At 43.9% G+C, this 54,086-nt stretch carries 54 protein-coding genes, 1 tRNA gene and 1 pseudogene; 47 read left to right on the top strand and 9 right to left on the bottom strand.

Annotation, left to right across the window (positions count from 1 at the left end; translation table 11 throughout):
• Nucleotides 1-213 precede the first annotated feature (213 nt).
• From AALA56_RS04060 to AALA56_RS04030, 7 genes are all read left to right on the top strand, one after another.
• Nucleotides 214-534: a DMT family transporter gene (locus AALA56_RS04060; RefSeq protein WP_164683986.1), complete on the top strand. Its 321-nt coding sequence runs from the start codon at nucleotides 214-216 to the stop codon at nucleotides 532-534.
• A 136-nt stretch (nucleotides 535-670) separates the two neighbouring features.
• A complete protein-coding gene (hisS, locus tag AALA56_RS04055) occupies nucleotides 671-1,951 on the top strand; it encodes a histidine--tRNA ligase (protein WP_369908863.1) in 1,281 nt (426 codons plus the stop codon).
• A 121-nt stretch (nucleotides 1,952-2,072) separates the two neighbouring features.
• Nucleotides 2,073-2,504: a LytTR family DNA-binding domain-containing protein gene (locus tag AALA56_RS04050; RefSeq protein WP_369908862.1), complete on the top strand. Its 432-nt coding sequence runs from the start codon at nucleotides 2,073-2,075 to the stop codon at nucleotides 2,502-2,504.
• A 1-nt stretch (nucleotide 2,505) separates the two neighbouring features.
• Nucleotides 2,506-2,967 carry a DUF3021 domain-containing protein gene (locus AALA56_RS04045; RefSeq protein ID WP_369908861.1) on the top strand — a complete coding sequence of 154 codons (462 nt, stop codon included), beginning with the start codon at nucleotides 2,506-2,508 and terminating at the stop codon, nucleotides 2,965-2,967.
• Between the two features lie 113 nt (nucleotides 2,968-3,080).
• A complete protein-coding gene (gene aspS / locus AALA56_RS04040) occupies nucleotides 3,081-4,832 on the top strand; it encodes an aspartate--tRNA ligase (protein WP_369908860.1) in 1,752 nt (583 codons plus the stop codon).
• Between the two features lie 16 nt (nucleotides 4,833-4,848).
• Nucleotides 4,849-5,793 (top strand): YitT family protein, encoded by a 945-nt coding sequence (locus AALA56_RS04035; RefSeq protein ID WP_369908859.1) that lies wholly within the window; start codon nucleotides 4,849-4,851, stop codon nucleotides 5,791-5,793.
• Between the two features lie 28 nt (nucleotides 5,794-5,821).
• Entirely contained in the window at nucleotides 5,822-6,691 is an 870-nt protein-coding gene (locus AALA56_RS04030) for a YitT family protein (RefSeq protein ID WP_369908866.1), read from the top strand.
• A 31-nt stretch (nucleotides 6,692-6,722) separates the two neighbouring features.
• Here the strand turns inward: AALA56_RS04030 and argS are convergent, their stop codons facing one another.
• On the bottom strand, nucleotides 6,723-8,414 hold the full coding sequence (gene argS / locus AALA56_RS04025) for an arginine--tRNA ligase (protein WP_369908858.1): 1,692 nt from the start codon (nucleotides 8,412-8,414) through the stop codon (nucleotides 6,723-6,725).
• A gap of 173 nt (nucleotides 8,415-8,587) precedes the next feature.
• Between argS and argR the strand changes: the two genes are divergently transcribed.
• From argR to nrdG, 17 genes are all read left to right on the top strand, one after another.
• Complete coding sequence (gene argR, locus AALA56_RS04020; RefSeq protein ID WP_369908857.1) at nucleotides 8,588-9,025, top strand: arginine repressor; 438 nt, start codon at nucleotides 8,588-8,590, stop codon at nucleotides 9,023-9,025.
• Nucleotides 9,022-9,372: a YlbF family regulator gene (locus AALA56_RS04015; RefSeq protein WP_369908856.1), complete on the top strand. Its 351-nt coding sequence runs from the start codon at nucleotides 9,022-9,024 to the stop codon at nucleotides 9,370-9,372. Before argR ends, AALA56_RS04015 begins: the two co-directional genes overlap by 4 nt.
• On the top strand, nucleotides 9,362-11,923 hold the full coding sequence (gene mutS / locus AALA56_RS04010; protein ID WP_369908855.1) for a DNA mismatch repair protein MutS: 2,562 nt from the start codon (nucleotides 9,362-9,364) through the stop codon (nucleotides 11,921-11,923). Before AALA56_RS04015 ends, mutS begins: the two co-directional genes overlap by 11 nt.
• Before the next feature lie 40 nt (nucleotides 11,924-11,963).
• On the top strand, nucleotides 11,964-13,916 hold the full coding sequence (mutL, locus tag AALA56_RS04005) for a DNA mismatch repair endonuclease MutL (protein ID WP_369908854.1): 1,953 nt from the start codon (nucleotides 11,964-11,966) through the stop codon (nucleotides 13,914-13,916).
• A gap of 11 nt (nucleotides 13,917-13,927) precedes the next feature.
• Nucleotides 13,928-14,515: a Holliday junction branch migration protein RuvA gene (gene ruvA, locus AALA56_RS04000; protein WP_369908853.1), complete on the top strand. Its 588-nt coding sequence runs from the start codon at nucleotides 13,928-13,930 to the stop codon at nucleotides 14,513-14,515.
• A 33-nt stretch (nucleotides 14,516-14,548) separates the two neighbouring features.
• Nucleotides 14,549-15,097 (top strand): DNA-3-methyladenine glycosylase I, encoded by a 549-nt coding sequence (locus AALA56_RS03995; RefSeq protein ID WP_369908852.1) that lies wholly within the window; start codon nucleotides 14,549-14,551, stop codon nucleotides 15,095-15,097.
• Nucleotides 15,098-15,174: 77 nt separating this feature from the next.
• The gene (locus tag AALA56_RS03990; RefSeq protein WP_369908851.1) at nucleotides 15,175-16,434 is read left to right on the top strand and encodes a competence/damage-inducible protein A; all 1,260 of its coding nucleotides are present in this window, start codon (nucleotides 15,175-15,177) and stop codon (nucleotides 16,432-16,434) included.
• A gap of 93 nt (nucleotides 16,435-16,527) precedes the next feature.
• Nucleotides 16,528-17,715 carry a recombinase RecA gene (recA, locus tag AALA56_RS03985; RefSeq protein ID WP_369908850.1) on the top strand — a complete coding sequence of 396 codons (1,188 nt, stop codon included), beginning with the start codon at nucleotides 16,528-16,530 and terminating at the stop codon, nucleotides 17,713-17,715.
• Nucleotides 17,716-17,838: 123 nt separating this feature from the next.
• The gene (spx, locus tag AALA56_RS03980) at nucleotides 17,839-18,237 is read left to right on the top strand and encodes a transcriptional regulator Spx (RefSeq protein ID WP_115271433.1); all 399 of its coding nucleotides are present in this window, start codon (nucleotides 17,839-17,841) and stop codon (nucleotides 18,235-18,237) included.
• A 118-nt stretch (nucleotides 18,238-18,355) separates the two neighbouring features.
• Nucleotides 18,356-18,622 (top strand): IreB family regulatory phosphoprotein, encoded by a 267-nt coding sequence (locus AALA56_RS03975; RefSeq protein WP_115271431.1) that lies wholly within the window; start codon nucleotides 18,356-18,358, stop codon nucleotides 18,620-18,622.
• Entirely contained in the window at nucleotides 18,619-19,038 is a 420-nt protein-coding gene (ruvX, locus tag AALA56_RS03970; protein WP_277294671.1) for a Holliday junction resolvase RuvX, read from the top strand. Before AALA56_RS03975 ends, ruvX begins: the two co-directional genes overlap by 4 nt.
• Before the next feature lie 34 nt (nucleotides 19,039-19,072).
• A complete protein-coding gene (locus tag AALA56_RS03965; RefSeq protein ID WP_115271427.1) occupies nucleotides 19,073-19,375 on the top strand; it encodes a DUF1292 domain-containing protein in 303 nt (100 codons plus the stop codon).
• A 257-nt stretch (nucleotides 19,376-19,632) separates the two neighbouring features.
• Complete coding sequence (locus AALA56_RS03960; RefSeq protein WP_369908849.1) at nucleotides 19,633-21,171, top strand: DUF2079 domain-containing protein; 1,539 nt, start codon at nucleotides 19,633-19,635, stop codon at nucleotides 21,169-21,171.
• A gap of 99 nt (nucleotides 21,172-21,270) precedes the next feature.
• Entirely contained in the window at nucleotides 21,271-23,478 is a 2,208-nt protein-coding gene (gene nrdD, locus AALA56_RS03955) for an anaerobic ribonucleoside-triphosphate reductase (protein ID WP_369908848.1), read from the top strand.
• Nucleotides 23,479-23,486: 8 nt separating this feature from the next.
• Nucleotides 23,487-23,621, top strand: coding sequence for a hypothetical protein (locus AALA56_RS03950; protein WP_369908847.1), 135 nt, complete (start codon nucleotides 23,487-23,489; stop codon nucleotides 23,619-23,621).
• Nucleotides 23,622-23,831: 210 nt separating this feature from the next.
• Nucleotides 23,832-24,329 carry a GNAT family N-acetyltransferase gene (locus AALA56_RS03945; RefSeq protein WP_369908846.1) on the top strand — a complete coding sequence of 166 codons (498 nt, stop codon included), beginning with the start codon at nucleotides 23,832-23,834 and terminating at the stop codon, nucleotides 24,327-24,329.
• A 12-nt stretch (nucleotides 24,330-24,341) separates the two neighbouring features.
• Nucleotides 24,342-24,959, top strand: a complete 618-nt coding sequence (gene nrdG / locus AALA56_RS03940; protein ID WP_369908845.1) for an anaerobic ribonucleoside-triphosphate reductase activating protein — start codon at nucleotides 24,342-24,344, stop codon at nucleotides 24,957-24,959.
• 329 nt (nucleotides 24,960-25,288) lie between these two features.
• Here nrdG and yaaA read toward each other — a convergent pair whose 3' ends face one another.
• Nucleotides 25,289-26,014: a peroxide stress protein YaaA gene (gene yaaA, locus AALA56_RS03935; protein ID WP_369908844.1), complete on the bottom strand. Its 726-nt coding sequence runs from the start codon at nucleotides 26,012-26,014 to the stop codon at nucleotides 25,289-25,291.
• A 35-nt stretch (nucleotides 26,015-26,049) separates the two neighbouring features.
• On the bottom strand, nucleotides 26,050-26,769 hold the full coding sequence (gene treR, locus AALA56_RS03930) for a trehalose operon repressor (RefSeq protein WP_369908843.1): 720 nt from the start codon (nucleotides 26,767-26,769) through the stop codon (nucleotides 26,050-26,052).
• 169 nt (nucleotides 26,770-26,938) lie between these two features.
• On the opposite strand from treR, the gene treP reads away from it, so the two are divergent.
• The 10 genes and pseudogenes from treP to AALA56_RS03880 all read left to right on the top strand — a co-directional run bounded on the left by treP (nucleotide 26,939) and on the right by AALA56_RS03880 (nucleotide 36,478).
• Nucleotides 26,939-28,954: a PTS system trehalose-specific EIIBC component gene (treP, locus tag AALA56_RS03925; protein WP_369908842.1), complete on the top strand. Its 2,016-nt coding sequence runs from the start codon at nucleotides 26,939-26,941 to the stop codon at nucleotides 28,952-28,954.
• A gap of 21 nt (nucleotides 28,955-28,975) precedes the next feature.
• A complete protein-coding gene (gene treC, locus AALA56_RS03920; RefSeq protein WP_369908841.1) occupies nucleotides 28,976-30,607 on the top strand; it encodes an alpha,alpha-phosphotrehalase in 1,632 nt (543 codons plus the stop codon).
• A gap of 216 nt (nucleotides 30,608-30,823) precedes the next feature.
• Entirely contained in the window at nucleotides 30,824-31,888 is a 1,065-nt protein-coding gene (locus AALA56_RS03915; RefSeq protein WP_369908840.1) for an ABC transporter ATP-binding protein, read from the top strand.
• Nucleotides 31,889-31,898: 10 nt separating this feature from the next.
• Entirely contained in the window at nucleotides 31,899-32,117 is a 219-nt protein-coding gene (locus tag AALA56_RS03910) for a hypothetical protein (protein ID WP_369908839.1), read from the top strand.
• 38 nt (nucleotides 32,118-32,155) lie between these two features.
• Nucleotides 32,156-32,764: a carbohydrate ABC transporter permease gene (locus AALA56_RS03905; RefSeq protein ID WP_369908837.1), complete on the top strand. Its 609-nt coding sequence runs from the start codon at nucleotides 32,156-32,158 to the stop codon at nucleotides 32,762-32,764.
• Nucleotides 32,764-33,579, top strand: a pseudogene (locus AALA56_RS03900) (carbohydrate ABC transporter permease). The gene AALA56_RS03905 and the pseudogene AALA56_RS03900 overlap by 1 nt, the downstream one beginning before the upstream one ends.
• The gene (locus tag AALA56_RS03895; protein ID WP_369908836.1) at nucleotides 33,576-34,628 is read left to right on the top strand and encodes an extracellular solute-binding protein; all 1,053 of its coding nucleotides are present in this window, start codon (nucleotides 33,576-33,578) and stop codon (nucleotides 34,626-34,628) included. The pseudogene AALA56_RS03900 and the gene AALA56_RS03895 overlap by 4 nt, the downstream one beginning before the upstream one ends.
• A gap of 60 nt (nucleotides 34,629-34,688) precedes the next feature.
• Nucleotides 34,689-34,928, top strand: coding sequence for a hypothetical protein (locus AALA56_RS03890; protein ID WP_369908835.1), 240 nt, complete (start codon nucleotides 34,689-34,691; stop codon nucleotides 34,926-34,928).
• A 6-nt stretch (nucleotides 34,929-34,934) separates the two neighbouring features.
• Entirely contained in the window at nucleotides 34,935-35,663 is a 729-nt protein-coding gene (locus AALA56_RS03885; protein ID WP_369908834.1) for a glycerophosphodiester phosphodiesterase family protein, read from the top strand.
• Nucleotides 35,663-36,478, top strand: coding sequence for a Cof-type HAD-IIB family hydrolase (locus AALA56_RS03880; protein ID WP_369908833.1), 816 nt, complete (start codon nucleotides 35,663-35,665; stop codon nucleotides 36,476-36,478). Before AALA56_RS03885 ends, AALA56_RS03880 begins: the two co-directional genes overlap by 1 nt.
• 44 nt (nucleotides 36,479-36,522) lie before the next feature.
• Here AALA56_RS03880 and AALA56_RS03875 read toward each other — a convergent pair whose 3' ends face one another.
• Nucleotides 36,523-37,164 carry a metal-dependent transcriptional regulator gene (locus AALA56_RS03875; RefSeq protein WP_369908832.1) on the bottom strand — a complete coding sequence of 214 codons (642 nt, stop codon included), beginning with the start codon at nucleotides 37,162-37,164 and terminating at the stop codon, nucleotides 36,523-36,525.
• A 133-nt stretch (nucleotides 37,165-37,297) separates the two neighbouring features.
• Here AALA56_RS03875 and AALA56_RS03870 point away from each other — a divergent pair, with 133 nt between their 5' ends.
• From AALA56_RS03870 to AALA56_RS03855, 4 genes are all read left to right on the top strand, one after another.
• The gene (locus tag AALA56_RS03870; RefSeq protein ID WP_369908831.1) at nucleotides 37,298-38,023 is read left to right on the top strand and encodes a metal ABC transporter ATP-binding protein; all 726 of its coding nucleotides are present in this window, start codon (nucleotides 37,298-37,300) and stop codon (nucleotides 38,021-38,023) included.
• Nucleotides 38,020-38,862 carry a metal ABC transporter permease subunit gene (locus tag AALA56_RS03865; RefSeq protein ID WP_369908830.1) on the top strand — a complete coding sequence of 281 codons (843 nt, stop codon included), beginning with the start codon at nucleotides 38,020-38,022 and terminating at the stop codon, nucleotides 38,860-38,862. The genes AALA56_RS03870 and AALA56_RS03865 overlap by 4 nt, the downstream gene beginning before the upstream one ends.
• A gap of 5 nt (nucleotides 38,863-38,867) precedes the next feature.
• Nucleotides 38,868-39,791, top strand: coding sequence for a metal ABC transporter substrate-binding lipoprotein (locus tag AALA56_RS03860; protein WP_369908865.1), 924 nt, complete (start codon nucleotides 38,868-38,870; stop codon nucleotides 39,789-39,791).
• Between the two features lie 81 nt (nucleotides 39,792-39,872).
• Nucleotides 39,873-41,771 carry a M13 family metallopeptidase gene (locus AALA56_RS03855; RefSeq protein WP_369908829.1) on the top strand — a complete coding sequence of 633 codons (1,899 nt, stop codon included), beginning with the start codon at nucleotides 39,873-39,875 and terminating at the stop codon, nucleotides 41,769-41,771.
• A 36-nt stretch (nucleotides 41,772-41,807) separates the two neighbouring features.
• Here the strand turns inward: AALA56_RS03855 and AALA56_RS03850 are convergent, their stop codons facing one another.
• Together AALA56_RS03850 and AALA56_RS03845 are read right to left on the bottom strand one after the other, a co-directional pair.
• Complete coding sequence (locus AALA56_RS03850) at nucleotides 41,808-42,764, bottom strand: S66 family peptidase (RefSeq protein ID WP_369908828.1); 957 nt, start codon at nucleotides 42,762-42,764, stop codon at nucleotides 41,808-41,810.
• Between the two features lie 107 nt (nucleotides 42,765-42,871).
• Nucleotides 42,872-42,942, bottom strand: a tRNA-Cys gene (locus AALA56_RS03845).
• A 318-nt stretch (nucleotides 42,943-43,260) separates the two neighbouring features.
• On the opposite strand from AALA56_RS03845, the gene rpsB reads away from it, so the two are divergent.
• Both rpsB and tsf read left to right on the top strand, forming a co-directional pair.
• A complete protein-coding gene (gene rpsB / locus AALA56_RS03840) occupies nucleotides 43,261-44,028 on the top strand; it encodes a 30S ribosomal protein S2 (RefSeq protein WP_115271390.1) in 768 nt (255 codons plus the stop codon).
• A gap of 145 nt (nucleotides 44,029-44,173) precedes the next feature.
• On the top strand, nucleotides 44,174-45,214 hold the full coding sequence (tsf, locus tag AALA56_RS03835) for a translation elongation factor Ts (RefSeq protein ID WP_369908827.1): 1,041 nt from the start codon (nucleotides 44,174-44,176) through the stop codon (nucleotides 45,212-45,214).
• Nucleotides 45,215-45,256: 42 nt separating this feature from the next.
• On the opposite strand, the gene AALA56_RS03830 is transcribed toward tsf, so the two are convergent.
• On the bottom strand, nucleotides 45,257-45,724 hold the full coding sequence (locus AALA56_RS03830; RefSeq protein WP_369908826.1) for a COG2426 family protein: 468 nt from the start codon (nucleotides 45,722-45,724) through the stop codon (nucleotides 45,257-45,259).
• A 189-nt stretch (nucleotides 45,725-45,913) separates the two neighbouring features.
• Between AALA56_RS03830 and AALA56_RS03825 the strand changes: the two genes are divergently transcribed.
• Together AALA56_RS03825 and AALA56_RS03820 are read left to right on the top strand one after the other, a co-directional pair.
• Nucleotides 45,914-46,378 (top strand): CtsR family transcriptional regulator, encoded by a 465-nt coding sequence (locus AALA56_RS03825; RefSeq protein ID WP_369908825.1) that lies wholly within the window; start codon nucleotides 45,914-45,916, stop codon nucleotides 46,376-46,378.
• Nucleotides 46,375-48,813 carry an ATP-dependent Clp protease ATP-binding subunit gene (locus tag AALA56_RS03820; RefSeq protein ID WP_369908824.1) on the top strand — a complete coding sequence of 813 codons (2,439 nt, stop codon included), beginning with the start codon at nucleotides 46,375-46,377 and terminating at the stop codon, nucleotides 48,811-48,813. The genes AALA56_RS03825 and AALA56_RS03820 overlap by 4 nt, the downstream gene beginning before the upstream one ends.
• Nucleotides 48,814-48,848: 35 nt before the next feature.
• On the opposite strand, the gene AALA56_RS03815 is transcribed toward AALA56_RS03820, so the two are convergent.
• On the bottom strand, nucleotides 48,849-49,538 hold the full coding sequence (locus AALA56_RS03815; protein ID WP_369908823.1) for a hypothetical protein: 690 nt from the start codon (nucleotides 49,536-49,538) through the stop codon (nucleotides 48,849-48,851).
• A gap of 32 nt (nucleotides 49,539-49,570) precedes the next feature.
• Nucleotides 49,571-50,047 carry a LytTR family DNA-binding domain-containing protein gene (locus AALA56_RS03810; protein WP_369908822.1) on the bottom strand — a complete coding sequence of 159 codons (477 nt, stop codon included), beginning with the start codon at nucleotides 50,045-50,047 and terminating at the stop codon, nucleotides 49,571-49,573.
• Between the two features lie 247 nt (nucleotides 50,048-50,294).
• Here AALA56_RS03810 and groES point away from each other — a divergent pair, with 247 nt between their 5' ends.
• The 5 genes from groES to AALA56_RS03785 all read left to right on the top strand — a co-directional run bounded on the left by groES (nucleotide 50,295) and on the right by AALA56_RS03785 (nucleotide 53,981).
• Nucleotides 50,295-50,579 (top strand): co-chaperone GroES, encoded by a 285-nt coding sequence (gene groES, locus AALA56_RS03805; protein WP_369908821.1) that lies wholly within the window; start codon nucleotides 50,295-50,297, stop codon nucleotides 50,577-50,579.
• A gap of 30 nt (nucleotides 50,580-50,609) precedes the next feature.
• Complete coding sequence (groL, locus tag AALA56_RS03800) at nucleotides 50,610-52,235, top strand: chaperonin GroEL (protein ID WP_369908820.1); 1,626 nt, start codon at nucleotides 50,610-50,612, stop codon at nucleotides 52,233-52,235.
• Nucleotides 52,236-52,569: 334 nt separating this feature from the next.
• Complete coding sequence (locus tag AALA56_RS03795) at nucleotides 52,570-53,271, top strand: hypothetical protein (RefSeq protein ID WP_369908819.1); 702 nt, start codon at nucleotides 52,570-52,572, stop codon at nucleotides 53,269-53,271.
• A complete protein-coding gene (locus AALA56_RS03790) occupies nucleotides 53,258-53,638 on the top strand; it encodes a sensor histidine kinase (RefSeq protein ID WP_369908818.1) in 381 nt (126 codons plus the stop codon). The genes AALA56_RS03795 and AALA56_RS03790 overlap by 14 nt, the downstream gene beginning before the upstream one ends.
• 7 nt (nucleotides 53,639-53,645) lie before the next feature.
• The gene (locus tag AALA56_RS03785; protein WP_369908864.1) at nucleotides 53,646-53,981 is read left to right on the top strand and encodes a hypothetical protein; all 336 of its coding nucleotides are present in this window, start codon (nucleotides 53,646-53,648) and stop codon (nucleotides 53,979-53,981) included.
• Nucleotides 53,982-54,086 lie beyond the last annotated feature (105 nt).

Here is a 54,086-nt window from a genome sequence, read left to right as displayed (position 1 = left end):
CTATCCTAAGAAAGTATTAGATTACAAAACTCCCAGAGAGGTGTTATACGCTGGCTAACTTGGACTTGAATTTTGCCACTTCCTTAGCACTCTTTGCTAGAATGGACTTAATTTGGTAGCTGCCGGGTTACCAAAGCGCTTAGACAAAACGTCCGTAGGCTTTTAGAGATGTTTTGTGTGGGCGCCTTTTTTATTATTTTGGAGGTAGATTTTATGGTATGGTTTTATTTGATCTTAGCAGGCATAGCAGAGGTTTTCTGGTCAACCTGCATGAAGTTGTCGGAAGGTTTTTCCGTTTTAAAATTCACGATTTTGACCATTGTCGGTATGCTTGTGAGTTTTTACTTTCTATCCTTGGCGACAAAGGAGCTGCCGCTAGGAACGGCTTATGCTATCTGGACAGGCATTGGCGCTCTTGGAGCTGTGATTGTAGGTATCGTGATGTTTAAAGAACCTGCAAATGCAGCCCGTCTCTTCTTTGCTCTCTTGCTTTTGATTGGTATCATTGGGCTGAAAGTCACTTCAGGACACTGATTGTTTCATGTGAAACTTAGTTTTCCATCCTTTTATAAACGCCTAAAATATGGTAAAATAAAGTACGTTTATCAGTTAGAGAAAGGATGAGAGTGTCTGGGCTGGCTGCTTGCTTTAAGGACACTCTAGAGTGATTATGAAGTTACAAAAACCTAAAGGAACACAGGATTTATTGCCACAAGATACGCTCAAATGGCAATACGTAGAAGACGTAGCACGCAAGACCTTTGCCAACTACCGCTACGCTGAGATTAGAACGCCGATGTTTGAGCACTACGAGGTTATCAGCCGCTCTGTTGGTGATACGACAGATATCGTTACCAAGGAGATGTATGATTTTTACGATAAGGGCGATCGTCACATCACCCTGCGCCCAGAAGGGACAGCGCCTGTGGTGCGTTCTTATGTCGAAAATAAACTCTTTGCGCCAGAGGTGCAAAAGCCTGTCAAGTTGTATTATATGGGCTCAATGTTTCGCTATGAGCGTCCTCAAGCGGGGCGTTTGCGTGAGTTTCACCAGATTGGGGTGGAGTGCTTTGGCTCTTCCAACCCAGCTACAGATGTTGAGACTATCGCTATGGCTTACCAGCTCTTTGACAATCTCGGTATCAAAGATGTGACCTTGCACCTCAACAGCCTCGGGAATACAGAGAGTCGTCTTGCCTATAGACAAGCTTTGATTGACTATTTGACACCGCTTCGTGACAGTCTGTCTAAGGATAGCCAGCGTCGCTTGGAGGAAAATCCACTACGTGTGCTAGATTCTAAAGAAAAAGAGGATAAGGCAGCCGTTGAGCATGCGCCGTCTATTCTTGATTACTTGGATGAGGAGAGTCAAGCGCACTTTGATGCGGTGCGTGGCATGTTAGAGGCGCTAGACATTCCTTATGTCATTGATACCAACATGGTGCGTGGTTTGGATTATTATAACCACACGATTTTTGAGTTCATGGCGACTGTTGCTGGCTCTGAGTTGACTATTTGTGCTGGTGGGCGCTATGATGGTTTGGTTGAGTATTTTGATGGACCAGCGACTCCTGGTTTTGGCTTTGGACTTGGTATTGAGCGCTTGCTTCTAGTTCTTGAAAAGCAGGGTGCTACTTTACCTTCTTGTGAGCCGCTAGATGCTTACATCGCCGTTTTAGGGGATGAGGTCAATAGCGCAGCACTTCAGTTAGTTCAAGCGCTTCGTCAGCAAGGTTTTAGCGCTGAGCGTGATTATCTAGGACGCAAACTAAAAGCGCAGTTCAAGGCAGCTGATAGCTTTAATGCAAAAACTGTTATCACACTTGGCTCAAGCGAGATTGAAAGCCAGCAAGTCAGTGTCAAAAACAATCACACACGTGAAGAAGTCAAAGTGAGCCTTGAAGCGATAAAAACAGATTTTTCAAGTATCCTAAAACAACTGAATTTCTAAAAAGACAGTCTCATATGAGACTGTTTTTTGCCGTTTAGACAGGGAGATAAGCCACATAGACCAAAAGCCTAGAAAAGAAGCTCAACTTGTGTTTTAATAAAGGTGTAAAGGAGGTTTAGCCATGGAAGTTAGAGCAGCGATTGCAATGCAGGAAAAAGAAGAAGTCGTCATCTATGCCCACCAGTTGGATGAAGAAGTAGAGACGCTTAAACAGAGTATCAAAGAGCTGTTAACACCGCAATTGTTATCAGTCAAAAAGAAAAGAGAGCAGCACAAGGTACAGCAAAAAGCTGTCGTTCGGATTTATCGTGAGAACCGCAAACTCATCATTGACACGCTAGACGGCTACTTTGAGTCCCATCAAGCGCTCAGAGACATGAAGAGGATCTTGAGTGCTGACTTTATCCAAATATCACAGTCAGAGCTCATCAATCGCAGCTATGTCCAGCGTGTCAAGATAACCAAGACTGGTTTGGTGGAGTTGCGTTTAGTTGGAGAGAGGACGAGCTATTCCTCACGTCGTTATCTCAAGGTTTTAAAGGAGGTGTTGTAAGATGAAAGTTAAGGATTTATTTGTTGCAGGCTATCAAGGTCTAAGCATTGGTCTTGTGTGTTCACTGGTGTTTTCTGCTCTATTTTCAGAGGTTTACAGTCCCCTAAACCCCTACTCAATCATGGGTATTTGGTACGGTCAACATCTGACCAACGTGCAAACTATGGCAGTTTGTGCAGGCTTATGGTTTTTGATTGGTTGTCTCTTTTCTCTCGGTACTTGGTTTTTCCAACAAGAATGGAGTCTTTTGCGTATGACCATTTGCCATTTTGTCACCATGCTCATCGGTCTCTTTGGCATTGGCTTTTTAGCAGGTTGGTACAATCCAAACTTAGCAAATGCGCTCTTGTTTGTCATAGTCTTTAGTATCGTTTACACCATCGTTTACTGGTTTTCGTTACAGGAGATGAAGCGAGTCATCCAAGAAGTTGATGAACAGCTAAAGCATTCCAAAGACAAATAGAAAAAACTCTGCCCAATGGGTGGGGTTTTTGCTGTCTTTTTGTTATAATAGGTGAGATGAATTGATTTTAAGCAGGAAAGGAAGCAGATACACTGGTGTATCTTGGTATTACTATGAAAAGAAGTATGTATGCAGGTAGTGTCCGTAAGGAGCATATCGGACAAACCTTGACGCTAAAAGGCTGGGTTGGACGTCGTCGTGACCTTGGGGGTCTTATTTTTATTGATCTTCGTGACCGTGAGGGGATCATGCAGCTAGTTATCAATCCTGAAAAAGTGGACGCTAGCGTGATGGCAACTGCTGAAAAGCTAAGAAGTGAGTTTGTCATCGAGGTGACTGGTGTCGTTGTCGCTCGTGAGGAAGCAAACGACAAGGTAGCAACAGGAAGTGTGGAATTGCAAGTTGAGGACTTAGCTATTTTAAATACGGCTAAGACAACACCTTTTGAGATTAAAGACGGTATTGAAGCCAATGATGAAACACGCTTGCGTTACCGCTACCTCGACCTTCGTCGTCCAGAGATGCTTGAAAACTTTAAACTACGTGCTAAGGTGACGCATTCTATTCGTAACTACTTGGACGAGCTAGACTTTATCGATGTGGAAACACCAATGCTCGCCAAGTCAACGCCAGAAGGTGCTCGTGATTACTTGGTGCCAAGTCGTGTGAGTCAAGGGCACTTCTACGCTCTTCCTCAAAGCCCACAAATCACTAAACAGCTTTTGATGAATGCTGGTTTTGACCGCTATTATCAAATCGTCAAATGTTTCCGTGATGAGGATTTGCGTGGGGACCGTCAACCTGAGTTTACACAGGTCGACTTAGAGACTAGCTTCTTGTCTGACCAAGATATCCAAGACATCACTGAAGGTATGATTGCTCGTGTCATGAAAGACACCAAAGGGATTGAGGTCACTCTGCCATTCCCACGTATGGCTTATGACGATGCTATGAACAACTACGGTTCTGATAAGCCAGATACACGCTTTGATATGTTGCTTCAAGACATTACAGAAACTGTCAAAGGCATTGACTTCAAGGTCTTCTCACAAGCGCCAGTTGTCAAAGCAATCGTTGTTAAGGGTGGTGCGGATAGCTACTCTCGTAAAGACATTGACAAGATAACAGAAGTGGCTAAGCAATTTGGTGCTAAGGGTCTTGCTTGGATTAAGTACGTTGATGGTGCTATTACTGGTCCTGTAGCTAAGTTCTTGACAAGTATTGAAGAACAGTTGACAGACCGTTTACAGCTAGCAAACGGTGACTTGGTGCTATTTGTAGCAGATAGTTTAGAGATTGCAAACAACACACTCGGTGCTCTACGTACTCGTATTGCTAAAGAGCTTGACATGATTGACACGTCACAGTTTAACTTCCTCTGGGTGGTTGACTGGCCAATGTTTGAGTGGTCTGAGGAGGAAGGACGCTATATGAGCGCACACCATCCTTTTACATTGCCACAAGAAGATACTGCTCATGAGCTTGAGGGTGACCTCTCAAAAGTGCGTGCGGTTGCTTATGACATCGTCCTAAATGGCTATGAGCTTGGTGGTGGTAGCCTACGTATCAACCACAAGGACATGCAAGAGCGCATGTTTAAAGCGCTTGGCTTCTCAGAAGAAGATGCTAATGAACAGTTTGGTTTCTTGCTAGAAGCGATGGACTATGGTTTCCCACCACATGGTGGACTTGCTATCGGGCTTGACCGCTTTGTCATGCTACTAGCAGGTAAGGACAATATCCGTGAAGTCATTGCCTTTCCTAAGAACAACAAGGCAAGTGACCCGATGACACAAGCGCCTAGCCTTGTTTCTAAGAAACAACTGGACGAACTAGCCATTACAACATCAGAGCAATTAGACTAAAATAAAAAGAAAAGTTATGCCAAGAAAAAAAGCTACCCCTTTGAAAAGACTCAAGTATGAAATTAGCAATCTCGCAAAGAAAGCTGGTCTTTTCCACACCCTACAGAGTATCTCAAGAGAAAAATACGCTGAAAAAATTTCAGCGTCCCTTCTCTATGGACTTCTCTCAAGTATAGCTGTCAATTTCTTCTTTCAGCCGGGGCATGTCTACTCGAGCGGGGCGACAGGTCTAGCGCAGGTCATCTCGGCTGTGAGTGAGCGCTTCTCGGGCTTTGAACTACCGATTGCGGTCGCCTTTTACGCTATCAATCTGCCCTTATTGCTTTTAGCTTGGTATCAAATTGGGCATAAGTTTACGGTGTTTACTTTCATTACGGTAACGGTGAGCTCGCTTTTTATCCAGTTTATCCCGCAGGTGACTCTTACCACTGACCCTCTCATCAACGCTATTTTTGGTGGGCTTGTTATGGGCGTTGGGATTGGTTATGGATTGAAGTCTCGTATTTCAAGCGGTGGGACAGATATTGTCAGTCTTGCCATCCGCAAGAAGACGGGGCGTGATGTTGGGCGGATTTCGCTCATGGTCAATGGAATAATCATGATTTTTGCAGGGATTTTGTTTGGCTGGAAGTATGCTCTCTACTCTATGGTGACTATCTTTGTCTCTAGTCGAGTGACAGATGCTATCTTTACTAAGCAAAAGAAAATGCAAGCCATGATTGTCACGAGTCATCCTGAAAAAGTCATCCATAAGATTCATAAACGCCTGCACCGTGGCGTGACCTGTATCAATGACGCTGAAGGGACTTATAACCATGAGAAAAAAGCGGTGCTTTTAACCATTATCACACGTGAAGAATACGGTGAGTTTAAACACCTAATGAAAAAAACAGATCCGAGTGCCTTTATCTCGGTGGCTGAAAATGTTCATATCATTGGACGATTTGTGGATGACGATTAGTTGTTCTTGTAAGGAGGTGAGCTGAGTGATCAAGCGAGAACAATTAGCACTAGTCAAAAGTTTAGTTGTCGTTACAGCTGGCATTGCCATTTATACCTTTGGTTTTATCAAGCTCAATATGTGCAATCACTTGGCAGAAGGGGGCATTGCAGGGGTGACCTTGATTGTTCACTCGCTTTACGGCATTGACCCTGCCTATACCTCGTTGTTGTTGAATATTCCATTGTTTATCCTAGGCGCTAAGATTTTAGGGAAACGCTCTTTAGCTTTTACGCTCTATGCGACTATCTTGATGTCTTTCTTTATGTGGATGTGGCAGCAGATACCAATGGAGCTTCCTCTTCGTGACGATATGATGTTGGTGTCAGTGGTAGCTGGGCTTATTGCAGGGACTGGCAGCGGTCTTGTCTTTCTCTATGGTGCTACAACTGGAGGGACAGATATTATCGGGCGTATCCTAGAGGTAAAGCTTGGCTTAAAACTGGGACAGACCTTGTTGGTTATTGATGCCTTGGTCTTGATTGCTTCGCTAACTTATATTGACCTGCAGCACATGCTCTACACCTTGATTGCTAGCTTTGTTTACAGTCAAGTGCTGACGATTGTGCAAAATGGTGGTTACACTGTGCGGGGGATGATTATCGTCACTAGATGTTCTCATCAGGTGGCGGATGCGATTTTGCAGGAAATCAATCGAGGTGTCACCTTTTTAAAGGGGCAAGGTGCCTACTCCAAAACAGATATGGATGTCCTTTATGTCGTGCTCAATCCTAGTGAGGTGCGTGATGTCAAGGCATTGATGGCAAAGATAGACCCAGATGCCTTTATTTCTATTATTGACGTTGATGAGGTTATCAGTTCTGATTTTAAGATTAGACGGCGTAACTATGATAAATAAAAAGAACAGACAAAGTCTGTTCTTTTGTTTGTTACATTTCGTCGGGTGCTTGAACACCGAGTAGGCGAAGCGCTTCTTTGAGGACAACAGCAGTAGCGTAGCTGAGTGCCAAACGGCTGTCACGCTCTGGAGAATCATCTAAGATACGTGTGTGAGCGTAGTATTTGTTGAAGCTTTGTGCTAGACTAATCGCAAATTTTGCAATGATAGAAGGCTCAAAGTTATCCGCACTACGAACGATGATACGTGGGAAGTCTTGAAGCAGCTTGATAATTTCCCAGCTTTCGCTGTCATTTAAGCTGTAGTGAGCTTTTGGATCTGGTGTGAAGTTGGCTTTTTTCAAGATAGACTGGATACGTGCGTGAGCGTATTGCACGTAAGGTCCTGTTTCACCTTCAAAGGACACCATAGCTTCAAGATTGAAGTCGTAGCCGTTAAGGCGGTCAGTTTTAAGGTCGTAGAACTTGATGGCACCAACACCAACGGCGTGTGCAACTTCGTCTTTATGCGGCAAATCTGGGTTTTTCGCTTCGATTTGGGCTTTGGCACGGCTAACCGCTTCAGCGATGGTTGGCTCAAGAAGGATGACATTTCCTTTACGAGTAGAGAGTTTTTTGCCGTCTTTTGTTACCAAACCAAAAGCAACGTGTGTGACATCGTCAGACCACTCGTAGTCCATCTCTTTGAGAAGGGCTTTTAGCTGTTTAAAGTGTGCAGATTGTTCATTTCCGACGACATAAATAGCTTTTGCAAAGTCATAGGTACGCTTGCGGTAAAGGGCAGCAGCAAGGTCACGAGTGATGTAGAGCGTAGCGCCATCTGATTTCTTGATGAGGGCAGGGTGTTCGATACCGTATTTTTCAAGGTTAACGACTTGTGCACCTTGAGATTCTTCAAGAAGCCCTTTTTGGGTGAGGATGTCAACGACCTCATCCATCTTGTCGTTGTAGAAAGCTTCACCGTTGTAGCTGTCAAAGGACACTTCAAGCTCATCGTAAAGACGGCTAAACTCAACGAGACTCTCATCACGGAACCATTGCCATAGTCGAATTGCTTCCTCGTCGCCATCTTCTAGTTTACGGAACCAAGTACGTGCTTCCTCGTCAATGCTAGGGTCGTTTTCAGCTTCGGCATTGATACGGACGTAGAGTTTGAGGAGTTCATCAATTGGGTGTGCTTTGACGGCTTCTTCGTTACCCCATTTTTGATAAGCCACAATCAACATCCCAAACTGTTTACCCCAGTCCCCAAGGTGGTTGATTTTAACGGCTTTGTAGCCAAGCTTTTCAAAGATTAAGGCAAGACTGTCTCCGATAACAGTTGAGCGCAAGTGTCCGATAGAGAAAGGTTTTGCGATGTTAGGACTTGACATATCAATAGCGACATTGCGACCGTGTCCAAGGTCTTGCTCAGCATAGTGGCTACCTGCTGTGATGACGTCTCCAAGCACACGGCTAGAGATACTAGCTTTGTCTAGGAAAAAGTTAATGTAAGGACCCACCGCTTCAATCTTTTCAAAGCCAGTAGTGTCTAGTTTTTCAACGATTTCACTAGCAATCATTTGCGGAGCTTTACGCAATACTTTGGCTAGTGAAAAAGTAGGAAAGGCAAGGTCACCCATTTCAGCGTTTTTAGGGGTTTCTAACAATTGAGTGATTTGTTCTAATGTCAAATCAGGAACGGCTTGATGAATGCTCTGTGCGACAGTTTGTTTAGTATCCATAGAGTTCTCCTTATTAGTATAGTTATTCACCTCTATTTTATCATATTTTAAGGAAATAAACGACCTTTGAGAGAAATGTTTAAAGAAGAGTTTAAGAAACTTGCTCTTCAGATGAAAAAGTTAGGAATTTTTGGTATAATTTTAGAGATAAATGTATATAATGAGGACAAACCATGAATAAAAAAGATCGACAAGAGCGTATTATACGGCTCATCCAAGAAGGTAATATCGGTACACAAGAAGAAATCAAGCGCTATTTGCAAGACGATGGTATCTCTGTCACACAGGCGACCTTGTCACGTGATTTGCGTGAGCTTGGGCTTTTAAAGCTGCGTAATAGTGATGGTAAGCTCTACTATAGTCTATCGACACAGACCAACCCACAGCTAGATCCAGCGATTTACTCTTATGTCAAAAAGCTAGAGCGTGCTGGCTTTATGCTGGTCATCCACACCAATCTCGGTGAGGCTGATGTCCTAGCCAATATTGTCGACGCTGAAAATAACGACACAATCCTAGGTACAGTTGCAGGAGCGGATACGCTGCTTGTGATTTGTAAGGATGAGATGGTAGCGTCTCGTCTTGAAAAGGAAATCAGAGCCCAAAAATGACAGATCTAGAGAGAGCAACAAAAAAGCTCACCAGTCAATTACAGCACCACCCAAGTGTTTTAGCTTATCAAAAGGTAGAAGAGCAGCTAGAGGAGTTGCCTGAGCTCAAAGAGGATGTCATCCAGATGAAAGCTTACCAGCAAGCTTTTGTCCTGTATCAAAAAATTCATAAGGAAAAGGCTGCAAAACAAGCGGGTGATAAGGCTGATGTTCTGAGTCAAACTTTAGAGACAAGCCCGCTTGTTGCGGACTATCGGCAAAAAATGCAGGATGCAAGTGATTTATTGCAGTACGTGACGCAGCGCTTAGAAGATAGAATTAACGAGGAGTTGGGAAATGCCAAGTAGTAAAATTTCACCAGGTATGCAGCAGTATTTGGATGTTAAAAAAGACTATCCAGATGCTTTTTTGCTTTTTCGGATGGGTGATTTTTATGAGTTGTTTTACGAAGATGCTGTCAAGGCTGCGCAGATTTTAGAGATTAGCCTGACAAGCCGCAATCGTAATGCGGACAATCCTATACCTATGGCGGGAGTGCCTTATCACTCTGCTCAGCAATACATCGACACTCTAGTTGATTTGGGCTACAAGGTAGCGATTGCTGAACAAATGGAAGACCCTAAAAAAGCTGTTGGAGTGGTCAAGCGTGAGGTTGTTCAAGTCGTCACGCCAGGGACTGTCATGGACTCTACAAAGTCAGATAGTGCTAATAACTTTCTAGTTGCTATTGATTGTGATGAGCAGCAGTTTGGTCTGTCTTATATGGATGTCTCAACAGGTGAGTTTTGGGTGACAGAGCTTTCGGACTTTGGTTTGGTGCGTAGCGAGATTATGAACTTAAAGGCACGTGAGCTTGTAGTTGGCTATGACCTCACAGAGGATGAGCGTACGATTTTTACCAAACAGATGAACCTGCTACTATCATCTGAAAAAGAACAGTACACTTCTCCTCTTATCCTTAGTCAGCTAACGGCCCTTGAAAAACAAGTGGCTGAAAAACTCTTACAGTATGTGCATGTCACTCAAAAACGAGAGCTCAGTCATCTCCAGCCTGTTCGGCATTATGAGATTAAAGACCATTTGCAGATGTCTTATAGCACCAAAGTGAGCCTTGATTTGCTTGAAAATACCAGAACTGGTAAAAAACATGGGAGCTTATATTGGCTTCAGGATGATACCAAGACGGCTATGGGCATGCGCATGCTTCGCTCTTGGATTGACAAGCCCTTGATTAACAAAGAAGCTATCCTTGAGCGACAAGCTATTGTGCAAGTCTTTTTGGAGCATTTCTTTGAGCGGACAGACTTGACAGAGAGTTTAAAGGGCGTTTACGATATTGAGCGTTTAGCCAGCAGAGTCTCTTTTGGTAAGGCAAACCCTAAAGACCTATTGCAACTAGGACAGACCCTAGCACAAGTCCCTGTCATCAAGGCAATCTTAGAGAGTTTTCAAGAGCCAGCCCTTGACAGTCTTGTCAATCAGTTAGATACGCTTCCTGAGCTAGAGGAGCTTATCCGCTGTGCTATTGACCCAGAAGCGCAGGCAGTGATTACAGAGGGCAATATCATCCGCACAGGCTTTGATGAGCAGCTGGATAACTATCGCAAGGTGCTGCGTGAAGGGACAGGCTGGATTGCTGAAATCGAGGCAAAAGAAAGAGAAGCCAGTGGTATCCACAACCTAAAAATCGACTACAATCGTAAGGATGGCTATTATTTTCATGTCACTAACTCCAATCTAGCTCTGGTGCCAGAGCATTTCTTTAGAAAAGCAACTCTCAAAAACTCAGAGAGGTTTGGAACGGCAGAGCTTGCCAAGATAGAGGGTGAATTGCTAGAAGCAAGAGAACGCTCCGCTGACTTGGAGTATGACATCTTTATGCGTGTTCGCACGCAAGTAGAGCACTATATCAAGCGCCTGCAAGCCCTCGCTAAAACCATAGCTACCATTGATGTTTTGCAAAGCTTTGCTGTTGTGGCAGAGACCAATCACTATGTTCGCCCAAGTTTTAACGATAACAATGAGATTGCTATTGTTGACGGACGTCATGCGGTTGTTGAAAAGGTCATGGGCAGTCAAGAGTATATCCCAAACAGTATCCACTTTGATACAGAGACAAGTATACAGCTGATTACCGGTCCAAATATGTCTGGGAAATCAACCTATATGCGTCAGTTGGCTTTAACAGTGATTATGGCACAGATGGGAGCCTATGTTGCAGCTAAAAGTGCTGATATTCCTGTCTTTGATGCTATTTTTACACGTATTGGTGCAGCAGATGACTTGATTTCAGGACAGTCCACCTTTATGGTTGAAATGACCGAAGCCAACCATGCTCTAAAGCGTGCGTCTAAACATTCCTTGATTCTTTTTGACGAGTTGGGAAGAGGAACGGCAACTTACGATGGGATGGCTCTGGCACAAGCGATTATTGAGTATATTTACCATCATGTTCAAGCGAAAACCATGTTCGCAACGCATTACCACGAGTTGACAAGTTTGTCAAAAGAATTGACAAACCTTGTCAATGTTCATGTGGCGACCTTAGAAAAAGATGGTGAGGTGACTTTCCTACATCAGATTGCTGAAGGTCCTGCGGATAAATCCTACGGTATTCATGTTGCTAAGATTGCAGGCTTGCCTGAGGAGCTATTAGAACGGGCAGATGTTATCCTAGAAGAGCTAGAGACAAATGCCTCTGAGCCTCCACTATCAACTACTACTGAGAATAACCAAAAAGAAGAACCTGCAACAGACACTTCTGTAGGCGAGCAGTTGTCGCTTTTTGAGGAGCCTTCTTATGACAAGATTATCAAGACCCTAAAAGAGACAGATATGATGACATTAACGCCAATGGAGGCGATGAATCTTCTCTTTACACTTAAACAAAAATTGTAAACAATCTGTCAAGTTATGTTTACAAAAAGAAAGGAGAGCTATGGCAAATATCATAGAACTTCCAGAAATTTTAGCCAATCAGATTGCTGCTGGTGAGGTTATCGAGCGTCCTAGCAGCGTTATTAAAGAATTACTCGAAAATGCTATTGACGCTGGTAGCAGTCACATTACCGTTGAGATAGAAGAGTCTGGTCTGAAAAAGATGGCTGTCATTGATGATGGTGAGGGGATGTTGTCTGAGGATGTAGCGCTTAGTTTACGTCGTCACGCAACGAGTAAAATAAAAAAACAGGGCGATTTGTTTCGTATCCGAACACTTGGCTTTAGGGGTGAGGCGCTACCGTCCATCGCTTCTATCAGCCGTTTGAGTATCAAGACAGCGTCAGCCAGTGAGTCTTATGGCACGCTTTTGATTGCTGAAGGGGGCAAAATCCTCTCACAAGAGCCTACGTCGACCCCTGTTGGGACTAAGATTGTCGTTGAAGATTTGTTTTTCAATACACCTGCACGTCTCAAGTATATGAAGAGCTTGCAGGCGGAGTTGGCTCATATCGTTGATGTGGTAAATCGCCAAAGTCTCGCTCATCCGCAGATTGCTTTTGAGTTGATTAGTGATGGGCGTACACTCATTCAGACGAGTGGTAGTGGCGATTTAAAGCAGGCTATTGCAGGGATTTACGGCATTACGACAGCTAAGAAGATGATTGAGATTTCTGCTGCTGATTTGGATTTTGAGGTGTCGGGCTATATTAGTTTACCGGAGTTGACAAGAGCGAATCGCAACTATATCACCCTTCTCATCAATGGGCGCTACATCAAAAATTTCTTGCTCAACCGAGCGATATTGGATGGCTATGGATCAAAGCTGATGGTCGGGCGCTTTCCGATTGCAGTCATTGACATTCAGATTGACCCTTATTTAGCGGATGTCAATGTTCATCCAACTAAGCAGGAAGTCCGTATCTCAAAAGAGCGTGAGCTCATGCAGCTTATCAGCCAAGCTATACAAGAAGCTCTTAAAGAGCAAGATCTCATCCCAGATGCTCTTGACAATCTCGCCAAGGCAAGCACAAGGACAAAACCTAAAGCTGAGCAGACAAAGTTGCCATTAACTTCTAGCAAACTGTATTACGATAAAGAAAAAAATGATTTCTTTATGAAAGAAGCCCTAGTAGAAGAAAGTAGCCAACCTCTGACATTGTCAACAGATATTGACAATGATGTCAAGGAAAATGACAAGGCAAAATCTGTAACGGTAAAATATGCCGAACGCCAGACACAAATAGCCCAAGACGGTGAACACCCAGACCTGAATTTTCAGAACAAAGCAACAGTTGAAAAACTGCTCAATAAACTGGAAAATGAAACCAAGTCCACTTTTCCAGAGCTAGACTACTTTGGGCAAATGAACGGTACCTATCTTTTTGCTCAAGGCAGAGATGGGCTCTTTATCATTGACCAGCATGCAGCTCAAGAGCGTGTTAAGTATGAGTATTACCGTGAGAAGATAGCAGATGTTGACAGTAGTTTACAGCAATTGCTGGTGCCTTATTTGTTTGAGTTTTCATCTGCGGACTTTATTTCTTTGCAGGAAAAGATGCTACTTCTTAACCAAGTGGGGATTTACTTAGAGCCTTACGGTGAGAATACTTTTATCCTAAGAGAGCACCCTATCTGGATGAAGGAAGAGGAGATAGAATCAGGCGTCTATGAGATGTGCGATATGCTGCTTTTGACCAATGAAGTCTCTATCAAGACTTACCGAGCAGAACTTGCCATTATGATGTCTTGTAAACGTAGTATCAAGGCAAATCATCACCTAGACGACTATTCTGCACGCAACCTTCTCGTGCAGTTATCCCAATGCCAAAATCCTTATAATTGCCCGCATGGGCGCCCGGTTTTGGTGCACTTTAGCCAATCGGACATGGAAAAAATGTTCCGTAGGATACAGGAAAATCATACCAGCTTGCGTGAGCTGGGCAAATATTAAGCGAGGACAAAATGTACGATTATATCAAAGGGACAGTTACCAAAATCACAGCCAACTACATTGTCATAGAAGCCTCTGGCATAGGCTACAAGATCAATGTGGCAAATCCCTATAGTTTTTCAAATGCTATGCAGCAGGAGATTCTTCTTCCACTACATCAGGTCATTCGTGACGATGCGCACGTGCTCTATGGCTTTCACAGCGAGGATGAGAAGGAAGTCTTTCTCAATCTCATCTCGGTATCTGGTATCGGTCCGACAACGGCGCTTGCCATTATAGCTGTTGATGATAATGACGGGCTTGTGGCTGCCATTGATACCAGTGATATCAAGTATTTGATGAAGTTCCCCAAGATTGGTAAAAAAACCGCTCAGCAGATGATACTGGACCTAGCTGGTAAGTTTGTCGATGTCAAGAGTGACGCCAAATCACCAAAAACAAAAGCAGCCAGCAATGAAGAGCTGGACGAAGCCATGGAAGCCTTGCTGGCTCTTGGTTACAAAGCCAGTGAGCTCAAGAAAATACGTGCTTTCTTTGAAGGCACATCTGATAGTGCTGAAAACTACATCAAGTCTAGCTTGAAGATGCTAATGAAATAAGTTGACACTACTGTCAACAAGAGGAGGTGTGCTATGCGTTGTGCGTGGGTTAAAGAGTCCAATCCACTGTATATCCATTATCATGATGAGGAATGGGGCGTTCCCTGTCATGACGACGGTCAATTGTTTGAGTTGCTTTGTCTAGAAACTTATCAAGCTGGGCTTTCTTGGGAGACGGTCTTAAAGAAACGTGCTGCCTTTAGAGCGGCTTTTCACCAGTATGATGCTAGAAAAGTCGCAGAGATGTCTGATAGTGAATTGGATGCCCTTTTAGACAATCCAGACATTATTCGCCATAAGGCGAAGCTCTATGCGACAAGAGCCAATGCGCAAGCTTTTTTAGCTGTTTGCGACACTTTTGGTAGCTTTGAGCGCTACATTTGGAACTTTACAGACTTTACGCCTATTGTCAATCAGGTAGATGAACAACACCCTGTTCCTAGCAAAACACCTCTGTCTGAGTCCATTTCAAAGGATATGAAAAAACGGGGCTTCAAGTTTGTAGGACCCGTTTGTATCTATTCTTTTTTACAGGCAGCTGGTCTCATCAATGACCATGACAATCAATGTGATTTTAAGTAATCGTGTAAAAGTGACGCTTTTGTCACTTTTTTTGTTAAAATAAAGGAGAATAACGAATGAATAGATAGGTGGTTCATATGAAAGCTGAACTCATTACTGTCGGTACAGAGCTACTGACCGGACAAATTGTAAACACTAATGCCCAATTTCTGTCTGAGAAATTTGCCGAGCTGGGGATTGATATCTTTTTCCAAACGACTGTTGGTGATAATCGCAAGCGCTTGTTATCAGTGATTGAGCTTGCCTCAACACGCAGCGACTTGGTTGTCCTGTGTGGAGGGCTTGGTCCGACTGAGGATGATTTGACTAAGCAAACCTTAGCTGAGTTTCTAGGACGCAAGCTCATCTTTGACGAGCAAGCTAGCCAAAAGTTGGATGCTTTTTTTGCGCTACGCCCAAAACACACTAGAACCCCAAATAACGAGCGCCAAGCACAGATTATTGAAGGAGCTACGCCTCTTCAAAATCGAACTGGTCTTGCTGTGGGTGGTTATGTGAGTGTGGATGGTGTCCGCTATGTGGTGCTTCCTGGTCCGCCAAGCGAGCTAAAACCGATGGTAACAGAGGAGTTGATTCCGCTCATCTCAAACGGTCATACGCAACTCTATTCTCGTGTCTTGCGCTTCTTTGGAATCGGTGAGAGTCAGTTGGTAACTGTTTTGGCACCACTTATTGACAAGCAAGTTGACCCGACACTAGCGCCTTACGCAAAGACTGGCGAGGTGACTCTGAGATTGTCAACAAAAGCACACAGTCAAGAAGAAGCTGATAGCAAGCTTGATGTTCTTGAAGAAAAAATCATGTCTGTCAAGAGCTTGGATGGTGTCTTATTGAAGGACTTTTTCTACGGCTACGGAGATGATAATAGCTTAGCAAAAACGGCTTTTAGCCTGCTAAAAGAACACGATAAGACTATTACAGCGGCAGAAAGCTTGACAGCTGGGCTATTTCAAGCAACTTTAGCCGATTTTCCAGGCTCTTCGCAGGTCTTTAAAGGTGGTTATGTCACCTACAGTATCGAGGAAAAGGCAAGAATGCTAGACATTCCTCTGAGTGATTTGCAAAAGCACGGTGTTGTCAGCAGCTTTACGGCTGAAAAAATGGCGGAGCAGTCACGCCGACTAACAGGTGCTGACATTGGTATTGGTCTTACAGGTGTCGCTGGACCAGATGAACTTGAGGGTCAGCCAGTGGGGACAGTTTTCATTGCAATCGCCACAAAAGATAAAACACAGTCTTTCAAAGTTTTGATTGGAGGTCGTACAAGGAGCGATGTGCGCTATATCAGCACGCTACACGCCTTTAATCTGGTGCGTCAATCTTTATTAAATGACTAAAATTTGGTATAATAAAGTGTTGTCAAATCAAGGGATGATGTTTACTGTAATGTATATTTTTTAAGGCAATTATTCTAAATAAAGGAGAACAATTTGGCTAAGAAAGCAAGTAAAAAACCAGAAGAAATTAAGAAAAAATTTGGCGAAGAACGTGAAAAAGCTTTAGGAGAAGCTCTGAAAAAAATCGAAAAAGATTTTGGTAAAGGAGCTATCATGCGCTTGGGTGAGCATGCAGAGCAAAAGGTGCAGGTCATGAGTTCAGGCTCATTAGCACTTGACATTGCGCTGGGAGCGGGTGGTTATCCTAAAGGACGTATCATCGAAATCTACGGACCTGAAAGTTCAGGGAAAACGACAGTGGCACTGCACGCTGTAGCGCAGGCACAAAAAGAGGGTGGTATTGCTGCCTTTATCGATGCAGAGCACGCTCTTGATCCTGCATACGCCGCTGCCTTGGGGGTTAATATTGATGAGCTCCTTTTGTCTCAGCCAGACTCTGGTGAGCAAGGACTTGAGATTGCAGAAAAGTTGATTGACTCTGGCGCTATTGACTTGGTGGTTGTCGACTCTGTTGCTGCTTTGGTTCCTCGTGCAGAGATTGACGGTGATATTGGGGATTCGCATGTCGGGCTTCAAGCACGTATGATGAGTCAAGCCATGCGTAAACTAGGCGCTTCCATCAACAAAACAAAGACCATCGCTATCTTTATCAACCAACTGCGTGAAAAAGTTGGGGTTATGTTTGGGAATCCAGAGACGACTCCTGGTGGACGTGCCCTCAAGTTCTACGCTTCCGTTCGTCTTGATGTGCGTGGTAATACGCAAATCAAAGGAACTGGTGATCAAAAAGACACCAATGTTGGTAAGGAAACCAAAATCAAGGTCGTTAAAAACAAAGTGGCACCACCGTTTAAGGAAGCAAATGTTGAAATCATCTATGGCGAAGGTATCTCTCAGACAGGAGAACTGTTAAAAATCGCTAGCGACCTTGACATCGTCAAAAAAGCAGGTTCATGGTATTCTTACAACGATGAGAAGATCGGACAAGGCTCAGAAAATGCCAAGAAATATCTGGCAGAGCATCCAGAAATTTTTGAAGAGATTGACCGCAAAGTCCGCCTTCACTACGGTATGATTACAGAAGAGGAAGCTGAGAAAGCGGGAAATAAGAGTCAATCGGCTAAAAAAGCAGAAGACGACAAGGCACCAAGTATCGAAAACGAAGAAGGAGCTGACGAATTAGTTCTTGATCTTGAGGATACTATTGAGATTGAAGAGTAGTTTGTAGCGTCAAAAACCTCTATTTTAGCCTATTTTTTCGAAAATAGGTCTAAAGACCTATGTTTTATTTCCAAGGAATGTGTTAGAATAGTTAGTATCATAGGATAGAAAGTGAGGATGAACATGATTAAGATTTATACCATTTCAAGTTGCACAAGCTGTAAAAAAGCAAAAACTTGGCTCAATGCTCATCAACTTCCTTATAAAGAACAGAATCTTGGGAAAGAACCTTTAACGAAGCAAGAAATTTTAGACATATTATCAAAAACAGAGGATGGTATCGAGAGCATTGTCTCTTCCAAAAACCGCTATGCTAAAGCGCTCAACTGTAATATTGAGGATTTGAGCTTGAGTCAAGTGATTGATTTGATTCAGGAGAACCCTCGTATCTTGAAGAGCCCTATTCTGATTGATGATAAGCGTCTACAAGTAGGCTATAAAGAGGACGATATTCGTGCTTTCTTGCCACGCTCTATTCGTGATGTTGAAAATACAGAGGCTCGCATGCGAGCTGCTCTATAATATGAGAAGCCCCTGCTGGCTTCTTATATTTTTGCCTACTTTTAGCTTTCAGCTTGTGAAAAAATTGGAAATAAGCTATAATAAAGTCTACTAGACATTGAAGAAAGAAGGTGTAAGTATGGGCTTTACAGATGAAACTGTCCGTTTTAATCTTGATGATGGCAACAAGCAAGCCATCAGCGAGACCCTAACTACTGTCTACCGTTCTCTTGAAGAGAAAGGATACAATCCTATCAATCAAATTGTTGGTTATGTGCTTAGTGGGGACCCAGCTTATATCCCTCGCTACAACGATGCACGCAATAAAGTACGTAAGTACGAGCGTGACGAAATCGTTGAGGAATTGGTTAAATTTTATCTCAAAGGAAATGGGATTGATTTATGAGAATAATGGGATTAGACGTTGGGTCTAAGACAGTCGGTGTTGCAATTAGTGACCCACTAGGCTTTACTGCTCAAGGCGTTGAAATCATCAAAATTGATGAAGAAGCTGGAGAGTTTGGTTTTGAACGTTTGGCTGAGTTAGTCAAAGAGTATAAGGTAGATAAGTTTGTTGTTGGACTGCCTAAAAATATGAACAACACGAGTGGTCCTCGTGTGGAGGCGAGTCAGTCCTACGGAGAGAAGATCAAAGAGCTTTTTCAGCTACCTGTTGACTATCAAGATGAGAGACTCACGACTGTTCAAGCTGAGCGCATGCTGGTTGAGCAGGCAGACGTTAGTCGCAACAAGCGCAAAAAAGTGATTGATAAGCTGGCAGCGCAGCTCATTTTACAAAATTATCTAGATCGCACAATTTAAGACCAGATGGTCATGCTATAAAAAGGAGAGAAAAATGGCACACACTCATGGACATGAACACGAAATGGTGACTTTAGTAGACGAACAAGGCAATGAAACATTGTTTGAAATCTTGCTCACCATTGATGGTCGTGAACAATTTGGTAAAAACTATGTTTTGCTTGTTCCTGCTGGAGCAGAAGAGGATGAAGCTGGTGAAATCGAGATTCAAGCTTACTCTTTTACTGAAAATGAAGACGGTCGTGAAGGCAATCTTGAGCCAATCCCAGAAGACTCTGACGCTGAGTGGGATATGATCGAAGAAGTCTTCAACAGTTTTATGGATGAAGAAGCTTAAGTGAGATAAGGGGATTTTTACCCTTTTTCTTTTTGTCTGACATGTTTTTACGAATAAATAGGTAATAACTATACAAGGGGACTATCGTGAAAACATTAAGCAAAAAAGAAGAAGACTTTTTAAAAGCCTATGAAGGCAAGCTACTACACACTTTTGGAGAGATGCGCTACTATGTCAAACTCCGAAAGAAATTGACTAAATAATAGTTTTTGCTATACTGTAATATAGGAAAAACTTTATAATGACAGGAGAACACGGTGAGCTATACATCAGAAACCCTCTCAGGACAAACTAGAGAAAACCTCAGTCGCCTTTCTCGCTCTTATCATGTGGGTGAGAGACGTAACCATGATCGTAATTTTAGAGTGCCAAGATCACACCGCTTTTATCTGTTGCTGTTGAGTTTAGTGGTGAGTCTATGTAGCATTGCTTTGCCCTTTTTTACGGGCTATGCTAATGGCTGGCAGTCAGAAAACCTCTATACTGGGGTGATGATGGTCAGAGGGCAACTGCCTTATAGCGATGTTTTTGCAACAGGTGGCTTTTTTTACTACTTGCTGATTTTGGTCAGTGATTTGCTGGGGGCGCTCCTTTGGTTGATACCTTTTCAGCTTGTCTTTTTCTATGTGGCTGGTGTTTATTTCTATAAGATTGTTTACTATCTTTCGACACGCCGTGATGTCACACTGGCTTTTGCCTTTATCTTTTATTTGCTGAATTTGGTTTTAGGCTTTGGTGGTCTGTATCCAAGTCAGTTTGGAATGCCCTTTGTTCTGATTGGAATTTGGTTCTTGCTGCGCTATTTTGCAGGGCTTGTCAAGGATGAAGCCTTTATCCTTTATGGGTTTATCAGCGCCTTTGCCCTCTTGTTTGATCCGCAATCGGTTGTTTTTTGGCTTTTATCGTTTGTGACGATTGGTATCTATAACCTTAGTCATAAGCATTTTGCTCGTGGATTTTATCAATTGCTCTGTATAATTTTTGGAACATTGCTAATTATCTATACAGCGGGTTATTTCATCTTTAACTTACAGATTTTGTCGCCTTATATCAAGCAAGCCTTTATCTATCCGTTTACCAGCCCTGCTATGGGGTCGGATAATGCTATCTTGGCTTTTGTCTTGCAATTGGTGGTGGCTTTGGGCTCTGGGTTTTTGTACGGTTTATTTGGAACCTTTAAGCGAAAAGATAATAAAGTAGGCACTATTTTACTTGCGCTAACGACCGTTGTTTACCTTGTTTTAGCCTTGTTGTCTAGCGATTATTGCCTGTATCACTTGCTTCCATTGACCATGTATGGTTTGATTTTAACGGCAGCGAATTTTCGTGACCGTAGCCGACGCCGTGCGAAAAATGCAGGTATGTCCGAGGTGATTGCGACTTATATCAAGCGTGGCTTTTATCTGCCAGCCTTGTTAGTAGTTATTGCTCTGGGGCATTTAGGCTACCGTGTGGTGACCATGACTTCGCTCAATTATGAGCGTTCTTTGACGGCGAGCTATGTTGCTAAAAAGACTTCAAGTGATGATATTATCTATGTCTGGGATAAGGTGGCAACCATTTATACCGATAGCAAGTTAAAGACTGGCTCACAGTTTGCATTACCAACGATCAACACGCACAATAAAACCAATCATAAGAATCTAGTAGATAGTTTGCTAGAGGCTGACTCAGCCTATATCGTGGTCAATAAATCCATGACACTGCCAGCAAGTATCTCTAGCATGCTCAAAAAAGAGTACAAAGCAGTCTCTGTCAGCGGTGTAAAAAGCTTTACAGTTTATCAGAAAAAATAATGAAAATATCAATATCTTGTGTTATACGACAAATATCAATACAAGATATTGATTTTTTTGTTTATCGTGATATAATAAAGGAGTCAAAAGGAGGCAGACATGCTAACATTAGAAGAACAAGTTGTAACTGAAAATCCAACAATCAAGGTCATCAAACGTGACGGTCGTCTCGTGCGTTTTGATGCTGATAAAATATATAAGGCTTTACTAAAAGCAAGCAATCAAGTGGTGGAGATGAGTCCGTTTGTAGAAGCCAAACTTGAGGAAATTTCTGAGCGAGCGGTGAGAGAAATCTATAGCCGCTTTAGCCAAGACATCAAAATCTACGAAATTCAAAACATCGTAGAACATGAGCTGCTAGCGGCAAATGAGTACGTCATTGCTCAAGAGTATATCAACTATCGTACGCAGCGTGACTTTGCCCGCTCACAGGCTACAGATATTAACTTTACCATTGAGAAACTGCTCAATAAAGACCAGACGGTTGTCAATGAAAATGCCAATAAAGATAGCGACGTCTTTAACACGCAGCGTGACTTGACAGCAGGTATCGTTGGCAAATCCATTGGGCTCAAGATGTTGCCTAAGCACGTCTCAAATGCGCACCAAAAAGGGGATATCCACTACCATGACTTGGATTATAGCCCTTATACACCGATGACCAACTGCTGTTTGATTGACTTTAAGGGTATGCTGGGCTCTGGCTTTAAGATTGGAAATGCCGAAGTTGAGAGCCCACGCTCTATCCAAACAGCGACTGCACAAATCTCGCAAATCATCGCCAATGTCGCATCCAGCCAGTATGGAGGCTGCTCAGCTGACCGTATCGATGAAGTACTTGCGCCTTATGCTGAGTTGAATTACCAAAAACATCTCAAGGACGCAGAAGAATGGGTGGCTGAGGACAAGCGTGAAGCTTATGCTAAGACCAAGACGCAAAAGGACATCTATGACGCTATGCAGTCCTTGGAGTATGAAATCAACACGCTCTTTACCTCAAACGGGCAAACACCATTTACCTCACTTGGTTTTGGGCTTGGGACCAACTGGTTTGAGCGTGAAATTCAAAAAGCGATTTTAAACATTCGTATCCAAGGGCTTGGCGCAGAGCACCGCACAGCCATCTTTCCAAAGCTTATCTTTACTTTGAAGAGAGGCTTGAACCTAGAGCCTGGAACGCCAAACTACGACATCAAGGAGCTGGCGCTAGAGTGTGCGACTAAGCGTATGTATCCAGATGTCTTGTCTTATGACAAGATTATTGAGCTGACAGGCTCTTTCAAGGTGCCAATGGGCTGTCGCTCATTCCTACAAGGTTGGAAGGATGAAAATGGCGTTGAAGTCAATTCTGGGCGTATGAACCTAGGTGTTGTGACGGTCAATTTTCCTCGTATTGCCATGGAGTCTGAGGGCGATATGACCAAGTTCTGGCAGCTTTTTGATGAGCGTATGGCTGTAGCAAAGGACGCTCTGGTCTACCGTGTAGAGCGTGTCAAAGAGGCGAGTCCAGCCAATGCCCCAATTCTCTATCAATACGGTGCCTTTGGTAAACGCCTTGGCAAGTACGATAATGTTGACAGTCTCTTTAAACACAGACGTGCTACTGTGTCGCTAGGCTATATCGGTCTTTACGAAGTGGCAAGCGTCTTTTACGGTGGTGAGTGGGAGCACAATCCAGAAGCTAAGGCTTTCACAGTAGACATCGTTCGTCAGATGAAGCGCTTGTGTGATGAGTGGTCTAATGAGTACGATTATCATTTCTCAGTCTACTCAACTCCTTCTGAGAGCTTGACAGACCGCTTCTGTCGCCTTGATACGGAGAAATTTGGTATCGTCAAAGATATCACGGATAAAGAATACTATACCAACTCTTTCCACTACGATGTCCGCAAAAATCCAACGCCTTTTGAGAAGTTGGAATTTGAAAAAGATTATCCACAGGTTGGAGCGTCTGGCGGCTTCATTCACTATTGTGAATATCCTGTCCTCCAACAAAATCCGAAAGCCCTCGAAGCGGTTTGGGATTACGCTTACGACCGTGTGGGCTATCTTGGCACCAACACACCGATTGACAAGTGCTATGCTTGTGGTTTTGAGGGAGACTTTACACCGACAGAGCGTGGCTTTATGTGCCCAAACTGTGGCAATAGCGACCCTAAGACGGTGGATGTGGTCAAACGTACTTGTGGTTATCTTGGTAATCCACAGGCACGTCCAATGGTGAAAGGACGTCACAAAGAAATCGCTGCGCGTGTGAAACACATGAATGGCTCAACCATTCAATACGCAGGTGAGCAACAAGACTAGGAGCAATCATGGGAAAATACCAATTAGACTATAAAGGACAAGCGCAAGTTGAGCGCTTTCATGAAAAACAGGTGAAAGGCTTTTCCAATACCAAAAAAGAACGTGCCCAAGCTTTACTGAAAAAAGCCGGTCGCATTAAATAAAACGAGAGTGGGACAAAAATCGGTCATTTCGTAGAAATGCGATTTTGTAGTCCCACCTCCGCACAGTTGAGTAGGGTTCTAGAAGTTGATTTATCAACGCATTAGAACCCACTCAACCACTGCGTCTTGTACCTATATCTATAAAAAATGAGAAGCTGAGAATTTTTTGTCCCAGCTTCTTAGCGTATCATAAGACTAAAGAGGACTACTATGCACCTAAGACGACCAAGATTAAGCGATAAAAAAGCTGTACTTGAGATGATTGCCGAGTTTGAGGAGCACAATAGTGCTATGGATGGTGGCTTTTACAAATCTAGCCTAGACTATGAGGACTGGCTAGAAAGCCTAGTCTGTGCTGAGATGGGGCTAAATATCCCAGAAGGATTTGTGCCTTACATCCAATTTGTCGCTTTTGATGAGAACAATCAAGCGCTGGGCTTTTTAAACTTACGCCTGCGTCTAAATAGCAAGCTGCGCCAAGAAGGTGGACATATCGGCTATTCCATTCGCCCTAGTCAGCGTGGTCGGGGTTACGCAAAAGAGCAGCTACGCTTGGGGCTCTTAGAGGCAAAAGCAAAAAATATCACGGAAGTACTTGTCACTTGCCATGAGACTAATAGCGCCAGTCGTGCCGTCATCCTTGCAAATGGCGGACGTCTCAAGGATAAAAGTGACAACATCGAGCGCTATACCATCAATCTATCTTAGAAAGCGAGTAATATGGAGGAAACAAACTGGAACACACCAAAACCAGGAGAGTGGAAAAGTGAGGAGCTTAGCCAAGGGCGTATTATTGACTACAAAGCTTTTAACTTTGTAGATGGTGAGGGTGTCCGCAATTCGCTCTATGTATCGGGCTGTCAATTTCACTGTAAAGGCTGCTACAATGCAGCTACTTGGTCTTTTAAGGCGGGTGTCCCTTATACACAGGAGCTAGAAGAGCAGATTATGGCGGATTTGGCTCAGCCTTATGTGCAAGGCTTGACTTTGCTTGGTGGAGAGCCCTTTTTAAACACAGGGATTTTAATCCCTCTCATCAATCGTGTAAGAAGGGAACTACCTGAAAAAGATATCTGGTCTTGGACAGGCTACACCTGGGAAGAGATGATGCTTGAGACGCCTGACAAGCTAGAGATGCTTGGTCTCATTGATATCCTAGTGGATGGGCGTTTTGATATTCGCAAAAAAGACTTGACTCTGCAGTTTCGTGGCTCATCTAACCAGCGTATCATCGACGTGCAAAAGTCACTGGCTGCCAAGCAAGTGGTTATCTGGGACAAGCTCAATGATGGAGATGGCAAGACCTTTGAGCAGGTTAGTCGTGACGATTTGATCTAAAAGGTTGCTTAAGGCGACCTTTTTTCTTGTCTGTGAACAGACTTTTCCACAGAAATCGACAAGACTTACCCACACCTTGTGCATAACCTGTGTAAAACCGTTGACAAGACTTGTCAATGCCAAAAAGCAGATAAAACCACAGCTTTTTTGAACAGGATAGTCTCTCTTGTCAAAGAAAATGCGTACTATTTTTCTGTTTAACAAACTTATCCCCAATTTATCCCCTTACTTATCCCCAGGATGTGGAAAACTGTGGATAAGTTTTAAGGACAGGTGCAAAAAAGCCTCCCTTAACACGTGCGTCAAGGGAGGCTATAGCTGTGGAAAGGTTAGCAAGTTTTGACAAAGACCAGTTTTTGCTCTGTGGATAGTAGCTCTTGGTAGGAAAAGCCGTCCCAGCTGAGCTTTCTCAGGCTGTCATAGTCTTGACAACGCTCTTTCATGGCGTGAAGGAGGAATTGCCCACGAGCTTTTTTAGAAATGGTTGAGTGGGTTTTTAGCTCATTTTGATGTTGCTCGAGGAACTGGACTTTGACCAGCTTTTGCCGTAATTTTGGTGAAAAGACCGCCTCAAACTCACTAGAGAGTAGTGAGATGACACAGTTCTTATCCTTTAGAAACTGGTCGTAGTCCGCTCGCCAAAAGCTTTTGAGGCTCTGCCCATCAATCGTGACAGGCATATTAAAGTCCAGCCGATGCTCAGAAATCATCTTAAAAGGTGAGATGATACCGTAAAGGCTCGATGTGATAGCGACGTACTTGCTGAGATAGTCACGGTCAATTTGGGTGAAGGCTTCCTGCTTTAGGTTGCGGTACATGAGTCCGTTGTAGAGGTCAAGAGCTGGTGCGCATTTTAGCCTATCTGTGGAAAAGTCCTGCCAGCGCTGGTACTCTTTTTGGCTGGCTTCAGGCTTGATACGGTAAATCTTTTCCAGCTCTTGTGGTGAAAAAGCGACCATGGTTTTGATAATCGTTTCTACTTTTGTTGGTAAGTTGTATGGCACAAGTGCATTGGCTTGTGTCATTTCTTTTGCGGTGGGAATTAAAAATAACATGATACTCCTTATGATGAATGATAGTAGTCAAAAAGTTAAAGCTTGTGCTTTTTGCGTCTGGCAAAATCGACAAATTTAAATTTTTCCAGCTTGTGGCGACTTTCGGTGAATTGAAATTGCTCTTGACTCGCTAGAAAGACTTTTGATTTGACCGAGACGACGTGGTGCTCTTGACCGATGTCTAGGAGGAGTTTGTCCATATCTGTGAGCTGGTCGATGGTGATTTCCTTTTGGGCAAAAGTGATGTCAAGCCCCAGCTCATCCTCGAGATAGTGGTAGAGAGAGTCCTCAGCTATCTGACGGTTCATCTCAGCCACCAAATCCTTTCGCAAATAATCAATGTCAATGACAGAAGCTACCCCGTCTACCACCCGCTGTCTGACAATGCGCCAGATGAGGCTATTTGGCTCAAAGCTTGTTAGCTGCGCCAAGTCCTCATCAACGATGAGCTTATCAATAGAAATGACATTGGTTTGTGAGGGTACCTTGAGTTGTTTAGCCAGCTCTTGATAGCTGGTCAATTCGGAGACAGGAAAGTTAATCTGCTCTTGCTTTAAGACCTGTGAGCCAGAGCCGTGCCTTTTTTTGATGAGCCCTTGCTCGCTGAGCTGCTTTAGGGAACGCCTGATAGTGTCACGGCTGACCTGATAATGCTTGGTCAGGCTGTCCTCGGTCGGCAAAAAGCTGTCTGGTGGGTAGTCACCGTTTTGGATAGCCTGTTCTAGGTCGTTTGCGATTGCTTGGTATTTTTTCATCTATATGTCCTCTGTTTCTAGCTAGTTGTTTTTCAAAAACCATACAACTTCTTTATTTTAACAAAAAATTGGCAAAAAATCTAAAAAGAACTTGCAGACAACTTTAAAAGCGGTTACAATAAAGACACAAAAAGAAATCAAGTTCACACTTGAAGGAGGAAAATACATTATGGGGAAATTTGAACAGGATGCCAAAACCCTGCTCACAGCGATTGGGGGTAAGGAAAATGTCAGTGCTGTAACACACTGTGCGACACGCATGCGCTTTGTTCTCGTTGATGATAAAAAAGCAGATACGAAAACAATCGAGAACATCCCGTCTGTTAAGGGAACCTTTACCAACGCTGGTCAGTTCCAAGTCATCATCGGAAATGACGTGCCGCTCTTTTACAATGACTTTACAGCGGTGTCTGGTATCGAAGGTGTCTCAAAAGAAGCAGCTAAGTCTGCAGCCAAAAGCAATCAAAACCTCATCCAACAAACCATGACCTTGCTGGCTGAGATTTTCACACCTATTATCCCAGCTATCATCGTCGGTGGTCTTATCCTAGGTTTTAGAAACATCCTTGAGGGTGTTCAGATGGAGTGGCTCGGACGTAAGATCGTCGACGGTGTTGCGCAAACAACCAAAGACGGCACACCGATCTACAACACTATCGTCGATGTCTCTCAGTTCTGGTCTGGTGTCAATAGCTTCTTGTGGTTGCCAGCGCAAGCGATTTTCCACTTCCTACCAGTCGGTATCGTCTGGTCTGTCACTCGTAAGATGGGAACGTCACAGATTCTAGGGATTGTGCTTGGTATCTGCTTGGTGTCTCCACAGTTGCTCAATGCCTACGACGTGGCAAATACTTCAGCGTCTGAGATTGCTAAAAACTGGACATGGGACTTTGGCTTCTTTGCTATTAAGCGTATCGGCTACCAAGCCCAAGTCATCCCAGCGCTACTATCTGGTCTGTCTCTAGCTTACTTGGAGCGTTTCTGGCGTAAGGTCATCCCAGAAGTGGTGTCTATGATTTTTGTGCCATTTCTCTCTCTTATCCCAGCGCTTATCCTAGCGCACACAGTTCTTGGTCCAATCGGTTGGACAATCGGTCAATGGATTTCAACCATTGTGCTTATGGGACTTACTGGTTCTTTCAAATGGCTCTTTGGTGCTATTTTCGGAGCTCTCTATGCGCCATTTGTTATCACTGGACTTCATCACATGACAACGGCTATCGATACTCAGTTAGTATCAGACACTGGTGGTACAGCCCTTTGGCCAATGATTGCTCTCTCAAATATCGCACAAGGTTCAGCTGTTCTTGCCTACTACTGGATGAATCGTCACGATGAACGTGAAGCGCAGATTGCTCTTCCTGCCACTATCTCTGCCTACTTAGGTGTTACCGAGCCAGCTCTCTTTGGTGTCAATGTCAAATATGTCTATCCATTTGTTGCAGGTATGATTGGTTCAGGTATCGCAGGGCTTCTATCAACAACCTTTAACATCACAGCCAATGCCATCGGTATCGGAGGTATCCCTGGTATCCTCTCTATCAAGGCACAATACATGTTGCCATTTGCAGGTGTTATGGTGGTCGCTATCGTTGTTCCATTTGCTCTGACCGTTTTCTTTAGAAAAGCAGGTTACTTTACAAAAGTCGAGGATGAAACGGTCAAAGCGCCTCAAGTAGAAGCGCTTGAAGAAGCTGAAAGTAAAGCAGGTATTGACAAAGGCACGCTTGAAATCATCAAGAGTCCACTAACAGGTGAGGTGAAACCTCTCTCTGAAGCCGTTGACCCTGTCTTTGCCCAAGGTGTCATGGGGCAAGGTGTGCTTATTCAACCGTCTGAAGGTGAGTTGGTGTCTCCAGTTGACGGTGTGGTGTCTGTCCTTTTCCCAAGTAAACACGCTGTCGGTATCGTCTCAGATAAGGGCGTTGAGTTGCTCATGCACATCGGTATGGATACGGTCAATCTAGACGGAAAAGGCTTTGAAGCCCATGTTCAACAAGGGGACAAGGTCAAGGTTGGTGATGCTTTGATTAGCTTTGATATGGCTGTTATCAAAGACGCAGGCTATGTCACGGAAACCCCAGTTATTGTCACCAACCAAAACGACTATCAAGTCGATACTCTAGGTGAATTGCCAGCTGCTATCGTGCGTGGTGAGGATGTCTTAAGCGCAAGTCGCATTTAACAGTATAAAGTGAGGATTACTATGTCATTTGATAAAAAAAGTGTTGTCTATCAAATTTACCCAAAATCATATAAAGATACCACAGGAAATGGAATTGGAGATTTACAAGGTATCAAGGAAAAGTTACCTTATCTGTCTGAGTTAGGCATTGATGTCATCTGGCTCAATCCTTTCTACCCTAGCCCACAGCGTGATAACGGCTATGACATTTCAGATTACACTGCTGTCAACCCACTTTTTGGGACAATGGCAGACTTTGAGGACTTGGTTGCAACAGCTAAATCTTATGGCATTGAGCTCATGCTCGATATGGTCTTAAACCATTGCTCAACGGAGCATGAGTGGTTTCAAAAGGCACTTGCAGGTGACGCTTACTATCAAGACTTCTTTATCCTAAGAGATAAGCCGACGGACTGGCTGTCAAAATTTGGTGGCAATGCTTGGGCACCCTTTGGCAATACTGGAAAATACTATCTGCACCTTTTTGACGTGACTCAAGCTGACCTTAACTGGCGCAATCCCAATGTCCGAGAAGAATTGTTCAAGGTTGTCAACTTCTGGCGGGATAAGGGCGTGAAGCACTTCCGCTTTGACGTGGTCAATCTCATTGGAAAAGACGAAGTTCTAGTTGACTGTCCTGTAAACGACGGTAAACCTGCCTACACAGACCGTCCCATCACACACGACTACCTCAGAATGCTTAATGAAGCGACCTTTGGTCAAGATAGCGACAGCATGACGGTCGGTGAGATGAGCTCAACCAAGATTGACAACTGTGTCAACTACAGCAATCCAGAACGTCATGAGCTGTCTATGGTCTTTAACTTTCACCATCTCAAGGTAGACTATGACAATGGGCAAAAATGGACGCTAAAAGCCTATGACTTTGACAGTCTTAAAACCCTCTTTCACACTTGGGGCGAAGCCATGAGCGAAAACGACGGCTGGAATGCTCTCTTTTGGAACAACCATGACCAGCCTCGTGCGCTCAACCGCTTTGTGGATGTCAAAAACTTCCGCAACGAGGGTGCCACTATGCTGGCAGCCAGCATTCATCTCTCAAGAGGAACGCCTTATGTCTACATGGGTGAGGAGATTGGGATGCTTGACCCAGACTTTACAAGTATGGACGACTATGTCGATATTGAAAGTATCAATGCCTATAAAGAGCTGAGAGATTCTGGAAAGACTGACGAGGAAGCCTTTGCGATTATCAAGGCAAAATCACGTGACAACTCAAGAACACCTATGCAGTGGGACGACAGCACCTATGCAGGATTCTCGACTGCTAAACCTTGGCTAGCACTTGGAGCGTCTCACAAAGACATCAATGTCGCAAATGAGATGTCTGGTAAAATTTTCCCCTTCTATCAAAAACTCATCGCCCTGCGTAAAAATTACCCCATCATCGCAGAGGGCGACTACAAGGCAGCTTATCAAGACAGCCATCAGATTTACGCCTTTGAGCGTCAGCTGGATGGGCAAAAACTCCTTGTTCTCAACAACTTCAGCGCTGAAAAGGTGGAGCTTGATTTACCAGAAGTTTACACTAATGGTCAAGTGCTTATCAGCAATTACACAACCCCTAAACTTACTAAAAGACTAACCCTAAACCCTTATCAAACCCTAGCTATCCTCATTGAAAACGCATAAAACATTTTGGGAACCTATCTCTGTAGTTTACAGAGATAGGTTTTTCTTGTTCTATTTTTGATGACTATTTGATAAACACTTTACATGATGGTGCTAAGATAACAAAAGATGATATTTGGAGGTTATTATGGATTGATCTAGCAGATAATGACAAGATATTTGTTAATGATGATGTGCAGTTTAGGACAGAAATGAGGTTATTAAAGGAGGAAGAATATGTCCATTCAACTACAGGATGTCAAAAAAGTTTATGACAATGGTGAGGAGGTGCTTAGAGATGTCAACTTGATTATAGAAGATGGGGAGTTTGTCGCTATTGTAGGACCATCAGGCTGTGGTAAGAGTACACTGCTTCGTATGATTGCGGGCTTGGTGCCTGTGAGTGAGGGAAAGGTTTACATCAACGGTAGGGATGTGACGGATTTGCCACCTAAAGAGCGTGATTTGACCATGGTTTTTCAAAATTATGCGCTCTATCCCTTTCTGACCGTCAAGGAAAATGTGGCTTTTGGTCTCAAAGCACGTAAACTGCCTGTTGATGAGATTGAAAGGAGGGTGAATAAAGCTATCGAAACAGTGGCACTCACAGACTACGCCGATAAGAAACCAAGTGCTCTCTCTGGTGGTCAAAGGCAACGTGTTGCTTTAGCACGTTCGATTGCTAGCGAAGCTAAGATTTGCTTGATGGATGAGCCCTTGTCCAATTTGGACGCTCAATTGCGCACCTCGATGCGCTCCGTCATTCGCCGTCTGCAACGCCAACTAGGGCTTACTGTGGTTTATGTCACACATGACCAAGTAGAGGCTATGACCATGGCAGACCGTATCGTCGTCCTCAACGATCATCACGTCCAACAAGTCGGCACCCCAGCAGAAATCTACAAGCACCCTAACAATGTTTTTGTCGGGCGTTTTCTAGGAAGCCCACAGATGAACATCCTTGACGCTCATCTAGATGCTGAGCAGACACTTCATCTAGCAGATAGTATCAAGCTGCCTAAGCAACATATTGTCACGCTCAGCTCTGCCTTTGAAGTGGGCGTTCGTCCAGAAGATTTGACGCTCACAAGGACAAAAACGCCAAATGCTTATATTACCAATATTGAGTATCTGGGCAATCAATCGGTGTGCCACCTTGAGTTGACAAACGGCTCTAACATTACGGTTTTACTGCCAGAAGAAGGAGCGCACAATGATTGGCACCTAAACGATAAAGTGAGCGTTAGTTTGACGGGGCGTTATCATATTTTCGACCAAAACGACTGCGCTATAAAGGGATAGGAGTGAGCTGATGAAAAAGAAAGATACCCTCTCAACAGTTGCCTTTTTGGCGCCAGCTGTGCTTCTTTTATTGGTCTTTGTCTTTTATCCGATTGTCAAGACGATTTACACAAGCTTTCACTTGACAGATGTCTGTGGCAAGACCAGCATGTTTGTGGGATTTGATAACTACATGAGCCTGTTCAAAAACACTGCTTTTCAAAAAAGTACGCTCATGACCTTGGTTTAGCTGCTGTGACAGCTCTAACCATTGTTTTGAGTTTAGCGATGGCGAACTTTGCAACTAAAAAATTGCGTGGTGCTGGCTTTTTCAAAACGGTTTTTTCAAGCACTATGGGAGTGTCCATATCAGTTGGTGCGGTACTTTGGCTCTTTATCTTTAACCCAACAGCAGGACCTCTTGCTAAGCTCTTAGCTCTGATGAATCTTCCTGTGTCTAATGTGCTAAGCACTCCTAGCGGTGCCATGCTAGCTGTGGTTATCTCGACCGTTTGGCTAAATCTTGGTTTTGCCTTTCTCATTTTATTAGGCGCTATACAGTCCTTGCCTAGTCATTTGTATGAGTGTGCGGAGATAGAAGGCTTAACGTCTCGTTATCAATTTTTTCATATCACCTTGCCTATGATTTCGCCCACTTTGTTTTTTGTTGTGGTGGTGACGGTTATTGATGCCTTTAAAGGTTTTGGCTTGATTGATTTGATGACGGCAGGTGGTCCGGATAATACGACTAACTTTTTAGTCTATAAGATTTACCAAGACGCTTTCATCAGTGGTGAGTATTCGGTAGCTAGTGCCGAATCTATCGTTCTTGCGATTATTATCGGTATTTTTACCATGCTCCAATTTAAAGTTTTAGAAAAACGGGTGACTTATTGATGAAAATGACAACTATGCAACGCTGTATGAATTATAGTGTGGTTCTTTTGATGACACTTGTCGTGATGACTCCGCTTGTTTTGGGGATTTACACCAGCTTACTTCCGACAGAAGATTTGATACAGGGCAACATCTTTAGTAGCAACCTTTCTTTGGGTAATTATATATCTGCTATTCGAGAGACGCCAATCATTCGCTACTTTTTGAATAGCCTGTTGATTTCAACGCTTACTATGGTCGGATCTGTGGCAGTCTCTGCTCTTTGTGCTTATCCCTTTGCCTTTATGGAGTTTAAAGGGAAAAAGCTAGTCTTTGCTCTCATTTTAGCGACCATGATGATTCCATTTGAGGCGATTGTTATTCCAAACCTTATCACCGTGAAGTCCATGAATTTACTCAACAGCTATGCTGGGCTTATCATTCCTTTTTTGGCGAGCGGTTTTGGGATTTTTATGCTACGTCAAGCTTTTCTACAAATCCCAAGTGATCTGTACGAAGAAGCGCAAATCGAAGGGCTCAGCCATTTGTAATTCTTTCTCAAAGTCGTCCTACCCTATAGCAAGGTCAACATCGTCGTGCTAGCTTCCTATACTTTTCTAGGTAGTTGGAATCAATATTTTTGGCCAATGCTGACGACCTTTACAGACACCGTGCGTCCTGTTCAGATTGGGCTGAGGCAATTGCAATCGACAGAAACCTTTAATGACTGGGGTATGATTCAGGCGAGTGCTGTGATTATCATCATCCCAACCTTGCTTGTTCTTTTCCTAGGTCAGCGTCATGCCAAAATCAACAATGAAGGAGCTGTGAAATGATGAAAAAGAAACGTGTTCTTATACCTGCAGCAATTGCTGCTGCGCTTTGTCTGCTGTTTGCTTTGCCTATCAAGCTGGTCTCAACCAGCTCAGACGATAGAGAAAAAATCGTCTTTTGGCATGAGATGACAGGCTCGACAAAAGACACCTTAGTTCAATTGGTCGATGGCTTTAATAATAGTCAAGATAAGTATGAAGTGGTACCCTATTATCAGGGGACTGATGAAGAAGTGATTCAAAAAGTGCTAAACACTTATGGAACCGACGCTTCACCGACTGTTTTTCAGTCAGCGGATATCTCTGTTGCGCAGTTGTATGAGAGCGGCTGCATTACGTCGATACAGACCTTTGTTGATAAGGAGAGTTATGACATCGAGCAAATCTACCCTGTAGCGAGAAATTTCTATTCTTACGATGACGAATTATTTGCCATGCCGTTCAATACCAGTCAACCCGTGCTTTACTACAATAAAAGCTTGCTTGAAGAGTATGGGATTACACCGCCACCAGAGGAGCCGACCTATTCTGATTTGACCCGTGTCGCTAAAGAGCTAAAAGAAAAAGCTGGCAATAGCGTGTCTGGCATGTCCTTTATCGGCTACAGTTGGTACTTTGAGGAATTTGCAGCGAATGCTAGTGTGACATTGGTCAATAACAACAACGGTCGAGATGGAATGGTGACAAAAGCGACTTATAACTCAACAGCCATGCGAGAGACGCTCAACTGGATTCAAGAAGGGATGAATGCTGGCTACTTTACCAATTATGGCTCTGGAAATACTGCCATGACCAATGAACTAACAGCCTTTTTATCTGGAAAGACAGGCTTGATGGTGCGCTCATCTAGCGCTAGTCAACAAATCATCACAGGAACAGATGACGAGATTGGCATTTGCTACTACCCACATCCAGACGGACAAGAGCGGAACGGTGTGACTATCGGAGGAGCAGCCCTATGGATTTCAAATGATAAATCCCAAGCCCAACAAGAGGGTGCGTGGGCATTTATTAAGTACATGCTCTCAGCCGAATCGCAAGCCACTTGGTAAGCGGGAACGGGCTATCTTGCCTTGAACAAAGGCTCACAGTACACTGATACACTATCAGACATGTACAAAGAAAACCCAGCTCTAGCCATTCCATCACAGCAATTAGCCACTACAGTTCCAAATAAAACCAACTCAGGGACCTTTATGCAAGGGATGAACCAGTCACGTCTTTTGTTGCAAACGGCTATGGAGCAGGTCTTTAACGGCGCTGATGTCAAACAAGCTCTGAGTGAAGAGGAAAAGTCAATGGATCACTATATCACACAAAATAACTTAGCCAATGGCAAGCAAGGAGGATAAAAACCAATGGAAATTTTTGCACACAGAGGCTGGAGCCATGTCTATCTGGAAAACTCTATGGACGCTTTCTTAGCAGCGGCTCGTCTAGGCGTCAGTATCGAGCTTGATATTCATCAGAGTAAGGATGGCGAGCTCGTGGTCTTTCATGATGAAAATCTAAAGCGTATGACAGGTGTAGGTGCTATGATTAAAGACTTAACCTATGACGAGCTGACGCAGTACCCACTCCAAAAAGCAGGCAAGCTAAAGACGAAAGAGCAGACTATCCCACGCTTAAAGGATGTTTTGCTAGCCCTTCAGGAAGTTGGTTTTTCTAAGACCTTAAATATCGAGTTAAAAACGGATGCCTATGCTTATGAGGATTTGGAGAAAAATCTAGCTCAGTTGTTAGAAGAGTTGAGTCTTGATTTTAGTCTTGTGATTTCCAGTTTTTCTTATGCGTCTTTATGTCGCATGCATGAGGTCATGCCAGAGCTTGATTACGCCATGCTAGTCAGTGATGAGGATAGCTTAGAAAAGGGATTGACAGGCGATTGGATAAGAGCTCTTCACCTGCCTTATACAGACCACCCTTGTTCAAAGACTGATAAGACTATTCGTTACTGGACAGTGGATGTTCCAGAGCAGGTCGCAGACTGTAAGGTTCGTGGTGCTAGCGCTGTCTTTACCAATGATGTGCAAAATACGCTTTGGATTGATACGCATTATGAGGCGAGTAGAGGAGGAAGTGATTGATGCCGATAAAATTGATTGCCATTGATATTGATGGGACGCTTGTGGATGACCAAAAGCAACTCGACACAGCTACCAGCAGTCTCCTATCAGACTTAGCTGACAAGGGGGTGGGAGTCGTTCTGTGTACAGGACGCCCTTACCTCGGAGCGCAAGCCTATCTAGAGCAAATAGGTTTTCACAAAGATTCTGAACAATACGTGATTACTCATAATGGCGCTCTGATTTCTAAAACGGATAGTAGTTCCGTCAAGGCTTTGCCGCTTGATAGTGCCTTGGTCAAAAAAATCATGACCTATTGTCTTGAAAAGGGGCTTAGGTTTCACCTATCGACGCATGAGCATATGTACACGCCGAACGACCCTATCAGCCCTTACACAATCAATGAATCGCACCACACCAATATGTTACTGCGTCCATTTATGGACATGGCAGCCGTAGAACACCTAGATGTATTTGATGTGATGATTGCGGATGATAGCCATCTTTTGGATGAGAATGAAGAAGCGATTAGAGAGCGCTTTGGGAAATACTGCGAGATTGTCCGTAGTGAGCCGCATTTTATCGAGTTTATGCACCCTCATGCTGGCAAGGGCAGGGCTTTACATCATTTGACCCAGTCTTTAGAGATTGCTCCAAATGAGGTCATGGTCATAGGCAATGCGCAAAACGATGTGTCTATGCTTGAGTTTGCTGGTATCTCTGTCGCTGTAGAAAACGCCGTCCCAGAGGTCAAAGCCGTATCTGACTTTGTCACATCAAGTAACAACGAGCAGGGCGTCAAACGGGCAATAGAGCATATGAAAGAGCATTTTTAGTATTAGCATGAAAAACACCAAAGTCATTATGACTTTGGTGTTTTTTACTCAACATAAATGCGCTCAGCGATAACATCGGTCATCTGAAAGGTATTCCCATTTGCCACAACGGTAAAAGTACCAGCAAAGGTATCGTGCTCAAGCACTTGTAGCTTAGTGCCAATCGTCAAGTGGTGCTGTTCTATGTAATGAAGGAGATTGCGACTGTCACGCACACGCACCAAGGTGTAGCTGCCAAACTCGCTAATTTGGCTGAGCGTCTGCTGGTGCGCTTCGACCAGCGGTTCATTTGGCGCTGGGATAGTGCCTCCATGCGGGCATTCCTTTGGGTAGCCAAGCATCTTGTCCAAGCGGTCAATGAAATGGTCAGAAACCACATGCTCAAGCACTTCCGCCTCGTCATGCACCTCGTCCGTTGAGTAATTAAGGTGGTTAAGCAGAAGCACCTCAATCAAGCGGTGTTTGCGGTAAAGTTTTGCTACCAAGTCTAAGCCCTGAGAAAGCAAAACATAGCCTTTTTCCTTGTCTTTTTGGATGAGGTCTTGGGCAATCATTTTTTTAGTCATCTCAGAAGCCGCTGGAGCAGAAACTTCCATTCTTTCAGCGATTTGTTTGTTGGTGATTTTGTCAGACTGTTGTCCCAATTCATAAATACATTTTACATAATCTTCTTTATTTGGTGTCATAAGGATTCACTTTCTAACTAAGATCATGTTTTATTATAACAAAAATTTTCAAAAAGTGATTGACATAAAAGAGAAAAAAGGGTACTCTAAATATAAAGTTAAGCGTGCTTAATAAAATAAAAAGGAGAACCTTATGTTATCGCTGCAAGATATCCGAGTCAGCTATGATGGCAGGCAGCCTATTTTAAAAGACATCAGCTTGAGCTTGCCCAAGGCTGCTATTGTCGGGATTATTGGCCCGAATGGCGCTGGCAAGTCCACGCTCATGAAAGCCATGATTGACCTCTTGCCTCACACGGGTGAGGTAGTCTTTGGCGAAAAAGAGCTGTCTAAACAGCTGAAAAATGTAGCTTATATTGCTCAAAAATCAAGTATTGACATGACCTTTCCCATCACGGTGCGTGACTGTGTGGCGCTGGGGTGTCAAGTCGGTCTTGGTTTGTTTAAGCGCATGCCAAAGCAAGCTTATCAAAAAGTGGATGACGCTCTTGAAAAGGTAGGATTACTAGCACTCAGCAAGCGTCAAATCAGCCAACTCTCTGGTGGTCAATTCCAGCGTATGCTGGTGGCTAGAGCCTTGGTGCAGGAGGCGGATTTGATTTTGCTAGATGAGCCTTTTGTGGGTATTGACATGGTGAGTGAGCAGTTGATTATGGAGCTGCTCAAGAGCCAGAGAGATGCGGGCAAGCTGATTTTGGTGGTGCACCATGACTTGAGCAAAGTGTCTGATTACTTTGATGAGGTCATTTTGCTCAATCGCCGCTTGATTGCTTACGGTAAAACCAGTCAAGTCTTTAATCGGTCTAATCTTGCCAAAACCTACGAAAATCAGCTGCCACTTGAGGAGGTGTTGTCATGAGTGCTATTAGTAACTTTTTTGTTGACCTCATGTCCTACCATTTTTTACAAAATGCTGTGGTGACAGGGCTTGTGATAGGTTTGGTGTCGGGTGTGATTGGTTGTTTTATCGTTCTTCGTGGCATGTCTATGATGGGGGATGCCATTAGCCATGCGGTTTTACCAGGCGTTGCGGTGTCTTACCTTTTAGGGATGAACTTTTTTATCGGTGCTGTGGTCTTTGGTATGCTGGCGGCTGTATCGGTGACCTATATCCGTGAAAATAGTATCATCAAGGGCGACACAGCTATCGGTATCACCGTCAGTGCTTTTCTGGCTCTTGGTGTGATTTTGATCGGTCTCGCTAATAGCTCAACGGACCTCTTTCATATCATTTTTGGGAATATCCTAGCGGTGCAGGATATGGACAAGTACCTGACCATTATCGTCTCTTTTGTGGTGCTTGTCGTGATTTGGCTCTTTTACAAGGAGCTTTTGGTCACAAGCTTTGACCCTGTATTTGCCAAAAGTGTCGGTATGAAGGTCAATCGCTATCATTACCTGCTCATGTTGCTGCTTTCTGTGGTGTCGGTGACGGCTATGCAGAGTGTGGGGACGATTTTGATTATCGCTCTTCTCATCACGCCAGCAGCTAGTAGCTATCTCTACGTCAATAACCTCAAGCAGATGATGCTCCTCTCAAGCCTCTTTGGTGTATTCTCCTCTCTAGCTGGTATCTTTATCGGCTATACCTACAATATCGCTGTCGGGTCTACCATTGTTTTGGTTGCGACCCTGCTCTTTGCTGTTAGTTTTGTTATTGCCCCTAAGGGCATTCTTAGAAAGAAGGATATCTCATGAAAGATATAAAAAAATGGTTTACAGGCTTAACCCTAGCACTCCTAGCGCTTTCTTTAGTAGCTTGCACGTCTACAAAAGAAAGCACAAGCAAGAAGTTAAAAGTCGTTGCGACAAACTCCATTATCGCAGATATTACCAAAAATATCGCTGGCGATAAGATTGACCTCCACAGCATCGTCCCTGTCGGAAAAGACCCGCATGAGTATGAGGTTTTGCCAGAGGATTTGAAAAAAAGCTCGCAGGCAGACGTCATTTTCTACAATGGGCTTAATCTCGAAACCGGTGGCTCTGCTTGGTTTTCAAAACTGATGAAAAACGCTAATAAAACAGAAAATAAAGACTATTTTGCGGTCAGCGAGGGCGTGACACCGATTTACCTCGAAGGGAAAAATCAAGCGGGCAAGGAAGATCCTCACGCTTGGCTCAATCTTGAAAACGGCATGATTTACGCTAAAAATATCGCTAAGCAATTGAGCAAAAAAGACCCTGACAATAAAGAAACTTATCAAAAAAATCTCAAAGCCTATCTGAAAAAGCTAAGCCAGCTGGATGCTAGTGCCAAACACCGCTTTGATAACATTCCAAGCGAGCAAAAGCTCATCGTCACCAGCGAAGGCTGCTTTAAGTATTTCTCAAAAGCCTACAATGTACCGTCTGCCTACATCTGGGAAATCAACACTGAAGAAGAAGGCACACCAGAGCAAATCAAACGCTTGGTCACACAGCTACAAGCAAGCAAGGTCAAAGCACTCTTTGTGGAAAGCAGTGTCGATAGCCGTCCCATGAAGTCTATCTCAAAAGAAACAGGTATTCCGATCTACGCTAAAATCTTTACAGACTCTATCGCAAAGAGTGGTAAGACTGGAGATAGCTACTACAGCATGATGGCTTACAACCTTGACACGATCGCTAAAGGTCTTGAAGGCTAATAAAAGCGCTCTAAATGTGACTTTCTGCCTTATTTTTGGTAGAATGGAACTGTTTACAACTATTGCTAAAAAGGAGCGTTTATGGTTACTTACAAAGATGATTTTTACGAAGCTGTCAACGGCGAGTGGGCAAAGACAGCTGTTATTCCAGATGATAAGCCAAGAACTGGCGGTTTTACAGACTTGTCAGACGAGATTGAAGCCTTGATGCTTGACACCACTGACAAGTGGTTAGCTGGGGACGATGTGCCTGATGATGCGGTGCTCAAAAACTTCATCGCCTTTCACCGCATGGTGGCTGACTATGACAAGCGTGAGGAGGTTGGCGTTGCCCCAGCTCTCCCTTTGATTGAAGAATTTAAGGCGCTTACGTCCTTTAAAGACTTGGCGGACAAGATGGCAGATTTTGAGCTGGCTGGAAAGCCTAATGCCCTGCCATTTAGCGTTGCCCCAGACTTTATGGACGCACAGACCAATGTCCTCTGGGCAGAAGCCCCAGGGCTTATCTTGCCAGACACGACCTACTACCAAGAAGGCAATGAACAAGCGCCGGAGCTACTCGCTAAATGGCGTGCCATGTATGAGGAATTGCTACCTAAGTTTGGCTTTTCAGCTGATGAGGTTGCTGGTCTCTTAGACCGTGTCTTGGAGCTTGATAGAAAGCTTTCTGGCTACGTGCTCTCACGTGAGGAGAGCTCGGACTATGTCAGTCTTTACAAGCCTTATGACTGGGCAGACTTTAAAAAGCTTGCGCCAGAATTGCCACTTGATGACATCTTTTCGGCTATCTTAGGCGGTCAAGTGCCTGATAAGGTCATTGTCCCTGAGGAGCGCTTTTGGACAGAGTTTGCAGCGGAGTATTACTCTGAGGCAAACTGGGACTTGCTAAAAGCGGACTTGCTGCTTTCTGCTGCGACCAGCTTTAACAGCTACTTGACAGACGAGATTCGTGTGCTTTCTGGGGCTTACAGCCGTGCTCTCTCAGGCACACCGCAAGCCATGGACAAGAAAAAAGCCGCTTACTACCTAGCGCAGTCTCCTTACACCCAAGCCCTTGGCTTGTGGTATGCTGGTGAGAAATTCTCCAAAGAAGCTAAGGCAGACGTGGAAGCCAAGGTCGCAACTATGATTGAGGTTTACAAATCTCGCCTAGAGGGTGCAGACTGGCTGGAAGAGTCAACACGCCAAAAAGCGATTACAAAACTTAATGTCATCACCCCTCACATTGGCTACCCTGAGAAATTGCCAGACACCTACGCTCAAAAAATCATCGACCCAACCTTGAGTTTAGTTGAAAATGCTGAAAATCTGGCGAAAATTTCGATCGCTCACCATTGGAGCAAGTGGAACAAGCCAGTTGACCGTAGCGAGTGGCACATGCCGGCTCACATGGTCAACGCTTACTACTCACCACAGCAAAACCAAATCGTCTTTCCAGCGGCTATCCTGCAAGCACCGTTTTACTCGCTTGAGCAAAGCTCATCAGCTAACTACGGTGGTATCGGAGCTGTGATTGCTCATGAGATTTCGCATGCCTTTGACACCAACGGTGCTTCCTTTGACGAAAACGGAAGCCTTAACAACTGGTGGACAGACCAAGACTACGCTGCCTTTAAAGAGCGCACGGACAAGGTTGTTGAGCAGTTTGACGGCTTGGACTCTTACGGTGCCAAGGTCAATGGTAAACTCACCGTATCTGAAAATGTCGCTGATCTTGGTGGTGTCGCTTGCGCTCTTGAAGCAGCGAAAAAAGATGACGACTTCTCAGTGACTGACTTCTTTATCAACTTTGCCACCATCTGGCGCATGAAAGCTCGCCCAGAGTACATGCAAATGATGGCAAGCGTTGATGTCCATGCCCCAGGCAAATGGCGCACCAACGTGACTGTAACCAACTTTGACGAATTTCATAAAGCCTTTGATGTCCATCCAGGAGATGGCATGTGGCGCTCCCCAGAGGATCGTGTGATTATCTGGTAACAAAAAAGTTGAGTAGCTTATGCTACTCAACTTTTTTTAATCTTCTGTGATGGTAAATGTCATGTCCTCGGTTGAAATGTCAATCGTCGCACCAATAGTCATGGTTAGCAGAGGTTGCGTGTGCGCAAAGTCCATATCGTAGACGACAGGAATTGTCTGTAAAATAGGGTGCTTGTCTAGGATGAGGCGTAGGAGCGACTCGGTCATCTCGGTTTCTTTTGGAAAGCGCCCGATAAGAAGCGCCTTAGGGTGAGGATAGCTTTGCAGAAGCGCCGCCAAGTTGCGGGTAAAGTCATAAAAGAGGTCTTGTTCAGCCTGCTCGGCAACTAAGACATAATCCGACACCTGTGGGGCATAGTCTGTCCCACGTAGTAGGTTAAAGGTGACGAGATTGCCACCGATAAGGGTTCCTTGAGCCTTGCCGTGCGTGTAGACTTTCCACTGTGTTGGGTAAAAGTGGCGTGGTTGACTAGGATCGTACCAAGCGTCACTCGACCACTGGCTACTTGGAGTCAGCTCATAGCGGGTCTGTGTCATGGCTTGTAGCCACATCTTGCTCTGATAGTCTTGCCCTTCATCCATCTTAAAACTCGAATAGCTAGGTCCCATGTAGGTCATGAGATGAGTCTTGGCAAAGATAGCGTTTAAAAAAGCTGTCGAGTCGGAGTAACCACAGATGATTTTTGGGTGTTTAGCGATAAGGTTATAGTCGAGATAAGGCAATAGCTCATTGGAGTTGAAACCTCCGATAGTAGCCAAAATCGCATCCACATCAGGGTCGCAAAAAGCAGCGTGCAAATCCGCCACACGACTCTCAATAGAAGCCGAAAAGAGCGGGTCATTTTCCAAGTAATGCTCTGAAAAAGAAACCTTAAAGCCAAGCTCCTCCAGCTTTTTCTTTGCCGCTAGATTTGCCTCAAAGCCACCCAAACGCTCAATAGACGAAGATGGACTCAGCACACGAATGTGACTGCCTCTTTCTAGTTTTTTCATCCTCAACACCTCCAAAAGTATAATGGCTTTATTATAGCATAAAGTGGGAGTGAAAAGTGTAGTTAACACAAAAAAGCCCACGAAAGTGAGCTTTTCAATGTCATTTAAGGCGGTAGACGGATTTGAACCGACGATCAAGCTTTTGCAGAGCCGTGCCTTACCACTTGGCTATACCGCCACAACAGATTACATTTTATCTTAATTTTTGAGATTCGTCAAGTGGTAAATGTGAAAAGTTGAGCAACTTTTTAGCGTGAGTGAAAGAAAGGCGGTCAGTTAAGTTGTAATCGTTTACCTGCATTTTACTACAGCAAAAAACCTTTGTCTAACAGTGATAAAGACTTGTTTTTTTTGCCCAATTGTGGTATCATGATGAAGTTGTATCTTACAACAAATACTCATCTCAAACCAATCGTTTGGCTGTTGCCCTTGTGGTGGTCATGCGAGCTGAAGTTTGAGAGAGGCTAAAAAACATTTTATAAAGGAGAATTTACTCATGGCAGTAATTTCAATGAAACAACTTCTTGAAGCTGGTGTTCACTTTGGTCACCAAACACGTCGCTGGAACCCTAAGATGGCTAAATACATCTTTACAGAACGTAACGGTATCCACGTTATCGACCTTCAACAAACTGTAAAATTGGCTGACCAAGCTTACGACTTCGTTCGTGATGCAGCTGCAAACGACGCTGTTATCTTGTTTGTTGGTACTAAAAAACAAGCTGCCGAAGCAATTGCTGAGGAAGCTACTCGTGCAGGTCAATACTACATCAACCACCGTTGGTTGGGTGGAACACTTACAAACTGGGATACAATCCAAAAACGTATCGCTCGTTTGAAAGAAATCAAACAAATGGAAGCTGACGGAACTTTTGAAGTCCTTCCTAAAAAAGAAGTTGCACTTCTTAACAAACAACGTGCACGTCTTGAAAAATTCTTGGGTGGTATCGAAGACATGCCACGCATTCCAGATGTGATCTACATCGTTGACCCACACAAAGAACAAATCGCTGTTAAAGAAGCTAAAAAACTTGGTATCCCAATCGTTGCGATGGTGGATACAAACGCTGATCCAGATGATATCGATGTTATCATCCCAGCTAACGATGACGCTATCCGTGCAGTTAAGTTGATTACTTCTAAATTGGCTGACGCAGTTATCGAAGGACGTCAAGGTGAAGATGCAGATGTTGCTTTTGAAGAAGCTGCAGAAGCTGACTCAATCGAAGAAATCGTTGAAGCTGTTGAAGGTTCAAACGACTAATTGCGTTTTTAAGCTAGGTTGACAAGCTTGTAAAGTAACTGTCAATCTGCTTTACAAAAAGTGTTAATAACTTGTCAAACGGGGCAGACGCAAACCGCTCTGTCTCGTTTTTATAATATGAAAATTAAACATAGGAGACGTTAAAATGGCAGAAATCACAGCTAAACTCGTTAAAGAATTGCGTGAAAAATCTGGTGCTGGTGTCATGGACGCTAAAAAAGCATTGGTTGAAACAGATGGTGACATCGACAAAGCAATTGAATTGCTTCGTGAAAAAGGAATGGCAAAAGCAGCTAAGAAAGCTGACCGTGTCGCTGCAGAAGGTTTGACAGGCGTTTACGTTGATGGTAACGTTGCTGCTGTTGTCGAAGTGAACTCAGAAACAGACTTCGTTGCGAAAAACGACCAATTCGTAGCACTTGTTAACGAAGCTGCAAAAGTTATCGCAGAAGGTAAACCATCTAACGACGCAGAAGCTCTTGCTTTGACAACTGCTTCAGGTGAAACTTTGAAGCAAGCATTTGTTACTGCAACAGCTACTATCGGAGAAAAAATCTCATTCCGTCGCTTTGCCTTGGTTGAAAAGTCTGATGACCAAGTCTTTGGTGCTTACCAACACAACGGCGGACGTATCGGTGTTGTTGCTGTTCTTGAAGGTACAGATGAAGCAACAGCTAAACAAGTTGCAATGCACATCGCTGCGATGAAACCAACTGTTCTTTCTTACGAAGAATTGGATCCTCAATTCGTTAAAGATGAGCTTGCTCAATTGAACCACAAGATCGAACAAGACAATGAAAGCCGTGCTATGGTTGGTAAACCAGCTCTTCCATTCTTGCAATACGGTTCTAAAGCTGAGTTGACAGACGAAGTCATCGCTAAAGCTGAAGAAGCTATCAAAGAAGAATTGGCAGCTGAAGGTAAACCAGAAAAAATCTGGGACAAAATCATCCCTGGTAAAATGGCTCGCTTCATGCTTGACAACACTCAAGTTGACCAAGCTTACACACTTCTTGCACAAGTTTACATCATGGATGACAGCAAGACAGTTGAAGCTTACCTTGACTCAGTAAACGCAAAAGCAGTTGCCTTTGTTCGTTTTGAAGTTGGTGACGGTATCGAAAAAGCAGCCAACGACTTTGAAGCAGAAGTTGCTGCAACTATGGCTGCTGCGCTTGAAAACTAAGCTTTATAAGCCTAACAAAAAGCCCCTAGGGGCTTTTTGTTATTAACCAGTAATAGCCTTGAGCCCAAAGAGTGCGATGGTACCCATGATGAGACCTGCTAGGATAACTCCAAGCATAACAGCGATGATACTTTTCTTAAAGTCCCAGTCAAGGATACTTGCAGCCAGAGTTCCTGTCCAAGCGCCAGTCCCTGGGATAGGAATGCCTACAAAGAGCAAGAGGGCAATGAAAATACCACGCTCACCAGCTACTTTTTCCAGTTTTTGCCCACCGCTGTGTCCTTTTTTGAGACACCAGGTGAAAAAGCCACCGATAAGAGGCTTGTCAGCTCCCCACTCGAGTACCCTTCTGGCAAAGAAGAAGATAATAGGAACAGGCAGCATATTGCCAATAACGCCGATAACAAGAGCCTGCAAGTAAGGAATCCCTGTCGCAATGGCATAAGGAACCGCTCCTCGCAATTCAATCAAGGGAACCATAGAAATGAGCAGTGTAATCAAGTAATTCATAATGATAACCTTTCTTCATTCAGAGTGCTTTCTCCTTAGCTAGAAGCACTTTCTCTATTTTATCTTATCTCTAGGGGATTGACAACTCTAAACCTGCTTTTGCTCGTCTTTTAAGGGTCTTAGTTTGCGAATGGCTTTATTTTTGATATAATAAATGTCAGTATTAGTCAAAGAAGAAAGGAGACGCTAGTGGCTACAAAAAATACCTCTGATAATATCGAGGACTATATCAAAAACTTGCTAGCACAATCTGGTATCGCAGAAATCAAGCGTTCGCTATTAGCCGATACCTTTCAAGTCGTGCCAAGTCAGATAAACTACGTGATAAAGACACGCTTTACTGAGAGTCGTGGCTATACTGTAGAGAGTAAGCGTGGCGGTGGCGGTTATATCCGCATTGCTAAGGTTCACTTCTCAGATAAGCACCAGATGTTGGGTAATCTCCAAGCAACTATTGGTGAGCAGATTAGTCAGCAGGTCTATGAGGACGTCATCCAGCTTTTGTTTGAAGATGAGGTGATTAGTGAGCGTGAGGGTCATCTGCTTTTGGTGACCGCCTGTGATGAGGTGCTAGGAGAGGACGCTCCTAAGATTCGAGCACGTATGCTACGCAAACTGCTCCAAAGATTGGATAGAAAAGGGTTTCATTTATGAGCGATTATTCATATAAATTACAAGAAGTATTTAGCTTAGCGCAGTATGAGGCGGCACGCTATGACAGTAGCTACCTTGAGACTTGGCATGTCTTGCTGGCTATGGTGGGTATCAGAGATTCGATTGCGGGCTTGACCTTTGCAGAGTATGAGGACAAGGTGCGCTTTGAGGATTATGAGAGTGCTGCGATTTTAGTGATGGACAGGTCTCCTCGTGACAATGTAGCGGTGACTTTCCGTCCGCAATCACGAGCTTTGTCTGAAGTGCTAGACTTAGCGCAGAAAATCCAAAAAGTCACAGGCAGTGAAGCTGTAGGGACAGAGCATGTTTTATTTGCTATCTTGGTCAATAAAGATTTGCTGGCGACGAGACTCCTTGAGCTGGTTGGCTTTAAGTACAAGGGCGATGGTGACTCCTTGCGTCTTTTGGATCTTAGAAAGTCGCTTGAGCGCAATGCTGGCTTTACCAAGGAAAATATCAAGGCGATTCACACTCTTCGCAGTCCTAAGCCAGCAAAAGCTGGAGGCAACTTTTCAGATATGATGCGTCCGCAGAGTACAGCTGGAGACTTGGCAGACTTTACACGTGACTTGACTGCGCAAGCTCGTGCAGGCAAGCTAGAGCCTGTTATCGGTCGGGACAAAGAAATTGCCAGAATGATTCAGGTGCTGAGCCGTAAAACCAAGAACAATCCGGTTCTTGTCGGTGATGCTGGTGTCGGAAAGACAGCTCTTGCTTATGGTTTAGCGCAGCGCATTGCCACAGGTGATATTCCTTATGAGCTTCGTGATATGCGTGTGCTAGAGCTTGATATGATGAGTGTCATTGCTGGGACGCGTTTTCGTGGCGACTTTGAGGAGCGCATGAATCAGATCATCTCAGACATTGAAGAGGACGGCCATATTATTCTTTTTATCGATGAGTTGCACACGATTATGGGCTCAGGTAGCGGGATTGATAGTACGCTGGATGCGGCAAATATCCTCAAACCCGCTCTTGCTCGTGGGACTTTGCGCACGGTAGGGGCAACCACTCAAGAAGAGTACCAAAAGCATATCGAAAAAGATGCAGCACTGTCTCGTCGCTTTGCCAAGATTTTGGTTGAAGAGCCAACAGTTGAGCAGGCTTATGACATCTTGCTTGGTTTGAAAGCATCCTATGAGGATTTTCACCATGTGACTATCTCTGATGAGGCGGTCAAAACGGCGGTCACAGCAGCCCACCGTTACCTAACCAGTAAGCAATTGCCAGACTCTGCTATTGATTTACTGGATGAGGCGAGTGCGACGGTTCAGACCATGGTCAAAAAAGAAGACACAGGCTTTTTAAATCCTGTGGATGAAGCCGTTTTAAACGATGACATGGTCTTGGCGACAAAATTGCTCAAAAAAGCAACCAGCCAAAAAGAAAAAACACGTCAAGCCGTGACACCAGAGCATATCCTAGCGACCCTGAGCCGTCTATCAGGTATCCCAGTTGAGAAGATGACCGCTTCTGACAATAAGAAATACCTCAATTTGGAGAAAGAACTGCACAAGCGTGTGATTGGTCAGGATGAGGCAGTTTCTAGCATTAGCCGTGCCATTCGTCGTAACCAGTCTGGCATTCGATCAGGCAAACGCCCAATTGGCTCCTTTATGTTTCTAGGTCCGACAGGTGTCGGAAAGACTGAGCTGGCTAAGGCACTTGCTGAAGTGCTCTTTGATGATGAGTCAGCACTTATCCGCTTTGACATGTCGGAGTACATGGAGAAATTCGCAGCCAGTCGTCTAAACGGTGCGCCCCCAGGTTATGTCGGCTATGATGAGGGTGGTGAGCTGACAGAGAAAGTCCGCAACAAGCCTTACTCTGTGCTTCTCTTTGACGAGGTGGAAAAGGCACACCCAGACATTTTCAATCTGCTACTTCAAGTGCTAGATGACGGTGTTCTGACCGATAGTAAGGGACGAAAAGTCGACTTTTCAAACACGATTATCATCATGACTAGCAATCTAGGAGCGACAGCCCTTCGTGATGACAAGACGGTTGGCTTTGGAGCGCAGGCACAAGCTCACTCTCACCAAGCGGTGCAATCTCGTATCTTTGAAGAGTTGAAACGTGCTTATCGCCCAGAGTTTCTAAACCGTATTGATGAAAAGGTTGTCTTTCATAGTTTGACGCAAGAGGATATGCAGGAAGTGGTTAAGATTATGATTAAACCGTTGATTGCTCGTCTTGCGGAGAAAGGTATCACGCTAAAAGTACAGCCTGCAGCGCTTAGATACTTAGCTGAAAAAGGCTACAACCCAGAGATGGGGGCTCGCCCTCTACGTCGTACCTTGCAGACAGATGTTGAGGACAAGCTGGCTGAAATGCTCCTTGGCGGTGAGCTCGATGACGCTAAAACTCTCAAAATCGGCTGCCGTAAAAATCAGCTGGTCTTTACAGTAGATTAGAAACAAAAAGTTCCTTGAATCATCAAGGAACTTTTTTAGAGATAAACCACACTAAGTGCGCCAAATCCGACTTCTCCTTTGAGGTAGAGGGTTTTGCTGTCCTCTGTGATAGGGGCAGTCTGTGGAAGGTCAACACCGCCAAAGACTGTTTCGATGTTGCTTTTGACAATCCAGTTTTTAGGAATGTAGAGCACCAGCTTACCAAATCCGACCTCGACATTCACCTCAGCGCTGTCGCCTTGGATGATGGCATTGTCAAAATAGACGTTAAGCTTGCCAAATCCGATCTCAGCCTTGGCATAATGAAAATCAGGGTCATTGATGTAGCGGCTGCTAGAGCCAAAGGAAGTGGACAGGTGGTGGTCATCCGTACTTTCTATAAAGGTGTCATCATGTCTTTTTTTGTACCAGTGTCTGCGAGAAGAGGGAAAAATCATGGCAAGTCCGATGAAAAAGAGCCAACCAACAAGGATGAGAATAGACAGTGACAAGTGCACCCAGTGGTAGCTTTGATTGCCAATCAAAAAAGCGATGTAGAAAAAGACGAGTCCACTTAGCCAACCTCTATCAAACCAACGACTAAGCCCAAAGATAACAAACAAGCCCATCCAAATTAGCACCCAGATGTTGCCTGAAAAGATACTGTAGAGCCCTTGCAGAACCAGCAAAAGCGCCAGTCCAATCAAGAGTAAACCTGACAAAATGCGACGTGATGTGTGTTTCATATTAAAATCCTCCTAAATAACCTAATGGTGTCTTATCGTGTGTCATGCAATTTTTCCTTTAACATGTGGTAGTAGTGTCTGGAGACATGCACCTGCTTTTTGGTGTCGTAAAAACGCACAGTGCTTGTCCCAGAAAAAGACTTTTCTAAAGCGTAAATCTCTCGGGTATTGACGTCTAAAGCGTAAATCTCTCGGGTATTGACGATAGTAGACTTTGAGATTCGGCAAAAATAGTGCGGCAGCTGCTCTTCAAGCTCATAGAGCTTGAGCTTGACCTCGTAGGCTTCCTCTCTAGCGTGCGCATAGATTTTGCTGCCGTCAGTCTCAAAGAAAAGAATACTCTCAATTTTCACGTAAAATTCATTATTTCCCCGATAAAAGAGAATAGGTGGGGCGACTGCTTTTTCTAATGAGCGTTTGATACTCTCGATTTCAGGTGTCAACTGACTGGTGCGAATCACTACCTCCACATCCTCTAAACTATCGTCTAGTTCGATTGTGATTTTCATTATCAACCTCCTTGACCTCTTCATTATATCAGCTCCTAGCGCATAAACAAGGGCTTTTTGCTAAGTGGTTGTTTTTTGCTATCAAGTGGTAAAAAGACTCAAACGACAGGGGTGAAAAAAGGGAGGTAAAAATTTCTCTATTCTAATCTTTTTCTCTTGACTATTTCTGACCAAGTGTTAAAATAGAATCATGAATTAGCACTCACCTATAAAGAGTGCTAAAAATAGCATGTTTGGAGGTAATATTATGTTGAAACCATTAGGAGACCGTGTGGTTCTTAGTGTAACAGAAGAAAAAGAACAAAAGATTGGTGGCTTTGTGATTGCTGGCGCAAACGATGACAAGACCAAAACAGCAACAGTAGTCGCTGTAGGAGAAGGTGCACGCACTTTAAACGGTGACTTGATTGCCCCTAGCCTAAAAGCTGGTGACACTGTGGTATTTGAGCCTTACTCAAGTGTAGAAGTCAAAGATGGCGATGACACTTATGCCATTGTCCGTGAATCAGATGTATTAGCGATTTTGAGCTAAAATAAATGAAATGTAATCGAGGTAAATAAAATGGCAAAAGATATTAAATTTTCAGCAGACGCAAGAACAGCCATGGTACGTGGCGTGGACATCCTAGCAGATACCGTCAAGGTAACGCTTGGTCCTAAAGGACGTAATGTCGTCCTTGAAAAATCCTTTGGCTCACCGCTTATCACCAATGACGGTGTGACCATCGCTAAAGAAATCGAGCTAGAAGACCACTTTGAAAATATGGGAGCTAAGCTCGTTTCTGAAGTGGCTTCAAAAACCAACGACATCGCAGGTGACGGAACGACAACAGCGACTGTCCTTACCCAAGCTATCGTGCGTGAAGGGCTTAAAAACGTAACAGCAGGAGCTAACCCAATCGGTATCCGCCGTGGGATTGAAGCTGCGGTAGCCGCAGCCGTTGAAGAGTTGAAAGCCATCTCTCAACCCGTATCAGGCAAAGAAGCTATCGCCCAAGTCGCTGCCGTATCTTCTCGCTCTGAAAAAGTCGGTGAGTACATCTCAGAAGCCATGGAAAAAGTTGGTAATGACGGTGTCATCACTATCGAAGAATCTCGTGGTATGGAGACAGAGCTTGATGTTGTTGAAGGGATGCAATTTGACCGTGGTTACCTCTCACAATACATGGTAACAGACAACGAAAAAATGGTAGCAGACCTTGACAATCCATACATCCTTATCACCGATAAGAAAATCTCAAACATCCAAGATGTGCTTCCATTGTTAGAAGAAATCTTGAAAACCAACCGTCCACTGCTCATCATCGCTGACGATGTTGATGGCGAAGCTCTGCCAACCCTTGTCCTCAACAAAATCCGTGGTACCTTTAACGTTGTAGCCGTCAAAGCGCCAGGATTTGGTGACCGTCGTAAGGCTATGCTTGAAGATATCGCTATCCTCACAGGTGGTACAGTTATCACTGAAGATTTGGGACTTGATTTGAAAGACGCAACAATGGCAATTCTTGGTCAAGCAGCTAAAGTAACCGTTGACAAAGACAGCACTGTTATCGTTGAAGGTGCTGGTCAAGCAGAAGCTATTGCTAACCGTGTCAATATCATCAAATCACAAATTGAAAGCACAACGTCAGAATTTGACCGTGAAAAACTGCAAGAACGTTTGGCAAAACTCTCTGGCGGTGTGGCAGTCATCAAGGTTGGTGCAGCCACTGAAACCGAACTTAAAGAAATGAAACTTCGCATTGAAGACGCTCTGAATGCCACACGTGCAGCCGTTGAAGAAGGTATCGTCTCTGGTGGTGGTACTGCTCTTGTCAATGTTATTAGTAAAGTGGCAAGTCTTGAACTTTCAGGCGATGAAGCGACAGGACGTAACATCGTTCTTCGTGCCCTTGAAGAGCCAGTCCGTCAAATTGCTTACAACGCTGGCTACGAAGGCTCTGTTGTCATTGAGCGTTTGAAAAATAGCGAGCTAGGTACAGGCTTTAATGCTGCTAACGGTGAGTGGGTCAACATGGTGGACGCTGGTATCATCGACCCTGTCAAAGTGACACGCTCTGCCCTTCAAAATGCCGCTTCAGTCGCAAGCCTTATCCTAACAACCGAAGCTGTCGTTGCTGACAAACCAGCTCCAGAAGCGCCAGCTGCCCCAGCCATGGACCCTAGCATGATGGGTGGCATGATGTAATCAAATCAAAAACTCTTGAGCAATCAAGAGTTTTTTTGGTGGAAAAGAAGTCGATATTTTCTGAAAAGTTGCTTTTCTCTGTGATATAATAAGAGCAAGAATCACTTTGACATTTGCTTTAGGGGAGAGGCTGGTATGAAAAAGGTGTTATCATTTCCTGTAGTTGTTACTAGTATCACGGTGTTATTGACTTTGGGGATATATGCTTGGGGACAACAAAAAGCGCTAAATCCTAATCAGCTGACTGTTGGGACGACTTATATGACGATGAATAATGATTTTTATCAAGTGGTAAATGACGAGATTGTCCGTAAGCTAGAAAGACAAGGCAATGATGACTTATGCCAAATCACGTCCGTTGCTGTGGAGAGGTTTTGTTGTAATAACACTCATCGCTGTTATCTATCATGCTTCCTTATACCTGCTTTGTACGACCTATATCATCGAGATAGGAGCTAGTCAAGACTTTCTCGATAAGGTTGGTGTCATTCCTACAGCACCTTCGACGGTCTTTTTAGGAAGTATCTTCTCGTTTTTGCTCTTACTCGGTCTCATCCATCTGCGTCAGTCTCTGTTTGAAAAGAGCATTTATGAGGAGTGGCTTTTGTTTCTTGAGATTTGCTTGCTGCTGGTGACTTTTAGCTTTTTGCAGGGGAGCTATAATGGCGTTATTCTTCTAGTTTTATTAGATATTTTCCAGACTTATACGGATTTTTACACGGCTAGGCAGAGGCGCTACTGGGTGCTCTTTTTGGTATTCAGTTTTGCTATGTTGCTCTTGTCCAATAGCCAAATTTTAGCCATGGTTGTCAAATTACCAACCTTAGAGGTCTATCTGAGCTTTTTACCGACTCGCTACCACATGCTGACGCTATTTATCAAGTCTTCTCTCTATTCATTTAGTGTCATGATTTTTATTGTCAATCTTATCCTAGCTATCATCTACTCCGTGTCCGAAACGCATAAAATCGAGGAAGAGTTACGCATGGCTGAGCAGGCAAATAGAGAGCTGCACAGCTACCTTGCCTATCAGTGAGAAAAATGCTAAGGACAAGGAGAGAAAGCGTATCGCAAGAGAAATACACGATACACTAGGACATGCTTTGACAGGGATTTCTGCTGGTATAGATGCTGTGCTTGTTCTGATTGACCTTGACCCAAGTAGAGCCAAAAAGCAGCTGAAAAATATCTCAGAAGTGGTTCGAGAAGGTATCAAAGACGTGAGGCGCTCCATTGAAAAGCTAAGACCAGGTGCGCTTGAAGGGCAGTCTTTACAAGTGGCACTAGAGAAGATTATCCGTGATTATGAGGTGTTGTCAGACTTAGAAATTACGCTGGATTATCAGTGGGGTGCTGTTGATTTAGAGGTGACTAAAGAAGACATCATCTTTCGAGTTATCTAAAGATTTTATTATCCGCAATGTTCCTGAAAAAGTTTTTTCGCAATTACATGCGTTATCGGAAGAATATCAGTACCCTTCATTCAACGAATTTATGCTCGCTCAATTGCAGCGTATTGTTGAAAATGGTGGGTTAGATTTATACGATAATAAGTTTGCGGAAACTTTAGCTGATATTAAAGAGCAACAAGCGAACATACTCAATCAATTACTGAAAAATGAAATTAAGTTACTGGCTTACAGTACCAAGCAAGATATTGTAGAAGAGCTGACGACAGACTGGCTTCGTTTTATGGATGATGTGGATGCTCTCAATGCAGAAAGAAATGCAGGAGGCTCATCATGAAGAAAAATAAATTCTTACTTGTCAGCCTTTCTTTAAACCCTACTCAGAAGAACTACTAGAAAAGGCTTTTCAGGCGATTAAGCAGCACGATAAAGGCAAGTTACG

Source organism: Streptococcus hyointestinalis, assembly GCF_041225505.1.
Classification (GTDB): Bacteria; Bacillota; Bacilli; order Lactobacillales; family Streptococcaceae; genus Streptococcus; species Streptococcus hyointestinalis_B.
The sequence above is the reverse complement of the archived record's forward strand: the minus strand, read 5'-3'. Positions and strand labels throughout refer to the sequence as shown.

What these genes read in the sequence shown, in the direction of transcription:
- aspS (WP_369908860.1), top strand. Translation starts at nt 3,081, where the DNA reads ATGAAAAGAAGTATGTATGCAGGTAGTGTCCGTAAGGAGCATATCGGA.
- ruvA (WP_369908853.1), top strand. Translation starts at nt 13,928, where the DNA reads ATGTACGATTATATCAAAGGGACAGTTACCAAAATCACAGCCAACTAC.
- AALA56_RS03885 (WP_369908834.1), top strand. Translation starts at nt 34,935, where the DNA reads ATGGAAATTTTTGCACACAGAGGCTGGAGCCATGTCTATCTGGAAAAC.
- treR (WP_369908843.1), bottom strand. Translation starts at nt 26,769, where the DNA reads ATGAAAAAATACCAAGCAATCGCAAACGACCTAGAACAGGCTATCCAA.
- AALA56_RS03820 (WP_369908824.1), top strand. Translation starts at nt 46,375, where the DNA reads ATGAGCGATTATTCATATAAATTACAAGAAGTATTTAGCTTAGCGCAG.
- AALA56_RS04035 (WP_369908859.1), top strand. Translation starts at nt 4,849, where the DNA reads ATGCCAAGAAAAAAAGCTACCCCTTTGAAAAGACTCAAGTATGAAATT.
- AALA56_RS03965 (WP_115271427.1), top strand. Translation starts at nt 19,073, where the DNA reads ATGGCACACACTCATGGACATGAACACGAAATGGTGACTTTAGTAGAC.
- AALA56_RS04015 (WP_369908856.1), top strand. Translation starts at nt 9,022, where the DNA reads ATGACAGATCTAGAGAGAGCAACAAAAAAGCTCACCAGTCAATTACAG.
- tsf (WP_369908827.1), top strand. Translation starts at nt 44,174, where the DNA reads ATGGCAGAAATCACAGCTAAACTCGTTAAAGAATTGCGTGAAAAATCT.
- AALA56_RS03990 (WP_369908851.1), top strand. Translation starts at nt 15,175, where the DNA reads ATGAAAGCTGAACTCATTACTGTCGGTACAGAGCTACTGACCGGACAA.
- AALA56_RS04060 (WP_164683986.1), top strand. Translation starts at nt 214, where the DNA reads ATGGTATGGTTTTATTTGATCTTAGCAGGCATAGCAGAGGTTTTCTGG.
- AALA56_RS03910 (WP_369908839.1), top strand. Translation starts at nt 31,899, where the DNA reads ATGAAAAAGAAAGATACCCTCTCAACAGTTGCCTTTTTGGCGCCAGCT.
- spx (WP_115271433.1), top strand. Translation starts at nt 17,839, where the DNA reads ATGATTAAGATTTATACCATTTCAAGTTGCACAAGCTGTAAAAAAGCA.
- AALA56_RS03895 (WP_369908836.1), top strand. Translation starts at nt 33,576, where the DNA reads ATGATGAAAAAGAAACGTGTTCTTATACCTGCAGCAATTGCTGCTGCG.
- argS (WP_369908858.1), bottom strand. Translation starts at nt 8,414, where the DNA reads ATGGATACTAAACAAACTGTCGCACAGAGCATTCATCAAGCCGTTCCT.
- AALA56_RS03875 (WP_369908832.1), bottom strand. Translation starts at nt 37,164, where the DNA reads ATGACACCAAATAAAGAAGATTATGTAAAATGTATTTATGAATTGGGA.
- AALA56_RS03950 (WP_369908847.1), top strand. Translation starts at nt 23,487, where the DNA reads ATGGGAAAATACCAATTAGACTATAAAGGACAAGCGCAAGTTGAGCGC.
- AALA56_RS03865 (WP_369908830.1), top strand. Translation starts at nt 38,020, where the DNA reads ATGAGTGCTATTAGTAACTTTTTTGTTGACCTCATGTCCTACCATTTT.
- mutL (WP_369908854.1), top strand. Translation starts at nt 11,964, where the DNA reads ATGGCAAATATCATAGAACTTCCAGAAATTTTAGCCAATCAGATTGCT.
- mutS (WP_369908855.1), top strand. Translation starts at nt 9,362, where the DNA reads ATGCCAAGTAGTAAAATTTCACCAGGTATGCAGCAGTATTTGGATGTT.
- AALA56_RS03995 (WP_369908852.1), top strand. Translation starts at nt 14,549, where the DNA reads ATGCGTTGTGCGTGGGTTAAAGAGTCCAATCCACTGTATATCCATTAT.
- AALA56_RS03855 (WP_369908829.1), top strand. Translation starts at nt 39,873, where the DNA reads ATGGTTACTTACAAAGATGATTTTTACGAAGCTGTCAACGGCGAGTGG.
- argR (WP_369908857.1), top strand. Translation starts at nt 8,588, where the DNA reads ATGAATAAAAAAGATCGACAAGAGCGTATTATACGGCTCATCCAAGAA.
- AALA56_RS03890 (WP_369908835.1), top strand. Translation starts at nt 34,689, where the DNA reads ATGTACAAAGAAAACCCAGCTCTAGCCATTCCATCACAGCAATTAGCC.
- AALA56_RS03975 (WP_115271431.1), top strand. Translation starts at nt 18,356, where the DNA reads ATGGGCTTTACAGATGAAACTGTCCGTTTTAATCTTGATGATGGCAAC.
- treP (WP_369908842.1), top strand. Translation starts at nt 26,939, where the DNA reads ATGGGGAAATTTGAACAGGATGCCAAAACCCTGCTCACAGCGATTGGG.
- AALA56_RS04045 (WP_369908861.1), top strand. Translation starts at nt 2,506, where the DNA reads ATGAAAGTTAAGGATTTATTTGTTGCAGGCTATCAAGGTCTAAGCATT.
- hisS (WP_369908863.1), top strand. Translation starts at nt 671, where the DNA reads ATGAAGTTACAAAAACCTAAAGGAACACAGGATTTATTGCCACAAGAT.
- groES (WP_369908821.1), top strand. Translation starts at nt 50,295, where the DNA reads ATGTTGAAACCATTAGGAGACCGTGTGGTTCTTAGTGTAACAGAAGAA.
- AALA56_RS03870 (WP_369908831.1), top strand. Translation starts at nt 37,298, where the DNA reads ATGTTATCGCTGCAAGATATCCGAGTCAGCTATGATGGCAGGCAGCCT.
- AALA56_RS03795 (WP_369908819.1), top strand. Translation starts at nt 52,570, where the DNA reads ATGACTTATGCCAAATCACGTCCGTTGCTGTGGAGAGGTTTTGTTGTA.
- AALA56_RS03810 (WP_369908822.1), bottom strand. Translation starts at nt 50,047, where the DNA reads ATGAAAATCACAATCGAACTAGACGATAGTTTAGAGGATGTGGAGGTA.
- AALA56_RS03830 (WP_369908826.1), bottom strand. Translation starts at nt 45,724, where the DNA reads ATGAATTACTTGATTACACTGCTCATTTCTATGGTTCCCTTGATTGAA.
- treC (WP_369908841.1), top strand. Translation starts at nt 28,976, where the DNA reads ATGTCATTTGATAAAAAAAGTGTTGTCTATCAAATTTACCCAAAATCA.
- AALA56_RS03945 (WP_369908846.1), top strand. Translation starts at nt 23,832, where the DNA reads ATGCACCTAAGACGACCAAGATTAAGCGATAAAAAAGCTGTACTTGAG.
- nrdD (WP_369908848.1), top strand. Translation starts at nt 21,271, where the DNA reads ATGCTAACATTAGAAGAACAAGTTGTAACTGAAAATCCAACAATCAAG.
- yaaA (WP_369908844.1), bottom strand. Translation starts at nt 26,014, where the DNA reads ATGTTATTTTTAATTCCCACCGCAAAAGAAATGACACAAGCCAATGCA.
- AALA56_RS03905 (WP_369908837.1), top strand. Translation starts at nt 32,156, where the DNA reads ATGGCGAACTTTGCAACTAAAAAATTGCGTGGTGCTGGCTTTTTCAAA.
- AALA56_RS03850 (WP_369908828.1), bottom strand. Translation starts at nt 42,764, where the DNA reads ATGAAAAAACTAGAAAGAGGCAGTCACATTCGTGTGCTGAGTCCATCT.
- ruvX (WP_277294671.1), top strand. Translation starts at nt 18,619, where the DNA reads ATGAGAATAATGGGATTAGACGTTGGGTCTAAGACAGTCGGTGTTGCA.
- AALA56_RS03880 (WP_369908833.1), top strand. Translation starts at nt 35,663, where the DNA reads ATGCCGATAAAATTGATTGCCATTGATATTGATGGGACGCTTGTGGAT.
- nrdG (WP_369908845.1), top strand. Translation starts at nt 24,342, where the DNA reads ATGGAGGAAACAAACTGGAACACACCAAAACCAGGAGAGTGGAAAAGT.
- AALA56_RS04050 (WP_369908862.1), top strand. Translation starts at nt 2,073, where the DNA reads ATGGAAGTTAGAGCAGCGATTGCAATGCAGGAAAAAGAAGAAGTCGTC.
- AALA56_RS03815 (WP_369908823.1), bottom strand. Translation starts at nt 49,538, where the DNA reads ATGAAACACACATCACGTCGCATTTTGTCAGGTTTACTCTTGATTGGA.
- rpsB (WP_115271390.1), top strand. Translation starts at nt 43,261, where the DNA reads ATGGCAGTAATTTCAATGAAACAACTTCTTGAAGCTGGTGTTCACTTT.
- groL (WP_369908820.1), top strand. Translation starts at nt 50,610, where the DNA reads ATGGCAAAAGATATTAAATTTTCAGCAGACGCAAGAACAGCCATGGTA.
- AALA56_RS03915 (WP_369908840.1), top strand. Translation starts at nt 30,824, where the DNA reads ATGTCCATTCAACTACAGGATGTCAAAAAAGTTTATGACAATGGTGAG.